Genomic DNA, 47,658 nt, shown 5'->3' with positions numbered 1-47,658 from the left:
GCGTGGTAGAGCCACGCCATGCGTGGCTGAGCGGTGCAAGCAGCACGGTAGAGCCACGCCATGCGTGGCTGAGCGGTGCAGGCAGCCCGGTAGAGCCACGCCATGCGTGGCTGAGCGGTGCAGGCAGCCCGGTAGAGCCACGCCATGCGTGGCTGAGCGATGCGATCAGCCCGGTAGAGCCACGCCATGCGTGGCTGAGCGATACGTCAGCGCCCAACCGGCGCCGGGTTGGCCGCCGCGCGGTCACGCTGGGCGCGGTCGCCCAGCTGGCGCTTGAGGGTGGCGTCCAGGGTGATCGGGCGGTCCCAATGGTCGTGGCTGGCCACGATGGCATGGCGCAGGGTGCGCCAATGCTGGTTGCTGGGCGTAACCGGCATCTCCGCCACCACATCGGCCCAGCGCTTGTCCTCGCCCTCCTCCGGCACGAAGCGCGACCACGCCTGCACGGCATCGCGGCAGGAGCGTTCTGTCGCCTTGGCCCAGAAGCAGGCGAAATAGATGTCACCGGCCTGCCACTGATGGGTGTACATCAACGCGGCAACGTACCCGCGCGACACGCCCGCATAGCGCGACACTTCGTCCAGGAAGCTGTCCGGGTAGCGCTCGGCGTAGTAATTGATGTCCTGCAGCTGGCTGTCCACCCACGCGTCGCCGGTATGCACGCGGTACGCCTCGGACTTCTCGGCCGTCTGCTGCGCGGTGGCCAGCAGCGGCAGCCACAGCAGCAGGACGAGCAGCAGCGGGCGCAGAAGACGGTTCACCGGCTCAGCCGCCCGCCGCCTTGGCTTCGATGGCGCGCAGGGCCTGCGGCCAATCGAAGGCGGTGGGCGCCTCGACCATGCGCGGCTCATCGGCCGCCACGCCGTGCTGGGTTTCATGCGCCCAGGTCACCGCGTACGGGGTGTGGATGCCCCAGCCACCGAGGGTGACCACCGGCTCGATGTCCGAGCGCAGCGAGTTGCCCACCATGACGAAGCGCTGCATGGGCAGGTCGAATTCTTCCAGCACGCGCGCGTAGGTTTCCGGGTCCTTCTCGGACACGATTTCGATGCGCGGGAACAGGTCGCGCAGGTTGGCAACCTTGATCTTGGCTTCCTGGTGGAACAGGTCGCCCTTGGTGATGAGCACCACCGGGTAATCGCGGGCGATCTCGGCGACGGACTCACGCACGCCGTCGATCAGTTCGACCGGGTGGCGCAGGGTGTCGTGGCCGATGTCGAGGATCAGCTGCAGGTCGCGTGCGGCGATGGTCTTTTCGGTGATCTCGATGGCCGCTTCGAGCATGGAGAGGGTCATGCCCTTCACGCCGTAGCCGAACACGCCGAGGTTGCGCTGCTGCACTTCCAGCAGGTGGCGCGCGGTGGCGGTGTCGTGCACGTCGATGTAGCGCGACAGGATGTCGAGGTAATCCTGCTCGGCCTTGCGGTAATAGTCCTCGCTCTTCCACAGCGTGTCGTCACCGTCAAAACCGACCAGACCGATGGCGCCCTTGGGCGCGGGCATGGAGGTCATCATCGGGCAAGGATACCAAGCCGGTAAAAAGGAAGGGCGGCCCAAGCCGCCCTTCCTTGCCCATTACCGTTGTCCAGCGGTTTTGGGGGTGGTGCGCATCAACGGCCCGGGGCGGCGTTGCCACCGCCGGCGGCGGCGCCCTGCTGGGCGGCCACATAGGCCTTGTACTCGTCCGGGGTCAGCTTGCCGTCTTTGTTGGTGTCGGCCTGGTCGAAGACCTGGGCGAGGCCCGCATTTACCTGGGCCTCGGTCTTGCTGATGGCGCCGTCGCCGTCAGTATCGACGCTGGCCCAGGTCTGGCCGCCACCACCGCCCGCCTGCGAAGCCGCCTGGGCGGCCGCGCCGGTTGCCGCGTCTGCGGCCTGGTCTGCCTGTGCCGCCGACTGCTGCGCCTGTGCGGCCTGGGTCTGGGCCTGCGCGGCGCTCTGCTTTGCGGTCTGGGCCATCGCCGGAATGGCCAGCACACTGCCTGCGGCGACGATCAGGGCGATCAGGGGCTTGCGGTTGCGAATAGTCATTGGGGTGGTCTCCTTGTTGGGGTGTTGCACGGTTCGTTGTTTCCGCACGGCCCCACACTGCCACCCCGTTTGTGAATCGATCTTGCGCCGCAACCGACGTGCGCACACGGTCTTAACCACACGCGCGCAGCGCTGCATTACCCATGCAGTTACGCGCAGGTGAGCGATTGGTAAGGCACGCATTCAACCAGGCCGGATTTAACGGCAAGCGAACGAAATCTCAGGGGGTGCTGGCGTTTTTTTCGCCTGAGCGCGAACTGAATATCAGCCAGCCCAATGCAACACCGGCCAACGCACCGGCCACTTCCAGCACCACGCGCGAGCCCAGTTCGTTGGGATCGTGCACGGTGGCCAGGAACATCCGCGCGAACTGGGGCGATTCCAGCCGCATGATGCCCATGTAGAACAGCTTCCACGCATCGATGCCGGCCGAGATGACCACGGCGATGACGCAGGCCCAGCCGATGGCATAACCGGCAGACCACCCTGCCCAGCGGCACACCCGGTGCCACAGCGCGTACACCAGCAGGCCGACCAGCAGGGCGATCAGCCCGGCCTCCAGCGTGCCCAGCAATCCAAAGTGCAGCGGCAGGTTCATCGCGGTCCGTGGGTTCGGTGAGCACGCATTGTAGCGGCGCGGCACGCCGTACCGGCTGCCGACCGCTCAGCGCACGGGAACGTCGTAGGCGGTGGTGGGGCTGGGCTCGGGCGTCAGGGTGAAGTGCCACCACTCCTGCGGGTAGTTGGTGAAGCCCTCGCGCTCCATGGCCCGCAGCAGGATCTGCCGGTTCTGGTACTGGGTGAGGGTGATATCGGCGGCGTCGGTGTTCGCGCGCGGGCCGAAATAGTCGAAGTCGGTGCCCATATCGAGCGGGCTGCAGGTGTCGCCGCTGCACTTGAGCAGGCCCAGGTCGACGGTGGCGCCGCGGCTGTGGCCGGAGGTCTCGGCGATGTAGCCGCCCAGCAGCTGCGGCTTGTCCAGGTCGGGATACTGCAGCACCTTGCGCGATTGTTCGCGCGGGTCATGTGCCCACGTTACAAAGGCATGCACGGACTGCGCGGGGCGGTAGCAGTCGAATAGTTGCAGGGCATAGCCGTCGGCGCGCAGCTGTGCTTCCACCTTCGCCAGCGCCTGCGCGGCCGGCGCGAGCAGGTAGCACTTGGCCGCCTCATAGCCGGGCACCGGGCGACCGGTGAAGTTGTTGCTGCCGGCATAGCGGATGTCCTGGTCGATCGACGGTGCCAGCGTGCGCACATCGACCATGCCGGCCTCTTCCGGGCTGCCGACCGGCACGATGGTGACGGCCTGCGCGTGGGCGGCCGATACCGCCAGTGCAAGCAGCAACAGGCTAGGGGCAATCGCCGATACGGCGGAACTGCAGGTCCTGGTAGTCATAGCTGAAGTCGATATCCGGGTCGATCGCGCTCAGGGTGAGCGTCGGCGGGGTGCCCGGCTGTACCTGCAACCAGGGCTCGGCATCCGCCCCGAGGGTATCCCACTGCACCAGCCAGCGCGAACCTAGCTGCATGACGGTGCCGCGTAGGGTGGGGGATTTTTCTACGCTGAAGCGGAGGGTGCCCTTTTCCGGGCAGAGGGTGGCATTGCCCAGCCAGGGGTCTTGGTAGCGGCCGGGGGGCGGTGTTGCCACGGCCTGCATGGCTGCGGGTTGGTTGGCGCCGTGCAGCCACCCATGGGGTGGCTCTACGGGTTTGCGTGCGGTGGTTATGGGTTTGCGTGCGGTCGTTGCCGGGTTGCGTGCGGTCGTTGCCGGGTTGCTTGCGGTCGTTACCGGGGTGCGCGCTGTTGTATCGACAAGCGCGGGGTTGGCGGTGCGGCGGTGGGTGCGCTCGGCCTGCAGTTGTGCGGCGTAGCCGGCTACGCTCTGATGCTGCTCTGGCGCTGTGTAGTGCTTCAGCGCGGTCTGCATGAGCACGGTGCGTGCGTCCTCGCCTTCACCGTTGATCAGGATCACCACGCCTACCTTGCGGTCCGGCAGCAGCGCGAGCGAGGAATACATGCCGGACAAGGTGCCGGTGTGGGCCACCTTCCACTGCCCGTCCATGTCCGACAGACGCCAGCCATAGCCATACGCGGAGAAGTGGGCGTTGTCCCAGCTGCGTTGGCGTTCGCCCAGCGGCATGGGCATGTGCGCGGTCCACAGCGCGCGGCGCTGGGTATCGCTCAGCCAACCGGGGACCAGGGCGGGATCCAGCAGCACCTGCATCCAGCGGGTCATGTCGCGCAGGCTGCAGCGGATGCCGCCGGCGGCCATGGAGGTCAGGTCCGGCGCGGAAGCAGCGTCGGCATTGATCACCACGTTGTGGCCCTCCTGCAACGCATGCGGCTGGGCCACATTGCCCACCTGCGCCACCGACCACGCGCCGGCCTGGCAGCGGCTCATGCCGAGCGGGAGGAAGACCTCCTCGCGCAGCAACTGGTCATACGGTTTGCCGCCGGCCGCCGCCGCCACTTCGCCGGCCACCACGTACATGAGGTTGTCGTAGGCGTAGCCGCTGCGGAAGCTGGTGACGGGTTTGAGGTGGGCCAGGCCGGCGATGATGTCGGCGCGGCTGAAGGTGTTGGGTTCGGGCCAGAGCATGAGATCGCCCGCGCCCAGACCCAGCCCGCTGTTGTGGATGAGCAGGTCGCGTACCTGCATGTGCTCGCCCACCCACGGGTCGTACATGCGGAACTGCGGCAGGTGCTTGCGGACCGGGTCGTCCCAGCGCAGCAGGCCGCGGTCGACCAGGCGCGCCAGTACCGCGGCGGTCATGGCCTTGCTGTTGGAGGCGATCTTGAAGAGGGTGTCGGCGTCGATGGGTTCGCCGCTGCCGGCGCGGCGTTCGCCACGGGTGCCGGTGAATACCACTTCGCCGTGTTCGACCACCGCCATGGCAATGCCGGGAAGGTGGTGATGTTCGACGGTGGTGTCGAGCATGGGGGTGAACGGCGACGGTTCGGCTGCTGACACGGGCAGTGAACCCGTCAGCGCGAGTGATAGAAGCAGCGTGGTCGGTCGTAGCGGTTTGAGGTGCATGTTCGTCCTGAGCCTTGCCGACCAACGGTCGACACCTACCGCGGAGGGTCGGCCAGTGCCTTCAGTGGCAGCCAATGCCGCGGGGAACGGCCATGCCGTCCCCCGCGCTGTCGATCAGAAGTTCCAGGTCACCATCAGCTGGGTGTAGCGCGGGGCCTGCCAGCGCGTTCCCGTGTTGAAGGTGTTCTCGCGGAACTGGCCCGGCTGGGCTTCGTAACGCTGGTGGACGTTGATGACGGTCTGGTTGTTGAACAGGTTGAACACGGATAGCCGTGCGCTCAGATCGATACCTTCCACCGGCAGACGCCAGGTAACGTTGGCGCCCATGGTCCAGGTCCACGGCAGACGGCCGTAAGCACCGCGCGGGGTGTACTCGAACTGGCGCTGGTTGTACGGGCCGGAGCAGTTGGCCACGCACAGCCAACCGGTGCCGCCGCCGCCACTTTCATTGGAGGTGCTGCCGCCGGCCACCGTGTCGTTGGGCCACATCACGCCGAAGGCGGTGATCGGGCCGCCGGACTGTACCTGCAGGGTGGTGCCGAACGACCACTGTTCGTTCAGTGCATACGCGGCGCGCAGCTTGAACTGGTGGCGGAAGTCGTTGAACAGCACACCATAGCGTTCGTTGTTGGACGGATGGTCCCAATGCTGGACCATGCCGGTATCGCCGTAGCCCGTATCGGAGTTGACCGGACCTTCAAAGTTGCCGTCGCTGCGCGACCACAGGTAGGAGGCGTTGAACAGCCACTTCTCGTCCCACGCGCGGTCGAGCTGGAACTCCAGCGCCTTGTAGGTGCGCTTGGGCTTGGAATAGCCCACCACTTCGCCGCTGCCGCCCTTGCGGTAGCCGCTGTTGGCGGTGTCGATGGTGATCCAGCCTTCGGTGGTGCAGCCGATGCTGGAATCGCCCCAGATGGTCAGGCTTTCGCCCGGGTTGGCGATCGGCCACAGGGTGGTGCCGGTCGGGCCGCACGGCGTGTAGTTCAGGCGCAGGTCGTCCAGTGCGCGCTCCATGGTGCGGTAGGTGGCATTGACGCCCCACGACCAGGCCGGGTTGATCATGCTCTGGAAGCCCAGGATGTACTCGTCCTGGTATACGGCCTTCAGGTCGCGGTCCACGCTCTGGCGCAGATCCGCCGCGCCGGTGTTCATGCGGGTATCGACCGGGCCGATCTGCTGGCCGATGATCGGCGCCATGTACGGGGCGCCGGTGACCGGGTTGGCCTGCTGCTGCCAGCCGTTCAAGACGAAGTAGGAGTACTCGTCGGTGAGGCCGCCGGCGAAGTTGACGTTGATGTTGTTCGTCACCGGCAGGTAATAGCGGCCCGCGTTGCCGAACAGCTTGGTGGTGGAGTCGCCCTTCACGTCCCAGGAGAAGCCCACGCGCGGTGCGATGAGGTCGTCCATTTTGATGAAGGCATTGCCATCGGCGGTGCGGTTCTCGAAGCGGTCCCAACGCACGCCCAGGTTGAGCATGAGGTTGTTGGTGACGTTCCAGATATCTTCGAGGTAGAAGGCGTTGGCTTCGGTTTCGAAGGTGCCGCCGGACACGCGGTTACGGCCGCGCAGCATCTCGGTCACCCCAGCCGGCACGTAGGCGCCGGCACCGTCCCACACTTCATCGCCCGGGCGGGCCACGTACGCGGTGTAGCTGAGCTGGGTCGGACCCGGGTAGCGCGTGGACTGCTCGGTGGTCATCAGTTCCCGGTCCACGCCGAAGCGCAGCAGGTGGCGGCCGAGCTGCCATTCGAAGTCCAGGCGGGCCGCGTCGCGGGTGTCGTCACGCTCGGCCACGGCGGCGCCAGTCGGGTGGCAGCCGGGGCGCAGACCGTTGAGCTGGTACAGACGCGAGGCGTAGCTGGGGTCGGTGAATACCGGGCTGCACGCTTCGTCCAACGAGGAACGGGTGAACGCGCGCTGGTTGTTCTGGCCGACCATGGCACGTGCGGTGAAGTTCTCGCCAAAGTGACCGGTATAGGTGGCCGAGTAGTTGCGGCCGCCGCTTTCGGTCACCGAGTCGCCGCCCCACGCGCCGATCTGGTTGCCATCCCAATCGTAGTTGTAGGAGGCGTTGGTGACGTCGCCTTCGTCGGAGAACGCCAACAGCGCCAGGGTATGGTTGTCGGTGATGTTCCAGTCGAGCTTGGCGCCCCAGAAGCCGTTGTTGGCTTCGTTCTTGAACCAGGTCAACGCATCGTTGGAGGTGTTGTGGCCGTGGTCGTTGCGGTCTTCGTACATGGCGAACAGGAACAGCTTGTCCTGTACCAGTGCGCCCGAGCCCCAGACATTGGTCTTGAAGAACGAGTTGTCGTCACGGCTGGCGTAGGAATGCGCGGTGCCATCGCGGTGGAAATGGTCGCGGCCGCTGGAGCGCCATGCGCTGGGTTCGGCAGTGACTTCGATGCCGCCCTGCAGTTCATTGCTGCCCGAGCGGGTCACCGCGTTGATCACACCGCCGGTGGACCGGCCGAACTCCACCGAGTAACCGCCGGTCTTGACCTGGAATTCGCTGAAGAAGGCGAACGGGGCACTGGAGAAGCCGCGCCGGGTGTACATGTCGGTGACGTTGAGGCCGTTGATGAACACCGCGTTCTCAGCCACCGACGAACCGGCGAACGACAGGCCGCCGAACGTGGAGTTGCCGCCGACCACACCCGGTGCCAGCAGCGCCACGGCGCTGAGGTCCTGCGCGACGGGAAGACGCTGCAGTTCCTGGCGGTTGACGTTGAACGAGGTTTCGGTGGTGGACACATCCACGCGGTTGATGACGCGCGTGCCGACCACCTGCAGGGCATCGAGGTTGACCACGCCGCCGCCACTGGCCAGGTTCACCGTGGTGGTGCCGCCGATTGCCACACTGACGGCAACCGGTTCGCCGAGCTTCTGGCCGTCGCGGCTGAGCTGCAGCTGGTAATCGCCCACCGGCAGCTGGCCCAGGCGGTAGCTGCCATCGGCGCTGGCGGTGACGGTGCGGGTCTGGCCGGTGCTGGTACTGACCACGGTGACCTGGTCACCGGCGCTGGCCCGGCCGGCCACCGCGCCACTGACTGCCTGCGCGTACGCAAGCGTGGGCAGCATGCCGCCAAAACACGCACCCAATGCGACGCATAGCGCCGCCCGCTTCAAACTGTTCGCTTTCATTCCCTGCTCTCTCCTTCAAGGGTGAAATGGTGATACCGCCGATTACCGCGTCGACTCCACAGGCACCACGTGCGACTGGAAGTCGTAATTCCATTGATCGAAGTACAGGTTGCCGCCAGACCATTCGACTTCGCCGCGCTGCGAGTCGACGTTGTCCGCGCGTGCGAATGAAACCGCCGGCACCAGCGGCCGCTGGAAGTCGTCGTTGAAGGCAATGCGGTAGGCATCGAGCCCACCGAAGTAGAAATCGCGCAGCGCCGGCTCCGGGCTGTCCAGCCGGCCGGTGGTGACATCCATCGGCACCCAGCCGTACGGCGCCAAGTACAACGCGCCCCAGTCGTGCAGGTTGTTGTAACCCACCGCGTCGTCCGAATAGACCATGCCCGACTGCCAGCGCGCGGGAATGCCGTTGAGGCGCAGCAGGGCGATCAGCAGCAGGGTCTGCTGGCCGCAGTCGGCGTGGCCGGCATGCAGGGCGTAATCGCTGATGTTGGAGATGGTGGAGTATTCGCGGGCGCCGGCCCACGGAATCTGGTCGACGGCGTCGAACAGCTTCTGCGCGATGCGGTACGGGTTGGTTTCGTCGCCCACGATGCGCTGCGAGAAGGCGCGCAGCGCCGGGGTGAACACCACGTGCGGCGCGCGCTCGGCAAGGTAGGGCTGCAGCGCGGGGTCGTTCGGGGTGGGGAGCACCCTGGCCGGATCGATATCGAAATGACGGGCATACACCGTCACGGCGTAGCGGATCTCGAAGCGGGTGGGCTGGCCGGCCACGGCGTGCTGCCGCATCATGAGCGTGCGCTGCGGCGCTGTTTCAGGCGCCAGGACGCTGCCGTCGATGCCATCGATCCAGTTCGTGGCACTGAGGAAGGTGATGTCCTCCTGCTGGCCCGGAATCGCGCGCGGGTACGGAATCCAGGCACGCAGCAGCTCGCCGTCCGGCACCGCGTCGGCCTTCACCGTAAGCGACTGGGTGACCTCCACGCGGCGCGGCGCCACGCTGGTGGCGCCACTGGCCTTGGCGGCGGCGATCACCTCGCGATGGTGCGGGGCGAGGTTCTCGTACGGGCCGTCCACCGGCAGCGGGACACCCGGCGCGCGCCGTGCGCGTGCCTCTGCGCTGAGCCGGAACAGGTTCGACGGCGCACGCTTGAAGTAGCGGCGCTGGCCGTCGATGTCGAGGTGTTCCAGGAGGCCGGCGGCTTCCCAGCGCGCGAATTCGTCATCGCGCAGGTCCGGAATCTGTTTGCGCAGCAGGGCCTTGGCCCCAGCCTCGTCGAGGCTGAAATCCAGCCGCATGCGGCGCATGCGCTCGCGCTGGAAGGCGTAGTCGTCGCGGAGGTACGGCCCCACCGAGGGGTCCACGATCGCCTTGGCGATATCGGCATCGGCTGCGGCGAAGTCACCGTGGTCGATGGCGGCGATGACCTGGGGCAACGGCGCCACCGGCTGCGCCCACGCCGACGGCGCCGCCAGCAGCAGGCAAGCCGCAGTGCGCCAGGCGATGTGGTGGAGCGAACGCGGTTTGCGTACAACAGGATCCACGGCGACACTTCCCAAGGTGCAGGTGGTAATCGCTGTGTAACACGGGCCTGACAGGTGGTCAATAATTTATTCTTGCTTTCGCTGGAAAAAGGAATAAATATTCCTGACGCTTTCGAGGAGGATGACCGCTCCATGATCCAGGCTTCCCCCCGCCGCCCCGTGCGGCCTGCGTGGCCAACCCGCGCGCTGCTGATGCTGCTGCTGGCGGTGCCCGGCCCTACCCTTTGGGCCCAGCCTGCTGACACGCCCCGGGACAACCATGGCGGCGTGCCCGGGCTCAATGCGTTCATGCTCGAGCCCTCGCTGTGGGCGTCGTTCGTGCCCCAGCCCGACCGGCAGATGCTGTCGCGCGCCGGCATCGACGCGCAGAACGCACGCATGCGCGCCGAAGACACCTCCATCCACGACCTTCGCGCGCTGCCAGCCACGCTGCCGCGTGCGCGGGTGCGGGCCGATATCCAGGCGCTGTCGCGCTGGCCGGAGAAGGCGCTGTTCGGCGAGGACGGCAAGCCGGTTGCCGCCTCCGCGCGCGCGGCGATCGAGGCCAACCTGGGCCTGGACACCATTCCGGCCGAACGCCCGTTGCAGTACGGCCTGGTCACCCACCGCGCCGCTCTGCGTGCCTTCCCGACCGCGCTGCGGGTGTTCACCACGCAGGGCGATACCGACATCGACCGCTTCCAGGAATCGGCACTGTTCCCCGGCGACGCGGTGGCGGTGCTGCATGAAAGCGCCGACCGGCAGTGGCTGTTCATCACCAGCGAGCGCTATTCGGCGTGGATCGAGACCCGCTTCGTGGGCGTGGGCGATGCGGACACGGTATTCGGCTATGGCGGGCATGGCCCGCACCGGGTGGTGACCGGCGCAACCGCGTCCACCACCTTCACCCCGGAGGAACCGCGCGTGTCGCGCCTGCAGCTGGACATGGGCGTGCGCTTGCCGGTGCTGGCCGACTGGCCGGTGCAGACACCCGTGAACGGGCAGCAGGCACACGCCAGCCATGTGGTGCAGCTGCCGGTGCGCAATGAAGACGGTTCGCTTGCCCTGGTACCGGCGCTGATTGCCCGTGCCGAGGACACCGCGCCGGAGTACCTGAACCTGACCCCGCGCAACCTGCTCAACCAGGCATTCAAGTTCCTCGGCGAGCGCTACGGCTGGGGCCATTCCTACGACACGCGCGACTGCAGCGGCTTCGTGTCCGAAGTCTACCGGAGCTTCGGCATACTGCTGCCGCGCAATACCAGCGCACAGGCAGTGAGCCCGGCGCTGGACCGCATCGCCTTCACTGCGAAGGACGACAAGGCCAGGCGCATCGCAGCCGTGCAGCAGCTGCAGCTGGGCAATCTTGTCTACATTCCCGGCCATGTGATGATGACCATCGGGCGTATCAACGGGCAGACGTGGGTGATCCATGACACCGCCGGCGGCAGCTGGTTCGGCCCTGACGGCAAGCGCGTGCAGGCCCACCTCAACGGCGTGTCGGTGACTCCGCTGGAGCCGATGATGGCCAGCGACACCGTGAGCTACATCGACCGCATCACCAACATCCAGCGCATCCGGCCCCAGACTCCTTGATGAAAATCACCGACATTGAACTTGGCATGCTGCGCGTGCCTCTGAAGACCCCGTTCAAAACCGCACTGCGCACCGTGGACACGGTGGAAGACGTGGTGGTGCTGGTGCGCACCGACACCGGCCACACCGGTTACGGTGAAGCCCCGGCCACGGCGGTGATCACCGGCGATACCCACGGCTCGATCATCGAAGCGATCAACACCTTCATCAAGCCGCGCCTGGTCGGCCAGGACGTGGCCGAGCTCAACCGCAACTGCGCGTTGATCCAGTCCTCGATGGAGCGCAACACCAGCGCCAAGGCCGCGGTGGAAATCGCGGTGTACGACCTGTGGGCGCAGCTGCACAAGGCGCCGCTGTACCAGATGCTGGGCGGTGGCGACCCGGTGATCACCACCGACATCACCATCAGCGTGGACTACATCGACAAGATGGTGGCCGATTCGCTGTCGGCGATCGACCGCGGCTTCGAGTCGCTGAAGATCAAGGTCGGCAAGGACATCGGGCTGGATATCGAGCGGGTGAAGGCGATCCACGCCGCCGTGCAGGGCCGCGCCCTGCTGCGGCTGGACGCCAACCAGGGCTGGACCGCCAAGCAGGCCGTGCACGCGATGCGTGCGCTGGAAGAGGCCGGGGTGGTGCTGGAACTGCTGGAACAGCCGGTGAAGGCGGCCGACATCAGCGGGCTGAAGTACGTCACCGACCGGGTCAACACGCCGGTGATGGCCGATGAGAGCGTGTTCAACCCGGGCCAGGTGTTCGATCTGATCCGGCAGCGCGCCGCCGATATCATCAACATCAAGCTGATGAAGACCGGCGGGCTGTCCAACGCGATCCGAATTGCCGACATCGCTGCGATCTACGGGGTGCCGTGCATGATCGGCTGCATGATCGAATCGAGCATCAGCGTGGCCGCGGCGGTGCACCTGGCGGTGGCCAAGAGCGAGATCATCACCAAGGTGGACCTGGACGGCCCTTCGCTGGGGCAGTTCAATCCGGTCACGGGCGGCGTACATTTCAACGAATCGGAGATCACCATCAGCGATGCGCCGGGCTTGGGCATAACGGAAGTGCGAGGTTTGGAAATGTTGACGCCGCCGCGCTGGTGACCCTACCCATGCCGCCCCTGGTGAAAATCCGCTCCGAGCGTGACCACATGTCGGCGATCGAACGCCGCATCGCCGACTTCATCCTCGACAACGCCCACCTGCTGCGCGATTACTCCTCGCAGCAGCTGGCCAGCGCGCTGGGCATCAGCCAGTCCAGCGTGGTGAAGTTCAGCCAGAAGCTCGGCTTCAAGGGCTATCCGGATCTGAAATACTCGATCGGCCAGGCGGTGGCACGCGCCGGCAGCGACGCCGGCGCCGGCCCGCCCGCCGCCGAACCAGGCGACGACTACGCACAGATTGCCGAACGCCTGCGCCTGAGTCGCAGCGCGGCCGACGAGGAAACGCGGCTGGCCAACGCGCAGGGCGACGTGGAAGCTATCGTGCGGCTGATTGACGGGGCGCCGAAGGTCTTTGTGTACGGGCTGGGCGACGACGGCCTGTATGCGCGGGAGTTCGCGATGCGGCTGTCGCTGCTGGGCATGCTCACCGTGCACCACGCCGACCCGGTGCTGATGATGGCCAATCTGTCGGCCGCGCGGCCCGGCGATGTGATGCTGGTGTTTTCCGAGTTCGGCAAGATGCCGCAGCTGTTCCAGCTCTCGCGCCAGTTCCAGGACGTGGGCGGCAAGGTGGTCTCGATCACCCGACACAGTGCCAACCCGCTGCGCGCGCATGCCGATGGGGCGCTGGTGGTGTGCGCGCATGACCCGGCGCCGCACGTGGCGCAACTGTTGTACCGTTCTGCTTTGCAGTCGCTGCTGGACTTCGTGTTCGTGCTGCTCTGCCACGCCAACCCGGACCGCCACCGCCAGCTCGGGGTGAACCTGGAACGGATCGAACACCTGATCGACACCTGATTCCCGGAGTGCACCCGATGCTGTCGCTGCTGCGTACCGCCTTTGCCACCGTGCTGGTTGCCAGCGCCCTGCCCGCGTCGGCACTCACCCCCGTGGCCACGCCGCCGCAGGACAGCGGCCAGATGATCGTGGTCACCACGGACGGCTGGGATGCCACTCAAGGCCGGTTGCAGGCCTACGCACGCACCGCGCAGGGCTGGCAGCCACACGGGACCGCGTTTGACGTGGCGGTGGGCCGCAACGGCAGTGCCTGGGGCGTGGGCGTGCTGCCAGCGCCGTTCGGCGGCGGGCCGCAGCAGCCGGGCGACCCGGTGAAGCAGGAAGGCGACGGGCGCAGCCCCGCCGGCGTTTTCGCCATCGGCCCGGCGTTTGGCTATGCGCCGAAGATCGCCAGCGCGCTGCCCTACCAGCCGATGCTGGAGAGCAGCTACTGCATGGACGTACCGGATTCGAAGTACTACAACCGCATCGTGGATGCCGAGGTGGTCGGCGCCGAGGCGGTGGAAGGCTCCACCGAGCCGATGCGGCTGGACCTGCACAACAAGGGCGACGTGCGCTATCGCGAGGGCTTCGTGATCGAACACAACCCGGGCGCCACGCCGGGCCGGGGCAGCTGCATCTTCGCGCACCTGTGGCGCACGCCCGGTGAGGCCACCGCCGGCTGCACGGCGATGCAGCCCGAACACATGCACGACCTGCTGGCCTGGCTGGAGCCGGCGCAGCGGCCGCTGTTCGTGCTGCTGCCGCGCGCGCAGTACCTGCGGCTGCAGCAGGAATGGCAGTTGCCGGCGCTGGCCGAGGCGGCGCGATGAGCGCCACGCCCGAACCGCAACTGGAACGCGCGGTCAGCCGCTGGCAGATCGTGGGGCTGTCGATCAACGATGTGATCGGCAGCGGCATCTACCTGCTGCCGGCGGCCACTGTGCTGCTGCTCGGCCCGTTCAGTCTGTGGGGGGTGGTGGCGGCGGGCATCGTGGTGGCGCTGCTGGTGCTCTGCTACGCACAGGCCGCCAGTTACTTCGATGAACCCGGCGGCAGCTACCTGTATGCGCGCGAGGCGTTCGGTCGCTTCGCCGGCTTCGAGATCGGCTGGATGATCTGGCTGACCCGGATCAGTTCGGCGGCGGCGCTGAGCAACGCGCTGGCCGATGCGGTGGCGCGGTTCTGGCCGTGGGCCGGGCACGACGTGGGCCGGGTGCTGGTGATCGTGGTGTCTCTTGGCTTCCTGACGGCGGTGAACGTGGCCGGCGTGCGTTCGGCGGCGCGCACCGGCATCGTGCTGGTGATTGGCAAGATGCTGCCGCTGCTGTTGTTCGTGGCGATCGGCGCGTTCTACGTGGACACCGACCTGGCCTTCTCCGGCACCCGCCCGGATCCGCACGACCTGCAGCGCATGGGCGAGGCGGCGTTGCTGCTGCTGTACGCCTATGCCGGCTTCGAGAACATTCCGGCCGCTGCCGGCGAGTACCGCAACCCGCGCCGGGATATTCCGTTCGCGCTGATCACGATGATCATCACGGTCACCGTCATTTACGGCGCGGTGCAGTTCATCGGCCAAGGCACGCTGCCCGGGTTGGCGGATTCGGCCACGCCGTTGGCGGATGCCGCGGCCGGGTTCGGTGGTGAGGCGCTGGCGCTGATCCTGACGGTGGGCGCCACAATCTCCATCCTGGGCACCAACAGCAACACGATGATGATGGGGCCGCGCTTCCTGTTCGCGCTGGCCCGCGACGGCTACGGCCCGAAGCTGCTGGCGCAGGTGCATCCGCGCTTCCGCACGCCGGCCGCGGCGATCATCACCCAGGGCCTGATCGCGCTGGTGCTGGCGCTGTCGGGCTCGTTCGTACAGCTGGCGTTGTTGTCGATGACCACGCGCCTGTTCGCCTATATCGGCACGGCGGCGGCGGTGATCGTGCTGGCGCGGCGCTTTCGCGACCGGCCCGGCGCGCTGAAGCTGCCGGGCGGCCCATTGATTCCTGTCCTGGCGCTGGTGCTGTGCCTGGCACTGTTCGCCAGTGCGAGCTGGCAGAACATTGCGGCGGCGTTGATCGCGTTTGCGGTGGGCGGGGTGATCTACCTGCTGCCACGCAAGCAGGCGTAAGGGCGCGGCGCTTGATGCGCCGTTCACCCCGCGCGCCCATGGCGTTAACCCGGTGCTGGGTATGGTGAAGCCTCACCCCACCGGAGCCAGACATGAGCCCTGATTACCAGATTCCCGGCCGGGTGCCGGAAGACGGCGTGCCGCGCGAAGCGGTATCCGATTACTGGCGCGAGCGCTTCAGCGCCGAGCCGTATTACGACAGCGAACAGACGTTCGAGGATTACGAGCCGGCCTATTACCTGGGCCACAGTGCACGCCTTGGCGGTACCCGTGCCGACGAGATCATCCGGGCCTACGAGCAGGTGGAAGGCGAACTGGAATCGCGCTGGGCGCGTGAACAGGCCACCAGCAAGCTGACCTGGGCACAGGCCCGCAATGCGGTGCGCCGTGGCTGGGATGAATCCACGGCCCTGCACCAAGCGCACCTGGACAAGGGCGTACCGCGCGGCACATAACGTACCGCGCGACGGCGCTGGCGCTATTCGTTGCCCGGAATCGGCGGAATGGCGCGGCCGCGATCTTCAGTACCTTCACCCGCGGCCATCAGGTCGCGGGTGTTTTTCTGCACGGCCACTGCACCAAACAGGCTCAGTGCGAACGCCATGCCGTAGAACCCCTTTTCGCTCAGCACCAGGGTCGCGTTCCACAGGCCCACCAGCAGCAACAGCAGCGAGGCCAGCAGCGCGAACCAGCACAGGGCGTAATACAGGCCGCTGACCGGAATGTCTTCGACGCGGTCGCGCACGCTCTTCTGCAGCGACACGGCGGCGAACAGGCCGAACAGCAGCAGGGTCAGGTAGTAGCCCTTTTCGTTCAGCGCCATCTCCGCGTTGAACAGGCCGACCAGATAGGCTGCGGCGCCCAACAGCAGGGCGGTCCACGAGGCGGCGATGAACGCCGGAGACGGTTTGGTGACCTGCAATTTCATTGTTCAAACTCCGTTTTGATGGCGGTATGCCGCGCCAGCCGTCCCCCGGACAGCCGGCGCCTACGGTAGCCGATTCCCCCGCATGCGCCTACGGGTGACGTATGGTCCACGCCCCGTTGATGGCCATGGTGTACAACAACGGCTGGCCATTCGCGTCCCCTTCTGGAGATTTCCCATGACCCGCCGCCTGCTGCTCACCCTCGCCCTCGCCGCCACCCCGGCCCTGTTCACGACCGCCTGCGTGGCCGCCGATACGCCCGGCAAGGCCGCCGCGCCCGCCATCGAAAAGGCGCAATGGCCGTTCACCGCGACGGAGTTCGCGCGCTTCGACCAGCCCTGGGCCATGACCTTCCTGCCCGATGGCAGCCTGCTGGTCACCGAGAAACAGGGCACGCTGAAGCACTTCAACCTGACCACCCGCAAGAGCGCGGAGATCAAGGGTGTGCCGAAGGTCGCCTACGGCGGCCAGGGTGGCCTGGGCGATGTGCTGCCCCACCCGCAGTTCGCGAAGAATCAGTTCGTGTACCTGAGTTATGCCGAAGAGGGTGACAACGACACCCGTGGCGCCGCCGTGGCACGCGCGCGGCTGGTGCTCGCCGCTGACGGCAGCGGTACGCTGCACGATCTGAAGGTGATCTGGCGCCAGACCCCGAAGGTGGAAGGCAAGGGCCACTACGGCCACCGCCTGGCCTTCGGCCCGGATGGCAAGCTGTGGATCACCTCCAGCGAACGCCAGAAGTTCGATCCGGCGCAGGACATGTCCGGTAACCTGGGCAAGATCATCCGCCTCAACGACGACGGCAGCGTGCCGGCCGACAACCCCTTCGCCTCGCAGGGCGGCGTGGCGGCGCAGGTATGGTCGCTGGGCCACCGCAACGCGCTGGGCATCGCCTTCGACGCCCGCGGCAAGCTGTGGGTGCACGAGATGGGCCCGGCCGGTGGCGATGAGCTGAACCTGATCACGCGCGGTGCCAACTATGGTTACCCGATCGTGTCCAACGGCAACCATTACGACGGCCGCGATATTCCCGACCACAGCACGCGCCCGGAGTTTGCCGCGCCGAAGGTGACCTGGACGCCGGTGATTTCGCCGGCCGGCTTCATCATCTACAGCGGCAAGCTGTTCCCGCAGTGGACCGGCAGTGGCTTCATTGGTGGGCTGTCGTCCACCTCGCTGGTGCGGGTGGCGTTCGACGGCGACAACGCCCGGGAAGCGGAGCGGTTCCTGATGGGCGAGCGCATCCGCGAAGTGGAACAGGGTCCGGACGGCGCGATCTGGCTGCTGGAAGATGGCAGCAACGGGAAGCTGTTGAAGCTGACGCCGAAGGGATGATGCGCGAGGGGAGCGCCGGGCGATGCCCGGCCTTCCCCGCCGATGTTCATGCCATCACCGAACGCGGGCAGCTCCACGGCAGTTGATTGGGATGCAACCCTACCAGCGTGCGTCACGCCGACAGGGCGGTGGGTGCGGACCGTTGGTCCGTACAGGCCCCGATCGACACGGTCGGTAGGTGCGGACCGTTGGTCCGCACGCCGCGCGATCATTCACCGATGTTGTTGACCTTCACTTCGGCCTTGGCGCAGTCCTTGTCCAGGCACTTGCCGTTGATCCACACCTCGCCCTGGCCGAGCATCACGCCCTGCCAGTTGACGAAGAGGGTGTCGAACTTCTGCTCGGCGATGAGCTTTGCCAGCGCCGGGGTCACGATCTTGTCGTAGTCGCGCTCGAACGCCGCCGCATCGGCAACCTTCTGGCTCTTGCCGGCGATGCTGACCCGTACCGGATAACGCATCAACCCGGCCACCGCGGCGCGGTCGCCGGCGGCAACGCCACGCTGCAATGCCGTGAATACACCTTCGTACTGGTCGGCATCGCCGAGCAGCTTGGTAATGCGTTCACGTGCATCGCCGTCGGCCTGCGCCTCGGCAGGTGCCGTTGCAGGCGCATCAACAGAGTCCGTGCCTGCCACGGGCGGCGCGGTGTCCGGCGTTGCTGCAGTGCTGGGCTCCACCGCATCCGGTGACAACCCGGCCTGCGGCGCATCTTCTGGCGCGGTAGTCGCCGTTGCCGGCGGCGACGTCGACGGTGCGGCGGCCTCGTCGGCCGGCGGCGCGGGCTGGCTGCAGGCAGCCAACAGCAACGTGGGAAGCAGGATCTTGATCAGGCGCATGCGCGGCTCCGTCGGTATGGCGAAGACAGAGGGTAGCCGGTAGCGCGTGGAACACCGATGACGGTAGTGCCAGGCCCTGCCTGGCAACCGCGCGATGATGGATCACGCGATTGCCACAGCGCCCGGCGCCCCGAAATGCGTCAGCCCGCCAACAGCTCGAACACCACCGGCTCACCGCTGGCAGACGACGCACACACCCACACCTCGAACTGCCCCGGCTCCGCACGGAACACGCCATCGCGCCCGGTGAAGCCCAGCGCATGACGATCCAGTGTGAAACGCACGTCGGCGCTTTCGCCCGGCTGCAACGCCACCTTGCGGAAGTCCTTCAACTCACGCACCGGCCGCACGCGGCTGGCCACGCGGTCGTGGATGTAAAGCTGCACCACTTCCTCACCCGCCACCGCACCGGTGTTGGTCAGCGTGGTGGTGATCTCCAGCGTGTCGTCCCAGCCCAGCGCCGCAGCGCTCAGCTGCGGCGTGCCGTAGCTGAAGGTGGTGTAGCCGATGCCGTGCCCGAACGGATACAGCGCCGCGTTCGGAATCTCGCGCCAGCGTGCCTTGAACTCGGACATGGTCGGCAGCTCCGGGCGGCCGGTGCGCGCGTGGTTGTAGAAGAACGGCTGCTGGCCGGACACCTGCGGGAAGCTCACCGGCAAACGGCCGGACGGGCTGTAATCGCCGAACAGCACGTCGGCCACCGCCGGGCCGGTCTGGGTGCCCAGGTACCAGGTAACGGCAACGGCCTGCGCATTGCGTACCGCGCCCTGCAGCGCCAGCGCGCGACCGTTGCGCAGCAGTACCACCAGCGGCTTGCCGGTCATGGCCACCGCTTCGGCCAGCGCCTGCTGCGCCGGCGGCAGGGTGATTTCCACCCGCGACTGTGCTTCACCGCTGTAACGCTGCGGCTCGCCGAGCGCCAGCACCACCACGTCGGCACGCAGCGCGGCAGCCACGGCCTGCTCGATACCGTCCTGCACGGCCGCTTCCAGGTCACAGCCCGGCACGATTTCCAGCAGGCTCTCGTCGCTGATGGCCGCGCGCACGCCGGCCTCCAGGGTGACGTAGCGCGCCTTGTCGCCGAACAGCGTCCAGCAGCCTTCGATGTTGTCGCGGTCCTGCACGAACGGGCCGATCAGCGCGATCTTCTGCCCGGCCTTGCGCAGCGGCAGCACGTTGTTGTCGTTCTTGAGCAGCACGATGGAACGGCGCGCGGCGTCGCGCGAGAGTTCGTCGTGCGCGGCGATGTAGGAGGTATCCGCTTCGCGCGCCAGATCCAGCGAGCGGTACGGATCGTCGAACAGGCCGATCGCTTCCTTCAGGTTGAGGATGCGGCGCACCGATTCGTCCAGCGTGGCCATCGGCACTTCGCCGCTGTCGATCAGGCCTGGCAGGTGTTCGGCGTAGAAGCCGCTCTGCATGCTCAGGTCCAAGCCGGCGGTGAAGGCCTTGGCGGTGGCATCGCGGTCGTCGGCGGCGTAGCCGTGCGCGACCAGCTCCATATCGGCGGTGTAATCGGAAATGACCACGCCGGGGAACTTCCACTCGCCACGCAGGATGTCGGTCAGCAGTTCGGCGTTGGCACTGGCAGGCACGCCGTTGATGTCGTTGAAGGACGACATGACGGTGAGCGCGCCGGCCTCGAAGGCGGCCTTGAACGGCGGCAGGTGCACGTCGCGCAGGGTCTGCGGCGAGATGTCCACCATGTTGTATTCCATGCCCGCCATCACCGCGCCGTAGGCGGCGAAATGCTTGGGTGTGGCCAGCAGCGCGTTGGCGGCGCGCAGGTCCGGGCCCTGGAAGCCGCGCACGCGGGCGGCGGCGAACGCGCAGCCCAGCACCACGTCTTCACCGGCGCCTTCGGCACCACGGCCCCAGCGCTGGTCACGGGCGATGTCCACGGCCGGCGCATAGGTCCAGTGCAGGCCGGCGGCGGTCGCCTCGACCGCCGTGGCACGCGCGGTGCGCTCGGCCAGGTCGGGCTCGAAGCTGGCCGCTTCGCCCAGCGGGATCGGGAACACGGTGCGCATGCCGTGGATGACATCGGCGGCCAGGATCACCGGAATGCGCAGGCGGCTCTCTTCCAGCGCCACCTGCTGGATGCGGCGGCCGGCTTCCACGCCCACACCATTGAACAGCGAGCCAACCTTGCCCTCGCGCACCTGCTGCAGCACCTGGTCGGCGTTGCTGACGTTGGCTTCGGGGTTCACGTCCGGCGCGAACGGCCGGACCATGTCCGCGAACACACCCAGCTGGCCGACTTTTTCTTCGACGGTCATCTGGGCAATGAGGGTTTCGATGCGATCGGAGGCCACCGGCTATCCTTATGAAAACGTTTACAAGGCCGGGATTCTAGCGTCCCCGGCCCCGTTGTGAATGATTTTGGCGTTCATTTTTCTTCCCCGTGGGGAAATCCGGACGCCGCTCACGCTTTGTCCGGGGGCAGAGGAGCTTACTCTGCCGCGCCCCGCTGCTGCTGCGCGGCCATCAGCATGGCATCGCTGGAGGCTTGGAACACACGCAATCCAAACGCCGGCAGGATGGCCAGCAGGTGGTCGAACACGTCCGACTGGATGCCTTCGTAGCCCGCCCAGGCGGTGGTGCGCGTGAAGCAGTAGATCTCGAGCGGCAGGCCTTCGGTGGTGGGCTGGAGCTGCCGTACCAGCAGCGTCATGTCCGTATGGATGCCCGGATGCTGGCGCAGGTAGCGCTCCACATAGGCGCGGAAGGTGCCCAGGTTGGTGACCCGGCGCGCATTGACCGACGCCACGCCCTTGGCCTGCAGTTGGTCGTTCCACTGCGCCAGCTCGGCCTGCTTGTCGCGCAGGTAGTCGCCCAGCACCGCGAACTGTTCCAGCGCCGCCAGTGCGCTGGCGTCCAGGAAGCCCACGCTGTGCTGGTCCAGGTACAGCGCGCGCTTGATCCGGCGGCCGCCCGCCTCCTGCATGCCGCGCCAGTTCTTGAATGACTCGGTGACCAGCTTCTTGGTCGGGATGGTGGTGATGGTCTTGTCGAAATTCTGCACGGTGATGGTGTGCAGGGCGATGTCGATGACATCGCCGTCGGCGTTCTGGCTGGGCATTTCGATCCAGTCGCCCAGCCGCACGCGGCCATCGCCACTGATCTGCACGCTGGCCACCAGCGACAGGATGGTGTCCTGGAAGATCAGCATCAGCACGGCGGTGGCCGCGCCCAGGCCGGTGACCAGCGGGCCCAGCTTCACGCCCAGCAGGGTGGCGACGATGGACAGGCCGGCAATGACGAAGACCACGATCTTCACGACCTGCAGGTAGCCCTTGATCGGCTTGCTGCGGGAATCCGGGCGGCGTTCGTACAGCTCGTTGGCTGCGTCCAGCGCGTGCGAGACGGCCAGCGCCACGGTCAGGATCGCCCAGGCCCGGCAGGCGCCGATCACGAACAGCACCAGTTCCGGCGGCAGGTCCGGCACGATCCGGATGCCGGCGGCGATGACCATGCTGGGCACCACGTTGGACAGGCGCGAGATCACCCGCAGGTTGCTGCCGCCCTCGTTGCCGGCGCCGTTGCCAGGCAGGCGGCGGACCAGCCGGCGCAGGCCGCGCAGCAGGACCTTCTTGGTGACGAAGTTGGCCAGCCAGGCGGCCAGTGCCAGCGCGCTCAGCACCAGCGTGGTGTAGGCCCAGGGCAACGGTTCGAGGGTGTCCTGCAGGTTTTCCAGAAACTGTACGGCGATTACGGCGTCTACCATCGTGTGTCGATTTCTCTCGGAAGTGCGGGTGCCGGCCAACCGCCGGCGCTATCAGGGGTCAGGCCGCGCTGCGCTCGATGATCACGCCCACGGCCTTGGCACCGCGCACCGCACCGGGCTTGCTCAGCTTCAGGCGCAGCCACTGCACGTTGAATTCGCGCAGCACGATCTCGGCGATGCGTTCGGCCAGGGTTTCGACCAGGCCGAAGTCGGACTCGCGCACGAACTGTTCGATGCGCTTGCTCACGGCCTTGTAATTGAGGGTATCGGCGATGTCGTCGCTGGCCGCCGGAATGCGGTTGTCGAAGCCCATTTCCAGGTCGAAGCGCAGGGTCTGGCGGATCCGCCGTTCCCAGTCGTAGATCCCGATCAGGGCATCGATCTCGAGCCCTTCGATGAATACCTTGTCCATAGGAGTGCCACGTGAAAGATGGCGACCATGGTAACGGGGTGGGGCCGAACGTGCCTCGAACCGGTGCTTGACGGGCCCGGCGCCGGAGAGAAGAACGAGCCGGAAAAGACAAGGGGCCCCTTTCGGGGCCCCTTGTTTACCTCTTGTCCCCGGGTGGAGATGGGATACCCATCCGCGAGTCCCGGTGGCGCGTGAGGCAAAAATTACGTGGGCGGCTGTACGACGTCAACCATGGTTGACTGGAATTGGGACGAGGTTCGCTCTTGCGGGCACCCGAATTGAAACAATGAATCAAGCTCACCAATTGGATCAAGAAGACCTCCAAACAGCCTCCTGATCCCTGATGTTCAACGCGCAGCCTACCACCCCATCCTCCATCCATCGGACATGAGGAGGCAAGCAGCGTGTATATGGAAGATGCGGTGAGACGTGCCTTGTCGGAAGAGCGGCTGCACACATTCGACTGCGCGGTCGCCAATAGCCCACGGTGCACGCCGCTTGAGCTCTACATCTGGAACGCCCGCATCTCCGCCGCGTTTCTGGTGCCGCTGCACATTGGCGAGGTGGTGACGCGCAACGCTGTATCCGATGCGCTTACGCGAATCCACGGGCCACGTTGGCCATGGGTCCAAGGATTTGAAGACAGCTTGCCCAGCCCCGCAGGTGGATACGACCCACGAAGGGAATTACGCCGGGCCGCAGCTCGCAGCGGCGCGACGGCAACGCTCATCCCCGCGCTCAGCTTCGTGTTCTGGCAGAAGATGTTCACCCATCGTTTCGACGCCCGCCTCTGGTCCCGCTGCATGAGCCAGGTATTTCCGGGGGCAGATAGCGGGATGCCGATGCACGGGATACGGGCGGAAATGCATCGTGATCTCGAGCAGATCCGGCGCCTGCGCAATCGCATCGCGCACCATGAACCCATCTTCGGGAGGGCATTGGCCGACGACTTTGCCGCCATCGAGCGCGTGGTGAAGCTGCGCTGCCCGCGCACGGCGGCGTGGATGGCCGCACACGACCTGGTGACGCCACTGCTGCGGAATCGACCGGACTGATGCGCCCCCTCTACACCGCAGGCAGCGTCGCCATGTCCCAGCGCGGGGTCACCTGCACCTGCGGCGGGTTGTGCTGCCCGGCTTCCAGGCGCAGCGCGCCGGCGAAGGCAATCATGGCGCCGTTATCGGTGCACAGCGCGGGGCGCGGGAAGCAGGCGCGGCCGCCACGGCGCTCCGCCATCTGCTGCAGCCTGGCGCGCAGGCGCTTGTTGGCGCCCACGCCACCGGCCACGACGATCACGTCGGTGCCGGCCGCGTCCAGCGCGCGCTCGCACTTGATTGCCAGGGTGTCGACCACGGCATCTTCAAAGCCGCGGGCGATGTCGGCGCGGGTCTGCTCGCTCTGGTCGCTGTCGCGCCAGGCCAGCAGGACCTGGGTCTTCAGGCCGGAGAAGCTGAAATCCAGCCCTGGCCGGTCGGTCATGGGCCGGGTGAACTTGAACTTCCCCGGGGTGCCGCGTTCAGCCAGCGCGGCCAGCTGCGGACCGCCCGGGTAGGGCAGCCCCATCAGCTTGGCGGTCTTGTCGAAGGCCTCGCCCGCCGCATCGTCCAAGGTCTCGCCCAGCAACCGGTACTGGCCGATCCGGTCCACCGCCACCAGCTGGGTGTGGCCGCCGGAGACCAGCAGCGCCACGAACGGCGGTTCGGGCGGGTCGTCTTCCATCAGCGGGGCCAGCAGGTGGCCTTCCATATGGTGGACACCCACCGCCGGCACCTCGAGCGCCCAAGCCAGCGAACGGGCCACGCCCGCACCCACCAGCAGGGCGCCGACCAGGCCCGGGCCGGCGGTATAGGCCACGCCGTCGATATCGCCCACGCCCAGCCCGGCCTCGGCCAGGGTCTGGCGGATCAGCGGCAGCAGTTTGCGCACGTGGTCGCGGCTGGCCAGTTCAGGCACCACGCCGCCGTATTCGGCATGGAGGGCGATCTGGCTGTAGACCACATGGGCGCGCAGGGCGTCTGGACCGGCCAGGGAGGTGTCATACACCGCCACGCCGGTCTCATCGCACGAAGATTCGATACCAAGGACTCGCATAACCGGTATTATGGACCCCTTGAGGCCTCGGCAGATGCACCGCCGACGTGCCCTTCACTACCCCAGGCCAGGAATTTTGCCGGGGTGGGTTGCAACTTCCTTTGTCGCCGCTATAATGTGCGGCTCTCACCGGGCGTGACCCGGTTCTACTGTGTCCCGGAGATTCCATGCCCAGCGTTAAAGTCCGCGAGAACGAGCCCTTCGAGTTTGCGCTCCGTCGCTTCAAGCGCACCTGCGAAAAGGCCGGCGTGCTGGCCGAAACCCGCAAGCGCGAGTTCTACGAAAAGCCGACCCAGGAGCGCAAGCGTAAGGCTGCCGCTGCTGTGAAGCGTCAGCTGCGCCGCTCGTCGCGCGACGTCACCAAGCGTCAGCGCCTGTACTGATCGGACGCAACTTCGAAGCGACAGGCCTGGCTTGTCGCTGCGGAGCCGAAGCCGGAACGCGCGAGCGTTACCGGCTTTTTGCGTTTCCACCGGTTCACGCCGCTGCCCCACCCTTTCACCGACACGAGGTGTCTCATGAGCCTGAAGCAGCAACTCACCGATGACATGAAGGCCGCCATGAAGGCGGGCGAAAAGCACAAGCTGGGCGTGATCCGGCTGATCAACGCGGACATCCAGCGGCGCGAAGTGGACGAGCGCATCACGCTCGACGACGCCGCCGTCATTGCCGTGCTCGACAAGATGGTCAAGCAGCGCAAGGACTCGATCAGCCAGTACGAAGCGGCCAACCGCGAGGACCTGGCCCAGATCGAGCGCGACGAACTGGTCATCATCGACACCTACCTGCCGGCCAAGATGGGCGAAGCCGAGATCGTGGCCGCCATCCAGGCTGCCATCGCCGAAACCGGTGCCGCCAGTGCGGCCGACATCGGCAAGCTGATGGGCGCGTTGAAGCCCAAGCTGGCCGGCCAAGCCGATATGGGCCTGGTGTCCAAGCTGGTCAAGGCGCAGCTCGCTGGTTGAGTTTGAGGGGGACACGACCAACGGTATGCCCGCGCTGCGCGTGGGCACCCTTCGGGCCGTCGTAAACGACGTTAGGTGCGGCCTTCGCCGCACCTTGCGTGTCCTACCGCGCGCTTCACCCGGCCTTCGACCCGGGCCTGCTAGAAATCGAGGCATGTCTTCACTGCCTCCCACCCCCGCGCCCGAGCCGGCGCACGCCCCCTCCCATGTTCCGCCCCGCCTGCGCAAGTACGTGGACCGGCTCGAACGCAGCTTCCCGGTTGCCGTGGGCAAGCGCTTCGTCGATGTGGACGTGCTGAGCCAGGCGGCGTCGGTGTCCTTCTATGCCTTGCTGTCGATGGCACCGCTGCTGGTGCTGCTGCTGTGGATCACCGCCTCGCTGTACCCGCCCGCGCAGCAGGCGCTGATCGGCCAGATCAACGACGTGGCCGGCAGCAGTGCGGCCACCGTGGCCGATACCGTGCTGCAGAACGCCGACAACCAGCCCGACGTGGGTTCACTGGCCGGCCTGTGGAGCACGCTGCTGCTGTTCATCGGCGCCACCGCCGTGTTCGCCCAGCTGCAGAACGCGCTGAACCGGATCTTCAACACCAGCGGCGAGCGCCTGGATGGCATCGTGCCGTGGCTGCGCAAACGCGTGTTCTCGTTCGGCGTGGTGCTGGCCTTGGGCTTCCTGCTGATCCTGTCGATGACCGCCACCACCATGCTGCAGGTGGCCTTCGCGCAACTGCCTTCGGTATTGCCGGCCATCGGCTACCTGACCAGCCTGCTGCTGTACACGGTCGGCTTCGCCTTCCTCTACCACTACCTGCCCGACCGCCGCGTGGCATGGCGGCAGGCCTTCATTGGCGGGGCCATCACCGCCGCGCTGTTCGCGCTGGGGCGCTATGCCATCGGGCTCTACATCGCCACGGTGGCACCGGGCAGTGCATACGGCTCCATGGGCGCGCTGGTGATCTCGCTGATCTGGATCTACTACGCCACGGTGGTGTTCTTCGTGGGCGCACTGATGACCGCGGTGATCGATGAGCGCCTGCGTGCACGCTTCCACCTGGCCGCGGCCGGCATCGTTCCGCCGAATCCGGGCGAAGGCACCGCCAGCTAGTAGACTAGTGGGGTCCCCCGCTTCCGTGCGTGGCCGTCAACCGGCCGCGCCTCCTGCCTGCTGCCCATGGCCCGTATCCCCGACGCGTTCATCGACGACCTGCTGGCCCGCTCCGACATCGTCGAAGTGGTGGGCAGCCGCGTGCCGCTGAAGCGCCAGGGCAAGGAATATTCGGCGCGGTGTCCGTTCCACGACGAACGCTCGGCGTCGTTCACGGTGTCGCCGACCAAGCAGTTCTATCACTGCTTCGGCTGCGGTGCGCATGGCACCGCGATCAGCTTCCTGATGAATTACGACCGCCTGGAGTTCCTCGACGCCGTCGACGAACTGGCCAAGCGGGTCGGCATGGAAGTGCCGCGCGACACCCAGCCACGCACCGCGCAGCAGCAGGATGACAGCCGCGAGCTGTACTCGGCGCTGGATGCGACCACACGGTTCTTCCAGAAGGCGCTGGAGGGCAGCGACAAGGCGCGCGCCTACCTGGACCAGCGGGGCGTGGACGAGGAGAACCGCACGCGCTTCGCGATCGGTTACGCGCCCGATGGCTACAGCGCGCTGAAGGATGCGCTGGGCAAGGACGAGCGACGCATGAAGCTGCTCGACCGTGCGGGCATGTTCTCCAAGAACGACCGTGGCCACGTCTACGACAAGTTCCGCGACCGGGTGATGTTCCCGATCTTCGACCGCCGTGGCCGCGTGATCGCCTACGGCGGCCGGGTCATGGAGAAGGACGACGGCCCGAAGTACCTCAATTCCCCCGAGACCGCGCTGTTCCACAAGGGCCGCGAGCTGTACGGCCTGTGGCAGGTGCGCCAGGCCAACCAGAAGATCGAACGGTTGATCGTGGTCGAGGGCTACATGGACGTGGTCTCGCTGTTCCAGTTCGGCGTGACCCAGGCGGTGGCCACGCTGGGTACGGCGACCACGCCGGAACATGCAGAGCTGCTGTTCCGCAACGCACCGGACGTGTTCTTCTGCTTCGACGGCGACGCCGCCGGCCGCCGCGCCGGTTGGCGCGCGCTGGAATCGGTGCTGCCGCGCATGAAGGATGGCCGCCAGGCCTTCTTCCTGTTCCTGCCCGATGGCGAGGACCCCGACACCATCGTCCGCAAGGAAGGCAAGGACGGCTTCGACGAGCGCCTCAAGCAGGCCACGCCGCTGTCGCAGTTCTTCTTCGACGAACTGACCCGCGAGGTCAACATGACCACGCTGGACGGCAAGGCCCGCCTGGCCGAGCGCGCGCGCCCGATGCTGGCCCAGATTCCGGACGGCGCCTTCGGCGACCTGATGAAGCAGCAGCTGGCCACGTTGACCGGGCTGGGCAGCAAACCGACGGCTGCCACGCCGGCCGCACGTGCGCCGTCGCGCGCGGTCGCACCGGCGCAGCGACGCAGCCTGGTGCGCGCGGCCATCGCCATCCTGCTGCAGCAGCCCTCGCTGGCGATGACGCTGGAAGGCCACCACTTCAGCGGCCTGCGCCTGCCGGGCGTGGAGTTGCTGATCGAGCTGCTGAGCCTGGTGGAGCAGCGCCCGGATATCAGCACCGGCGCCCTGCTGGAGCACTTCGACGGGCGCGAAGAGCAGGAGTCGCTGCACAAGCTGGCCGCGCAGACCTTGCCCGGTGACGAGGCGATGTGGAACCAGGAACTGCACGATGCGGTGGCGCAGCTGGAAAAACAGCTGTTGATGCAACGTCTTGAGGAGCTTCAGGCAAAGCAGCGGCAGCAGGGTCTGGACGATACTGACAAGTACGAACTGCGCGAGCTGTTGAAGGCCCGCGCCACGCTGCGTTGACGGATCGAGGAGGAAGGTGACGTGATGCGATGCTGGAACCGTCCCGCCTTCTTCATTGCCTGTGTGATGTGCATGGTGTGGCTGCCGTCGGTGAGCAGCGGGGCAGAGCCCCGCTCTACCGCGCGCGGGCCGGTTGCTCACGGCAGCGACGCAGGGCGTCGCTCTACGCCGGATGGGTCGGATGGTCGGCTGGTAGAGCGAGGCCCTGCCTCGCTGGCCGAAACCGATCTCTCAACGACCTTCAAAAACCCCGCCGAAGGCCTGTACACCAGCGGCCAACCCACGGCAGAACACCTGCAACAGGCCGCAGCCGCAGGCATCACCACCCTGATCGACCTGCGCCAACCCGGCGAAGACCGTGGCTTCGACGAGACCGCCACTGCCGCCGCGCTCGGCCTGAACTACGTGCGCATTCCCGTTGCCGGCGCTGCAGGCCTCACTCCTGCCAACGTACAAGCCCTGCAGGCCGCACTGACCAAGGCCAACGGCCCGGTGCTGCTGCATTGCGCCTCCGGCAACCGCGTCGGTGCACTGCTGGCGCTGATGAAGGCGCAGCACGGTGTTCCGGCCGAAGAAGCCCTTCAGTTCGGCCGCAATGCCGGCATGACCTCGCTGGAAGCGCAGACCCGTGCCCTGCTCGAGCAGGACGCCACGCGTTGATCCTGCCCGCGCCTCACCCCCTTTCCCGCTGCTCTACAGGAGCCTGCCCACCATGACCCGCTGGTGGTCGCGCCTGCGACCGGACAACTTCACCCTCGCCCTGCTCGGTACCGTGCTGCTGGCCTCGTTCCTGCCCATGCACGGCCCTGCCGCCATGGTGCTGGACGATGTCACCGACGTGGCCATTGCCGCCCTGTTCTTCCTGCACGGTGCGCGCCTGCCGCGCGAATCGATCGTCGCCGGCCTGCTGCACTGGCGCCTGCACCTGACCATCCTGGCCTGCACGTTCGTGCTGTTCCCGCTGCTGGGACTGGCGTTCAAGCCACTCGATGGCTGGCTGCTCACCCCCGAGCTGTACATCGGCGTGCTGTTCCTGTGCGCGCTGCCGTCCACGGTGCAGTCCTCGATCGCGTTCACCTCGCTGGCGCGCGGCAACGTGCCCGCCGCCGTGTGCAGCGCATCGCTGTCGAGCATTCTCGGCGTGTTCCTGACCCCGCTGCTGCTGGCCATGCTGGCGGGCACCGAAGGCGGCATGCACAACCCCGGCCAGGCGATCCTGAGCATCATGCTGCAGTTGCTGGTGCCGTTCGTGGCCGGCCACCTGCTGCGCCCGTGGATCGCCCGCTGGGTGGAACGGCAGCGCGCGCTGCTGCGCTACACCGATCAGGGCACGATCCTGCTGGTGGTGTATTCGGCGTTCGGCGAGGCGGTGAACGAAGGGCTGTGGAGCAAGACGCCGCTGCTGTCTCTGCTCACCGTGGCGGTGGTGGCTGCGGTGCTGCTCGGCATCGCCATGCCGACCATCGGGTTCCTGGCGAAGCGCCTGGGCTTCAACCGCGAAGACCGCATCACCATCCTGTTCTGCGGCTCCAAGAAGAGCCTGGCCACCGGCGTCCCGATGGCGAAGGTGTTGTTCGCCGGCGGCAGCCTCGGCGCCATCGTGCTGCCGATCATGATCTACCACCAGATCCAGCTGATCGTGTGTGCAGTGATCGCGCAGCGCTATGCGCGCGATCCGGTCGCAAGGCCCACACCGCTGGAGTGACGCAGCAGGCGGGGTACCCGGGAACGGGAGGGCTTTGGTAGGGTCGCGTCCCAACCGACCGCCGATAACGGTGATCGGTCGATGGTTGGCATGACAATGATCGTGATCGCGCTTTGCGGCGTAACCCCGACCAAGGTCATGCCACCATCGCGGTGATCGTTGCTACGGGCAGTCGTTTGGAAAGCGACCCTACCGCGCAGCCCCACCGGCCAGGGTCATGCCGCCATCGCGATGATCATTGCCGAGGGCGGTCGTTTGGGAAGCGACCCTACCGAAGCCGCTCCAACGCGGGCCCAGCGTCAGCGGTCGGTCAGCGTGCCTACGCTCAAGCTGGGCATCCACACCACGACATCGTAGGACCGATCCGCGTCGGTGCTGACAATCGGCTCACGAGGCGGTTGGTCGGCCAGCTTCAGCGCGCGGCAGGGGCTGATGCAGGCCCAGAAGTGGCCACGCAGTGCCTCAAGGCGCACGCTGTAGAGCGGCAGGTCCAGCAGGTAGGCGGACATGGGTCGTTGGAATTCCGGCGGCGCATCTGACGGTGGGCTGCGCATCGCGTGCACGTTGCCGGTCAGGACCAGCATGCGCGCCGGGGCGGGCAATGCGTTGAACTGCTGGCGCAGGTGCGTGGCCATCGCCGCATCGCGTATGTCACTGCCGCCCGCCGAGCCGGTCTCCACGTCGTAGCCGGCCACGCCCACGTCACGTCCCTGCGCCCGCAGCGCGCGCAGGGCTTCGATCAATGCCAGCATGTCACGGCTGCGGCGCCCGTCGTGCTGGTCGTTCTTCACCCGCCAGAACGGCGAAGTACGCAGTGCCTGGCGTGCGGCGGCGTCGCCGTTGGAGCGCAGGTACCGCGCCAGCGCCACGTTCTCGCTCATCGGCAGTTCCAACCCCAGCCGTACTGGCACGTTGTCGCGGCTGTAGCGCTCCATCAGGTCGGCCACCAGCAACGGCGTTTCTGCCGTGCCGTGGTACTCGCCCAGCACCACCAACCGGTGGTCGCCGGCCAGGGTCACGATCTGCGCAGCGGTGCCATCAACGCCATCTGCCGGAGCGGCAACTGCGGTGCCGCACATCATCGAAGCCGCCATTACGGCCGTCCAAAGCCATCGTTTCATGCCGTCACGTCCTGTTGGGTCCATGAAAGCAATGGCGACGCGATTGCCGGTTTCAAGGCCGGCGGTGGCGGCTTACAGGAACGGCAGCATCCAGTGGTCCACCATCAGGAACGCGAACAGCGCCATGAGGTAGACGATGGAATAGCCGAACATCTTCATCGAGAACAGTTCGTCCGGCGGGTTGAGCATGCGCCAGGCGTACCAGAGGAACACGGCGTTGAGCACCACGGCGCCGCCCAGGTAGAACATGCCGCTCATGCCCACCACCACCGGCAGGATGCTGACGATGGCCAGGGCGATGGAATACGCCATGATCGACTTGCGGGTGTACAGCACGCCGTGCGTCACCGGCAGCATCGGGATCTTGGCCTTGGCGTAATCCTCGCGCCGGAAGATCGCCAGTGCCCAGAAATGCGGCGGGGTCCAGATGAAGATGATCAGCACCAGCAACGAAGCGTAGGCCCAGTCCCACGGGCCCTGCATGCCGGTGATGGCCGCCCAGCCAAGCAGAGGCGGAGTAGCCCCGGCCAGGCCGCCGATGACGATGTTCTGCGAGGTGGCGCGCTTGAGGTACACGGTGTAGATCACCGCATAGCCGATCAGCGAGGCGAAGGTCAGCACGGCGGTGATGACGTTGACCCACAGCACCAGGATGGTCATCGACAGCACGATCAGTGCGCCGGCAAACACCAGCACCTGCCACGGCTTCACCTTGCCAACCACCAGCGGCCGCCACGAGGTGCGTGCCATCTGCGCGTCGATCTGCGCGTCCAGCAACTGGTTGATGGCGGCCGCGGCCGAGGCCGCCAGCCAGATGCCGAGGAAGCCCAGCGCGCCGCGCAGCGCCTGCTCGGCGGTGGGCAACGCAGGAATGGCGAGGAACATGCCCACCAGCGCGGTGAACACGATCAGTGCCACGACCTTGGGCTTGGTCAGATCCCAGTACTGCCGCACGTTCATGGTGTTGCTCCCGCGGCTGCGCGCGGGGGCTCCGTGCCGGCACCTTCATCGACCACGTCGGAGGGTGCGCGCAGGCGCGCCAGCAGCGTGACCAGCACGAACAACAGCGCCACGGCGCCACCGCTGTGCGCCACGGCCACTTCCAGCGGCACGGCCAGCTTCACGTTGAGAATGCCCAGCGTGATCTGCAGCACCACCAGCGCACCCAGCGCACTCGCCCAGCCGCGCATGCTCGGCAGCCGGTACAGGCGCACGGCCAACCACAGCAGGTAGATCGCCACGACCACCGCAAACATCCGGTGCGCCATCTGGATCGCGATACGCGAGGCGCCATCCAGCACGCCCCCTTCGTAGTCCACGCCGATCCCGCGCCACAGGGTGAAGCCTTCCTTGAAGTCGTGCTGCGGCCACCACTGGCTCACGCAGCGCGGGAAATTATCCAGCGAGGCACTGCCGCCACCACAGGCCAATGCGGCGTAGTTCGCGCTCACCCAGCCGCCCAAGGCGATCTGCAGCACCAGCACGGCCACGCCGGCGCGCAGCAGCCACTTCAGCTTCGGCGCCTCCACGAGGGTGATCGGCATGTGTGTGGCACGCCAGGCCATCCACACCAGCAGCCCGAACATCAGCATGCCGCCGAGCAGGTGGCCCATCACCACGATCGGTTTGAGCAGCAGGGTCACCGTCCACATGCCCAGCAGCGCCTGGAAGATCACCACCACCAGCGTGAGCAGCGCCGCGCGGGAGAGGTCGATGTTGTTCCAGCGCAGCGCGGCGATCAGCAGGATGGCTTCACCGGTGACCGCCAGGATGCTCGCTGCCACGTGCATGCCCATTATGTACAACGGTATGCCGGCGGCCACCAGCACGCACGCGGTGACCACCGCTGTAGTTCCCCAGCGCCGGCGGCGCGTGGCAAGCAGCGCCAGGGTGAGAATTTCGAAACCCAGCGCAGCCGCCAGGAAACGGTGCACCTGCTCGCGCCACGCTTTGTGCGTTTCCAGCGGGCGGATCTTGGCCGCCTCGTGGCCAATGACTTCCTGCGCATGCTGCGGCCAGGTCACGCGGCCGTAGCAGGTCGGCCAGTCCGGGCAGCTCAGGCCGGCATCGGACAGGCGCACGAACGAGCCGAACATGATCGTGCTTGCCGTCATGATCAGGGCGAACCACGCCAGACGGTGGAAATTGCGATGCAACGCCGGGCGCGCGGTGGGGTTCATCAAACGGAACTCACTTCAGTTTCAACAGCGTGGCCAGGTCCTTGCGCAGACCGGCCAATTCGAATCCCGGCGCGTACCGCATGATCACGAAACCATTGGGGTCGATCACATACACAGGCGTGCCGGCGGGGTCATCCACGGCGGGCAAGGCGGCACGCAGGCTCGGCTGGGGGGCCAGCACGCGCAGGGCGGGAAAGCGCTGCGCTTCGGCCGGCGGCGTACCCAGCCACAGGATCTCGACATTATCCGCCCTATGACCGAACAGCTGCCACACCTTGTCCAATCCCTGCGACAAAGTGACGCACTCGGCCGCGCAGCCGGGGGCAGGCGCCACCAGGATGCGCCAGACATGTGCATCGGGGTTCCACGGGTAGGCCTCGCCGCTGGCCAGGGTGGGCGGCAGCGCGCGCGCATCCACCGGCGGGGTGAGCATCTGCCCGGTATTGCGGTGCGCCGCCGGCTGCCAGCCGGAGAAGCGCAGCACGCCGGCCAGCGCCATCGCACCGAAGAACAGGCCGAACAGCGCGACCAGGGTCCAGCGCCCGCGATTTCGGGACTTGAGCTGTTCCGGCGTGATGGCATTCATGCGTGGGATTTTCTCATGGAAGGAGGGTGGGCGGTTGGCCACGCCGGCGGCGGCGCCATTCGAGGACGAGGGCGACGATCAGCACGGTCAGGGCCAGGCCGAACCACTGCACGGCGTAGCCGAGGTGGCGGCTGGGCGGCAGGGTGTTGGGCAGCAGCTCCAGGTCGCGCGCGTAGCCGCCGGGCAGCGCCGGGTCCAGCCGCAGCACGGGGCTGTGCAGGGTGCCGGGCGGCAGGGAGAGCGCGGCGGCGGCCTCGTCGGGCGGCATGCGGTTGGCCAGCCACACGCCCGGTTGCGCGGTCGCGGTAAACGCAGGCCCCAGCGCCAGCCCGGTAGCCGGCGGCGGCGCCAGCAGCCCCGCTACGCGGGCTTCGCCGTCGCGCGGCGCGATGGTGGGCAGCTGGCGGTCGCCCGGCATCGGCAGCCAGCCCAGGTCCACCAGCACCACGGCGCCGTCATCGCTCCGGAACGGCTGGTAGACCTTGATGCCGGCGCGGCCTTCGCGGGTCTGGTTGTCCAGCAGCAGCGTGCCGGGCAGGAAGCGGCCGTGGTCGTCCACCCAGCGCAGCTGCGCGCGCGCGGCCTGCGCCTTGGCGAGGGTCAGGGTCTGCGCGCGCGCCGGCAGCTGCTGGTCCAGCAGCGCCTGTTTGTCGTGCATGCGGTGCAGCTGCCAGCGGCCCAGCTGGCAGAAGCAGACGATCACCACCACGGCGGCAAGCCAGCCGATCAGGCGTGTGTGCTTGCGCATCATGACAACGCCGGCAAAACGCGGTGATATAGGCACACCCGCCCTGCCATCGAGCCGCGCATGAATGATTCGTTGAAGACCCTGCTGGTAATCGCGTTTCTGATCGTCATCGTCTGGAATCTGGGCGCCGGGCTGTATTACCTGCTGGTCGATCGCGGCCAGACCAAGCGCACGGTCAACGCGCTCACCCGTCGTATCGCGGTATCGGTGGCGCTGATCGTGCTGGTGGCCATCGGCATCTACAGCGGTTGGATCAAGCCCCACGGCATCGGCGGCTGAGGCCGCACCCGGTGGTCGGGCACGGCACGGTGTTGGCCCGACGCTACAGCACGTAGACGAACAGGAACAGCATCAGCCACACCACGTCGACGAAGTGCCAGTACCACGCGGCCGCTTCGAAGCCGAAGTGGTTGTCGCGGGTGAAATGCCCCTTCGTAGAGCGCAGCCACATCACGGCGAGCATGATGGTGCCCAACAACACGTGCGCACCGTGGAAGCCGGTGAGCATGAAGAAGGTGGAGCCGTAGATGCCCGAGCCCAGGGTGAGGTTGAGTTCCTTGTAGGCGTGGATGTACTCCTCGGCCTGCAGGGTCAGGAAGAACACGCCCAGCACCACGGTGAGGCCCAGCCACACCAGCAACTGGCGGCGGTGGCCGGCCTTGAGCGCATGGTGGGCGATGGTGAGCGTGACGCCGGAGGTCAACAGGATCAGCGTGTTGATCAGCGGCAGGCCCCAGGCCGGAATGGTCTGGAAGTGACCGCCGATGCTGCCCGGCCCGTTGGTGGGCCATGCGGCGGAATAGCCGTCCCACAGCAGTTCATTGGTCATCACCCCGTCGCCCTCGCCGCCCAGCCAGGGCAGGCCCAGGTTGCGGGTGTAGAACAACGCGCCGAAGAACGCACCGAAGAACATCACCTCGGAGAAGATGAACCAGACCATCCCCATCCGGAACGACCCGTCGACCTGGTGGTTGTAGTGCCCGGCCTGGGATTCGCGCACCACGTCGCTGAACCACCAGAACAGGGTGAGCACCAGCATCGCCAGGCCCGCGAAGAAGGTCCATTTGCCCCAGCCGGCGTCGTTGAGCCAGCTGGCCACGCCCACCATGGTCACCATCATCGCGATGGAGCCGATGAAGGGCCACTTGCTGTGGCTGGGCACGAAGTACACGTTGGCATCGGGGCTTTGCAGGGCCATGGTCGGTATCCAGGTGCGGTCAGGGTGCGGACCGCGCAGTGGCCGGCGGGGTCGCCGGTGCCAGCTGCGCGGACAGCGCGTCATTCTTGTAGAAGGTATAGGAGAGCGTGATAGTGGTGACGTTGGCCGGCAGGTCCGGGTCCACGATGAAGCGCACCGGCATGTCGCGCTTCTCGCCCGCGGCCAGGGTCTGCGCCGTGAAGCAGAAGCACTCGGTCTTGCTGAAATAGCCCGACGCCTTTGCCGGCGCCACCGACGGTACCGCGCTGCCCACCAGCGTGCGGTCGCTGTCGTTGCGCGCGTAGTAGAGCGCCTCGTTGAGCTCGCCGGGCACCACGTCCATGGTCAGTTGTTCGGGGTGGAAGGACCACGGCAGCTTGGAATTCACGCCGCCGTCGAACTGCACGCGCACGGTGCGCTTGCCGACGTGGCTGGTTACCGCCGCCGCGCCCGGCCCCCGCTCCAGGCGCACGCCGAACACCTTCTCGCAGGCAATGCGGTACAGCGGCACCAGCGAGAAGGTCAGCACGAACACCGCCACCGCCACCCCGATCAGACGGGGCAGTCCCGCATGGCGCGCGGGTGCGGTGGGGGGTGCATCGTTCATCGCCCGATCACCCCGCTCAGGATGAAGCCCACATACACCAGCAGCGCCACGCCACCGACCACCCAGGCCGTGCGGTGCGCGCGGCGGCGGCGCTGGACCAGGTCATCGATGTCGTGTTCGGGCGTGCGCATGGGCAACCTCAATGGGTGACGTCGTCGTGGGCCAGATCACCCGGGCGGATGACGGGCGGCACGGTGAAGGTGTGCGCCGGCGCCGGCGAGGGAATCGTCCACTCCAGCCCGCGTGCGCCTTCCCAGGAGCGGTCGGCAGCCTTGGCGCCGTTGCGCAGCGAGGCCATCAGGATGGCGGCCATCATGAACGGCGTGGCGAACATGCCGAACGCGCCGATCGAGCTGATCAGGTTCCAGTCGGCGAACGCGACGCTGTAGTCCGGGATGCGACGTGGCATGCCGGCCAGGCCCAGGAAGTGCTGTGGGAAGAACAGCAGGTTGACGAACACGATCGTCCACCAGAAATGGACCTTGGCCCAGGTCTCGTTGTACATGCGGCCGGTCCACTTGGGCCACCAGTAGTACACCGCCCCGATCAGCGCGAACACCGCGCCGGTTACCAGCACGTAGTGGAAGTGCGCCACCACGAAGTAGGTGTCGTGGTACTGGAAGTCGGCCACCACGATCGCCAGCATCAGGCCGGAGAAGCCGCCGATGGTGAACAGGATGACGAACGCCACCGCCCACAACATGGGCGCCTCGAAGGTGAGCGAGCCGCGCCACATGGTGCTCACCCAGTTGAACACCTTCACCCCGGTGGGAATGGAGATGAGCATGGTGGCGAACATGAAGTAGATCTCGCCGCCCAGCGGCATGCCCACGGTGAACATGTGGTGGGCCCAGACGATGAACGACAGGAAGGCGATGGCCGCCACCGCGTACACCATGGCCTGGTAGCCGAACAGCGGCTTGCGGCTGAAGGTGGGGATGATTTCACTGACCACGCCGAAGGCCGGCAGGATCATGATGTAGACCTCGGGGTGCCCGAAGAACCAGAAGATGTGCTGGAACATCACCGGGTCGCCGCCACCGGCGGCGTTGAAGAAGCTGGTGCCGAAGAACTTGTCGGTGAGCAGCATGGTCACCGCGCCGGCCAGCACCGGCATCACCGCGATCAGCAGGAACGCGGTGATCAGCCAGGACCAGCAGAAGATGGGCATCTTCAGCAGGTCGATGCCCGGGGCGCGCATGTTGAGCACGGTAGCGATGATGTTGATCGCGCCCATGATCGAACTGATGCCGGCCACGTGTATGGCGAATACGGTGAAGGCCACGTTGTAGCCGCCCTGCAGCGACAACGGCGGGTACAGCGTCCAGCCACCGGCGGGCGCGCCACCAGGCAGCAGGAAGGTCAACAGCAGCAGGCTGAAGGCCACCGGCAGCAACCAGAACGACCAGTTGTTCATGCGCGGCAGCGCCATGTCCGGCGCGCCGATCTGCAGCGGAATCATCCAGTTGGCCAGGCCGACGAAGGCCGGCATCACGCCGCCGAAGATCATCACCAGCGCATGCACGGTGGTGAGCTGGTTGAACGTTTCCGGCTTCACGAACTGCAGGCCCGGCTGCATCAGCTCGGCGCGGATGATGACGCTCATGGCCGCGCCGACGATGAACATGATGAAGCTGAAGAGCAGGTAGAGCGTGCCGATGTCCTTGTGGTTGGTCGAGAAGAACCAACGCTCGAAGAACGTCTGCTGATGCCCGTGATGCCCGTCGTGATCAACTGCGGTATGCGCCATCGCCACTACACCTCGTTGGTTCTGGTATCGACGCGCGCCGTGCGGCGCGCGCGGTTCGTTTCTCAGGCGTTTTCAGGCGCCGGTGCAGGTGCGGCGGCAGGTGCCGGCGCGTCCGGGGCCGCAGGTGCGGGCGTGGCTTCCGGTGCAGCCGGCGCCGGCGCGGGGTCTGCCGCCTTGGGCCGCTTGTCGGCCAGCCACTTCTTGAAGTCTTCCTTGGACACCGCTTCGACCACGATCGGCATGAACCCATGGTCCTTGCCGCACAGTTCAGCGCACTGGCCGCGGTAGACGCCCACCTGTTCGATGTTGGTCCAGGCCTCGTTGATGAAGCCGGGAATGGCGTCCTGCTTCCAGCCCAGGGCCGGCACCCACCACGCGTGGATCACGTCGTCGGAAGTGATGACGAAGCGGACCTTGGTATCCACCGGCAGCACCAGGCGGTTGTCCACATCGAGCAGGTAGTGCGGATGGCTTTCGCGGTCCGGCACCTTGCCGCTCTGGCGGACGCGGTCGGACTCACGGTCCAGGCGGCTGGTGAAGGTGACGTCCTCGCCCAGATATTCGTACTTCCACATCCACTGATAGCCGGTGACCTTGACGGTCATTTCGGCATCGCGGGTGTCGTAGAACTTGATCAGGTTCGCGGTGGCCGGCCACGCCATCACCACCAGGATCAGCACGGGGATGACCGTCCAGATGATCTCTGCCTTGGTGTTGTGGCTGAACTGGGCGGCGACCGCGCCCTTGGATTTGCGGAACTTGAAGATGGCATAGAACATCGCGCCGAACACCAGCACGCCGATGACCGTGCACACCCACAGCGAGAACATGTTGGATTCCCAGGCCAACCGCGAGCTCTGGGTGACCCCCTTGCCCATGTTCAGCTGCCACGGCTTCGGGTCGGCCGATTGGGCCCACGCCAGAGCCGGCGCCATCAGCGCTGCCCCACACCCCACTGCTGTTGCGAACGTCGTGCCCCACTTCTTGCATTGCTTCATTGCCTAGACCCTTAGCGTCGTCGGTTGCAGCCATCGCTGGCCGCGAGCAAGCCTTCTAGTGTCTCTGCCAGTGCCTGGCGTTCGGCCGGTGCGAGGAAACTCCCCACTTCCACCTGCCTACCGCTGGACGCAAGCCGGACCCTCTCGTCGTCGGTGATCAGACGCACCCAATGGGGGTGGGCACTGAACACCGGCAATTCACCGGGTGCGGGGATGACCTCCACACACGCCGGCACTACCCGGATTTCTTCCTGCCGTTCACCACTACGCCACAACACACGCAGTGCCACTGCCAGCAACAGGCTGTACAGCAGCGCGAACAGGGGGGCGAATACGTTGCCGGTGACCCAGCCGAAGCCGGCGACCAGCCACATCACCCCCGCCAACACTTCAAACAACAGGACGAACTGCCGGGCATCGAGCGCCCGTGGGGGACGCAGCCGCAGTTGCGTTTCTGATCCGTCCGGAGCGGTGAGCACCTCGATCATGTCGCAACCGCGTTTTCCTGCCGCGGGAAACGTCTCGATGGTAGCCCTGATGTCGCGCGAGCGGCAAGGGTCCATTCACAGTTTCGGAAATGGTGCAATACAGCATGATGGCCGGCGGTCGATTTGACGAAATCGGCACAATAAATGGGGTGGCGGCCGGATCGCCCGAATTCCCCTGTATGAAAGGCTATGACCGTGATGGAGAGCGCATGCGCGATTGCTCCAGGGACCAGAAAAACGATTAAAATGGTCAAGTTTTCCACGAGCCAACCGGCATGACCGCATCTTCCGCGCTTCCCCCTGCCCCGGCCTCGTCCGGCGCCTCCCGCCCGCCGCTGCTGTCTTCCGAGCTGCCGGCCGTTCCCAATGCGTTCCGCCAGGCGATCACCGATGCCTGGATGAAGGACGAGGCCAGCCACGTGCGCGAACTGCTGGCGCAGGCGCGGCTGCCCGCCGACGAACAGGCGCGCGTGCAGGCCACCGCCGCCGACCTGGTGGCGCGCGTGCGTGTGCGCGCCCAGGACCAGGGTGCGATCGAAGCCTTCATGCGCCAGTACGACCTGGGCAGCGAGGAAGGCGTGCTGCTGATGTGCGTGGCCGAGGCGCTGCTGCGCATTCCCGACCAGGACACCGCCGACAAGCTGATCCGCGACAAGCTGGGCGATGCCGACTGGAAGAAGCACCTGGGCGGTAGCGATTCGGTGCTGGTCAACGCCTCCACCTGGAGCCTGATGCTCACCGGCCGCATCGTGCAGATCAACGACGCCACCCGCGCCGACGTGCCGGGTGCGTTCGCGCGCCTGATGGGCCGCGTGGGTGAGCCGGTGATCCGCCTGGCCGTGCGCCAGGCGATGAAGATCATGGGCCACCAGTTCGTCATGGGCCGCACCATCGACGAGGCGCTGTCGCGTTCGCACAAGGGCGACAACGCCAGCTACCGCTATTCGTTCGACATGCTCGGCGAAGGCGCGCTGACGATGAAGGACGCCAAGCGTTACCTGGAAGACTACCGCCGCGCGATCCACTCGATCGGCGGCGACCACAAGGCACGCGGCGGCCGCCCGGACGGCGACGTCAATTCGGCTCCGGGCATCTCGATCAAGCTGTCGGCGCTGTACCCGCGCTACGAGCATGCCAAGCGCGCGCGCGTGATGGCCGACCTGGTCCCCGGCGTGCTGGAACTGGCACAGCTGGCCAAGTCCTACGGCATCGGCTGCACGGTGGATGCCGAGGAAACCGACCGCCTGGAACTGTCGCTGGACATCATCGAAGCGGTGGTGAGCGATGCCTCGCTGGCCGGCTGGGAAGGCTTCGGCGTGGTGGTGCAGGCGTACCAGAAGCGCACCCCGTACACGATCGATTACCTGGCCGACCTGGCCCGCCGCATCGGCCGCCGCCTGCAGGTGCGCCTGGTCAAGGGCGCGTACTGGGACGCGGAGATCAAGCGCGCGCAGATCGACGGCCTGCCGGCCTACCCGGTGTTCACCCGCAAGCAGAACACCGACGTGTCCTACCTGGCCTGCGCCAAGCGTCTGTTCACGCATGCCGACGCGATCTACCCGATGTTTGCCACGCACAACGCGCACACCATCGCGGCGGTGCAGGCCATCGCGCAGGGCGGCCAGTACGAACACCAGAAGCTGCACGGCATGGGCGATGACCTGTATGCCGAAGTGGTGCCGGCCAACCGTTTGAACGTGCCGTGCCGGGTGTACGCACCGGTAGGCTCGCACGAAGACCTGCTGCCGTACCTGGTGCGTCGCCTGCTCGAAAACGGCGCCAATTCAAGCTTCGTCAACCGCATCACCGACAACAACGTGGCCATCGACGACCTGATCCGCGATCCGGTCGAAGCCGTTGCCTCGTTCGACTCGATTCCACACCCGAAAATCCCGCTGCCGGTCGATCTGCTGCGCAGCCAGAACCACGACAGGAAGAACTCCATGGGCGTCAATCTCGCCAACGACAACGATCTGCGCGCCCTGGCCGAGCAGCTCAACGCGGCCGTCCCCGCGCCTGGCAAGAACGGGTGGCAGGCCGCCCCGCTGGTGCCGGGTGCGCAGCCCACCGGCGCACTGTTGAACGTGGTCAACCCGTCCGACACCCGCCAGGTCATCGGCCAGTGGCAGCCGGCCGACAGCGCCACCGTCGAAAAGGCGCTGGCCAATGCCGTCACCGCGCAGCCGCAGTGGAACCGCACGCCGGCCGCCAGCCGCGCCGCCATCCTGGAACATGCTGCCGACCAGCTCGAAGCGCGCCTGCCGGAATTCATGGCGTTGTGCGTGAAGGAAGCCGGCAAGAGCCTGCCCGACGGCATCGCCGAAGTGCGCGAGGCAGTGGACTTCCTGCGCTACTACGCCAAGCAGGCGCGCGAGCAGTTCGGCCATGCCGAAAAGCTGCCCAGCCCGACCGGTGAATCCAACGAACTGCAGCTGCATGGCCGCGGCGTGTTCGTGTGCATCAGCCCGTGGAACTTCCCGCTGGCGATCTTCCTGGGCCAGGTCAGCGCGGCGCTTGCCGCCGGCAACAGCGTCATCGCCAAGCCGGCCGAACAGACCAACCTGATCGGCTACTACGCGGTGAAGCTGCTGCTCGATGCCGGCGTGCCCGAAGGCGTGGTGCAGTTCCTGCCCGGCGACGGTGCCACGGTGGGTGCCGCGCTCACCGCCGACCCGCGCGTGGCCGGCGTGGCCTTCACCGGTTCGACCGACACCGCGCGTGCGATCAACCGTGCGATGGCCGCACGCGACGCCGCCATTGGCGTGCTGATCGCCGAAACCGGCGGCCAGAACGCCTTCATCGCCGACTCCTCGGCGCTGCCGGAACAGCTGGTCAAGGATGCGATCGGTTCGGCCTTCACCTCCGCCGGCCAGCGCTGCTCGGCCGCGCGCGTGCTGTTCGTGCAGGACGACATCGCCGACAAGGTGATGACGATGCTGGCCGGCGCGATGGCCGAACTGAAGATCGGCGACCCGGGCCTGCTGTCCACCGACGTCGGTCCGGTGATCGACGCCGATGCGCTGCAGATCCTGCAGGAACACGCGGTGCGCATGGAGAAGGAAGCGCGCCTGATCGCCGCTGCCGAGCTCAGCGAAGCCGCCGCGCATGGCACCTTCTTCGCCCCGCGCGCGTACGAACTGAAGAACCTTGATCAGCTGCACAAGGAAATCTTCGGGCCGGTACTGCACGTGATCCGCTGGAAGGGCGACCAGCTGGACGCGGTGATCGACCAGATCAACACCACCGGCTACGGGCTCACCCTGGGCGTGCATTCGCGCATCGACGAGACCGTGGACCGCATCGCGTCGCGCGTGAACGTGGGCAACGTGTACGTCAACCGCAACCAGATCGGTGCGGTGGTGGGCGTGCAGCCGTTCGGCGGCCAGGGCCTGTCCGGCACCGGCCCGAAGGCCGGCGGCCCGCACTACCTGCTGCGGTTCGCCACCGAGAAGACCGTCACCGTGAACACCACGGCGGCCGGCGGCAATGCTTCGCTGTTGACGCTGGGCGATTGAGTCGGCGGATTCCGATAGCGGGGCAGAGCCCCGCTCTACGGCGCGTTATGGACAGCACAGAAAACCCCGCGAAAGCGGGGTTTTTTGTGGGTGCGGTCAGTCGGCGTGGGTCGCCTCGATCTCATCGCGCATCAGCAGGTCTTCGCCCATGTAACGCTCGAACTTGATGCGGCCGAAGCCGGCGGCGTACCAGGCCTCGATACGGTTGTCTTCGAAGGTGGCCGTGACGTGGCAGGCATCCTTGAAGGTGCGCGGCGCGTTGTCGACCGTGGCCTCCACGTTCTCGAAGCCGACGAAGGTGTAGTCGTTGAAACCGTCGTAATCGACCGGCTCCACCGTTTCTTCCACATGATGGGTGCGTTCGCCGCTGCCGTTGACCACGAAGCGCTCGCCCGGCTTGGCGCTCTGCGGGAAGGTCGGTGCGGGCTTGAAGGTATCGGTCATCACCGGCTGCGAAGCGTCGCCGCCCCAGGCGGAAATGCCGTAGCGGTCCTGACCGAGCAGCTGGCGGCCGCTGGCATCGAAGTAGCTGGCCATGCCCACGCCGCCACCGGCGCTGTGCACCTTGATGGCGTCCTGGCCGTTGAACGACGCTTTTTCGATGGTCAGCGTTTCATCGCCGGTCGACCAGCGCAGGCCCGGGGTGAGCGTGAAGCAGGTGGCGAAATCGGCGGCGGCGAAGGCCGGTGCGGCCAGCACGGACAGGCCCAGGGCCAGGGTGGAACGAAGCAGAACGGGCGACATGTGGTTTCCTTGTCATGGATCGTGAAGCGGTTGCTGCGCCGCAGGCGGCAGCAGCCGGCTGCGCGCGGACCGGGATTGTACGGGGGTGTGGCATGATCCGGCCATGCGCTCACATGTCCTGCCGTTGCTGCTGGCGATCTTCCTGTCCACCGCACCTGTCGCCTCTGCGGCGGCCACAGAGCGCGTGCTGGTGTTCACCAGTACGGCCAAGTTCCGCCACGACTCGATTCCCACGGCCGTGAGCACGCTGCGCCTGCTGGCCGAACGCGAGCGGATGGCGGTGGACCAGAGCGAGAACGCGGCCGACTTCAACGACGCCAACCTGGCCCGCTACCGCGTGGTGGTGTTTGCCAACACTACCGGCGACGTACTCGATGCAACGCAGCAGCAGGCGATGGAGCACTTCATCCGCGCCGGCGGTGGTTTCATGGGCATGCATTCGGCGGCGGACACCGAATACGACTGGCCTTGGTATGGGCGACTGGTGGGCGCGTACTTCAAGAACCACCCGGACGGCCTGCAGTTCAGCCGCGTGCAGCCCGAGCGCGACGGCAAGCCGTACGGCACCTCCTGGCCGGTGCGCGACGAGTTGTACAACTACCGCAGCAACCCGCGTGCGTCGGTGCGGGTGATCGCCACCGTGGACGAGCGGCAGTACCAGGGCGGCACGATGGGCGGCGACCATCCCATTGCGTGGTGCCATCCGTTTGATGGCGGCCGCAGTTGGTATACGGGTCTGGGGCATGACACGGGCCTGTACCGCAACCGCGATTTCCTGGCGCACCTGCGGCAGGGGTTGTTGTATGCGGCGGGGCGTTCACCAGAGTGTTGAGGGGCAACACCGAACGATCGGTGTGCTCGCCCTGGTAGGGTCGCATCCCGATCGACTGCACGGAGCGGTGATCGGCGCGACGAAGGCATGGACGCTGAACGCAGTGCGCCTCTCCGGCGGAGGTCATGCCCCACCGCGCCGATCAACGTTACGTGCAGTCGACTGGGGTGCGACCCTACCGATGCCGATAACCGCTGTGTGCAGTACTGCTTCCCCAAACGCAGAAGGCCCCGCGCAAGCGGGGCCTTCTGGTGTTACGCGGCGCGAACGCCGTGGATCAGAACTTGTAGTTGAACGATGCAGCCAGCACGTCGCCGCGGACCTTGTACTTGCCGGTCAGCGAGTTGCCCTGGTTGTTCGTGGTGCCCGCGATGTTCACGTTCGGATCGCTGGTGAACAGGTGGGTGTAACCGAAGTTGTATTCCATGTTCGCCGACGGGGTCCAGCCCACGCCCAGCGACAGCCACTTGCGGCTGGTGTCCGGCACGCGGACGTCGCGGTGCGCGTCGGTGGTCGGGGTCTGGTCATACGCCACGCCGCCACGCAGGGTGACGGTGTCGCTCAGCTTGAAGTCGGTACCCAGCGAGACGAAGGTCGTGTCGCGGTAGCCGAATTCCAGCACCGAGTCCGGCTGCGCCGAGGCGTAGTCGATGGTGACCTGGTCGAACGCGGTCGACCAGGCGGTACGGGTGACGTCACCCATCACGGTCCAGCGGTCGTTGACGTTGTGGGTCACGCTCATGGTGGCCGACGCCGGCAGGGTCACGGTGGCCTTGCCCGAGGTGGTCACGAAGCGACCCGGCTGGGCGACGGCCAGCACGGCAGCGGCATTGGCCGGCACGTCGAAGGTGGCATCGCCGCCGGTGATCTTGTGCTCGACCTTGGAGCGGTAGCTGAAGCCGATGTGGGTGTTCTCATCGGGGCTGAACAGACCGCCGATGGTCCAACCCACGGCGTTGTTGTCGCCTTCGACGGTCAGCTTGCCATCGGCGCTGCCCGGAGCGAAGCCCGGCACGCGGGACTGGGCCAGCGCGGTGCCGAAGTCGATGTTGTTGCTCAGTTCGATGGTCAGGTGCTCAACGAACACCGACGCGCCGAAGGACACGTACGGGTTGACGTCGTACGAGGCGGCGAAGCCCAGGTCGATGGCCTTCAGGTCGGTCTTCAGGCCGCTGTAGCGCCCCACCCAACCGTTGTCGTAGTCGGTCTTGAAGCCGAACGGAGCGGTCAGCGACACGCCGAAGTGGGCCTTTTCGCCGATCGGCATGTGGAAGTACGCGGCCGGAACCGGAGCGATCATACCGGCGTCGCCGCCGTCACCGCCGGTCTGGGCCTGGCCGGTCGGCTTGCGGCCGGTACCGTTGAATTCTGCCTTGAAGCTGATGGCGCTCAGGTCACCCTGGATCTGGGTGCCTTCCAGCTGGCGCATGCCGGCCGGATTGACGGCGATGATCGAGGCGTCGCCCTGGGCGCTGCCCGAACCGGCGAAGGCACGGCCGAGGCCCTTGGCGCTGTTTTCCTTCAGCTGGAAGGCGGCGGCGTTGACGTGGCCAACGGCCAGGACACCGGCGATGCCGACGGCCAGGGCGGTGACGCGGGCGAGGGTGGAAGCGGTATGCATCGTTTGTTCTCTCCGGAAATGCGTGTGATGTTTGGCAACGCGCGCCTGCGTCATTTCCCGCCCCGAAAGGCCGAAAACAACGCGCCGGATTCCCCTCCCGACATACGACGCCGTATGCGAGTATACCGAGACCGGTTAATGAAACAATAACGGTCTTCGCCCTTCTGGCTATTCAGGCTGAACCCGTCGCACGCCCTTCAGGAGCGTTGCCGCGCTAGGCTAGCGCCCACCCATGTTCGTCTCGCTCCCCTCCCGCAAGAAGTCCGCCGTCCGCTGGGCCACCCCCCTGCTGTTCGCGACGCTGTGGGCGGCGTTCCTGTGGTCGATCTCGCGGCCGGGCGATGCGCGGCGCAGCCTGTGGATGGACTGGGGCGCGTTGTCGACCGGGCTGACCCGGCCGCTGGACTGGTGGGCCACCGTCGAAGACGGCAGCGTGCTGCGGCTGTTCACCGCCCTGTTCCTGCACGCGGACTGGTCGCACCTGCTGGGCAACCTGGTGTTCCTGCTGATCTTCGGCCTGCCGGCCGAGCGGGTGCTGGGCCCGTGGCGGCTGATCCTGCTGTTCCTGGTGGGTGGGGCGATCTCCAACCTGACCGCGATCTACACGATGGGCAGCCCGGACCAGATCATCATCGGCGCCAGCGGCGCGGTGTCGGCGCTGATCGGGGCGTATCTGGCCCTGTTCCCCGGCGCGCGGCTGGGGGTGGTGATCCCGCTGGGCCTGTTCCTGGAGTTCGTACGGGCGCCCGCCTACCTGCTGATCGGCGTGTGGGCCGGGCTGCAGGTGGTGTTTGCCTATATCGGCCCGACCTTCGGCATGGTGGCCTGGTGGGCGCATATCGCCGGGTTCGTGTTCGGGCTGGCGTACGGGGTGTATGTGCGCGCGGCGATTGCCCGGCGGCTGCGGAAGCGGCACGGGTTCTAGGGCGTGGCCAGACCGTAGGTCTGCCAGCCCGGTAGCGCCGGCCGTTGGCCGGCC

At 66.7% G+C, this 47,658-nt stretch carries 45 protein-coding genes; 18 read left to right on the top strand and 27 right to left on the bottom strand.

What is annotated here, in order from left to right; translation table 11 throughout:
- Positions 1-206: 206 nt before the first annotated feature.
- The 8 genes from ACREPD_RS09010 to ACREPD_RS08975 all read right to left on the bottom strand — a co-directional run bounded on the left by ACREPD_RS09010 (position 207) and on the right by ACREPD_RS08975 (position 9,754).
- Positions 207-761: a hypothetical protein gene (locus ACREPD_RS09010; RefSeq protein WP_431599004.1), complete on the bottom strand. Its 555-nt coding sequence runs from the start codon at positions 759-761 to the stop codon at positions 207-209.
- A 4-nt stretch (positions 762-765) separates the two neighbouring features.
- Positions 766-1,515 (bottom strand): HAD family hydrolase, encoded by a 750-nt coding sequence (locus tag ACREPD_RS09005; RefSeq protein WP_431599003.1) that lies wholly within the window; start codon positions 1,513-1,515, stop codon positions 766-768.
- A gap of 95 nt (positions 1,516-1,610) precedes the next feature.
- A complete protein-coding gene (locus ACREPD_RS09000) occupies positions 1,611-2,030 on the bottom strand; it encodes an EF-hand domain-containing protein (protein WP_431599002.1) in 420 nt (139 codons plus the stop codon).
- Between the two features lie 220 nt (positions 2,031-2,250).
- Entirely contained in the window at positions 2,251-2,628 is a 378-nt protein-coding gene (locus ACREPD_RS08995; protein WP_431599001.1) for a hypothetical protein, read from the bottom strand.
- Between the two features lie 66 nt (positions 2,629-2,694).
- Entirely contained in the window at positions 2,695-3,426 is a 732-nt protein-coding gene (locus ACREPD_RS08990; protein ID WP_431599000.1) for a M15 family metallopeptidase, read from the bottom strand.
- Positions 3,380-5,068 (bottom strand): serine hydrolase domain-containing protein, encoded by a 1,689-nt coding sequence (locus ACREPD_RS08985; RefSeq protein ID WP_431598999.1) that lies wholly within the window; start codon positions 5,066-5,068, stop codon positions 3,380-3,382. The genes ACREPD_RS08990 and ACREPD_RS08985 overlap by 47 nt, the downstream gene beginning before the upstream one ends.
- A gap of 114 nt (positions 5,069-5,182) precedes the next feature.
- A complete protein-coding gene (locus ACREPD_RS08980; protein WP_431598998.1) occupies positions 5,183-8,209 on the bottom strand; it encodes a TonB-dependent receptor in 3,027 nt (1,008 codons plus the stop codon).
- Positions 8,210-8,251: 42 nt separating this feature from the next.
- Entirely contained in the window at positions 8,252-9,754 is a 1,503-nt protein-coding gene (locus ACREPD_RS08975) for a transglutaminase-like domain-containing protein (RefSeq protein WP_431598997.1), read from the bottom strand.
- A gap of 132 nt (positions 9,755-9,886) precedes the next feature.
- Between ACREPD_RS08975 and ACREPD_RS08970 the strand changes: the two genes are divergently transcribed.
- The 6 genes from ACREPD_RS08970 (at position 9,887) to ACREPD_RS08945 (ending at position 15,848) form a co-directional block, all read left to right on the top strand.
- Positions 9,887-11,329 carry an SH3 domain-containing protein gene (locus ACREPD_RS08970; protein ID WP_431598996.1) on the top strand — a complete coding sequence of 481 codons (1,443 nt, stop codon included), beginning with the start codon at positions 9,887-9,889 and terminating at the stop codon, positions 11,327-11,329.
- Positions 11,329-12,435: a dipeptide epimerase gene (locus ACREPD_RS08965; RefSeq protein WP_431598995.1), complete on the top strand. Its 1,107-nt coding sequence runs from the start codon at positions 11,329-11,331 to the stop codon at positions 12,433-12,435. The genes ACREPD_RS08970 and ACREPD_RS08965 overlap by 1 nt, the downstream gene beginning before the upstream one ends.
- An 8-nt stretch (positions 12,436-12,443) precedes the next feature.
- Positions 12,444-13,292: a MurR/RpiR family transcriptional regulator gene (locus tag ACREPD_RS08960; protein ID WP_431598994.1), complete on the top strand. Its 849-nt coding sequence runs from the start codon at positions 12,444-12,446 to the stop codon at positions 13,290-13,292.
- Positions 13,293-13,309: 17 nt separating this feature from the next.
- A complete protein-coding gene (locus ACREPD_RS08955; protein WP_431598993.1) occupies positions 13,310-14,104 on the top strand; it encodes a L,D-transpeptidase family protein in 795 nt (264 codons plus the stop codon).
- Positions 14,101-15,393: an APC family permease gene (locus ACREPD_RS08950; protein ID WP_431598992.1), complete on the top strand. Its 1,293-nt coding sequence runs from the start codon at positions 14,101-14,103 to the stop codon at positions 15,391-15,393. The genes ACREPD_RS08955 and ACREPD_RS08950 overlap by 4 nt, the downstream gene beginning before the upstream one ends.
- A gap of 92 nt (positions 15,394-15,485) precedes the next feature.
- Positions 15,486-15,848, top strand: coding sequence for a hypothetical protein (locus tag ACREPD_RS08945; RefSeq protein ID WP_431598991.1), 363 nt, complete (start codon positions 15,486-15,488; stop codon positions 15,846-15,848).
- Positions 15,849-15,871: 23 nt separating this feature from the next.
- Here ACREPD_RS08945 and yiaA read toward each other — a convergent pair whose 3' ends face one another.
- Positions 15,872-16,321 carry an inner membrane protein YiaA gene (yiaA, locus tag ACREPD_RS08940; protein ID WP_431598990.1) on the bottom strand — a complete coding sequence of 150 codons (450 nt, stop codon included), beginning with the start codon at positions 16,319-16,321 and terminating at the stop codon, positions 15,872-15,874.
- A gap of 175 nt (positions 16,322-16,496) precedes the next feature.
- On the opposite strand from yiaA, the gene ACREPD_RS08935 reads away from it, so the two are divergent.
- Positions 16,497-17,654, top strand: coding sequence for a PQQ-dependent sugar dehydrogenase (locus ACREPD_RS08935; RefSeq protein WP_431598989.1), 1,158 nt, complete (start codon positions 16,497-16,499; stop codon positions 17,652-17,654).
- Between the two features lie 208 nt (positions 17,655-17,862).
- Here ACREPD_RS08935 and ACREPD_RS08930 read toward each other — a convergent pair whose 3' ends face one another.
- The 4 genes from ACREPD_RS08930 to folB all read right to left on the bottom strand — a co-directional run bounded on the left by ACREPD_RS08930 (position 17,863) and on the right by folB (position 22,631).
- Positions 17,863-18,492: a hypothetical protein gene (locus ACREPD_RS08930; protein WP_431598988.1), complete on the bottom strand. Its 630-nt coding sequence runs from the start codon at positions 18,490-18,492 to the stop codon at positions 17,863-17,865.
- Positions 18,493-18,632: 140 nt separating this feature from the next.
- Positions 18,633-20,807 carry a beta-glucosidase BglX gene (gene bglX, locus ACREPD_RS08925; RefSeq protein ID WP_431598987.1) on the bottom strand — a complete coding sequence of 725 codons (2,175 nt, stop codon included), beginning with the start codon at positions 20,805-20,807 and terminating at the stop codon, positions 18,633-18,635.
- Positions 20,808-20,944: 137 nt separating this feature from the next.
- Positions 20,945-22,219, bottom strand: a complete 1,275-nt coding sequence (locus ACREPD_RS08920; protein WP_431598986.1) for a mechanosensitive ion channel family protein — start codon at positions 22,217-22,219, stop codon at positions 20,945-20,947.
- A 58-nt stretch (positions 22,220-22,277) separates the two neighbouring features.
- Positions 22,278-22,631 (bottom strand): dihydroneopterin aldolase, encoded by a 354-nt coding sequence (gene folB, locus ACREPD_RS08915; RefSeq protein ID WP_421570307.1) that lies wholly within the window; start codon positions 22,629-22,631, stop codon positions 22,278-22,280.
- A gap of 410 nt (positions 22,632-23,041) precedes the next feature.
- Between folB and ACREPD_RS08910 the strand changes: the two genes are divergently transcribed.
- Positions 23,042-23,686, top strand: coding sequence for a hypothetical protein (locus ACREPD_RS08910; RefSeq protein WP_431599006.1), 645 nt, complete (start codon positions 23,042-23,044; stop codon positions 23,684-23,686).
- A gap of 10 nt (positions 23,687-23,696) precedes the next feature.
- Here ACREPD_RS08910 and tsaD read toward each other — a convergent pair whose 3' ends face one another.
- The gene (gene tsaD / locus ACREPD_RS08905; RefSeq protein ID WP_431598985.1) at positions 23,697-24,722 is read right to left on the bottom strand and encodes a tRNA (adenosine(37)-N6)-threonylcarbamoyltransferase complex transferase subunit TsaD; all 1,026 of its coding nucleotides are present in this window, start codon (positions 24,720-24,722) and stop codon (positions 23,697-23,699) included.
- 167 nt (positions 24,723-24,889) lie between these two features.
- Here tsaD and rpsU point away from each other — a divergent pair, with 167 nt between their 5' ends.
- From rpsU to ACREPD_RS08875, 6 genes are all read left to right on the top strand, one after another.
- On the top strand, positions 24,890-25,105 hold the full coding sequence (gene rpsU / locus ACREPD_RS08900; protein ID WP_002808376.1) for a 30S ribosomal protein S21: 216 nt from the start codon (positions 24,890-24,892) through the stop codon (positions 25,103-25,105).
- A 135-nt stretch (positions 25,106-25,240) separates the two neighbouring features.
- Positions 25,241-25,687, top strand: a complete 447-nt coding sequence (locus tag ACREPD_RS08895; RefSeq protein ID WP_431598984.1) for a GatB/YqeY domain-containing protein — start codon at positions 25,241-25,243, stop codon at positions 25,685-25,687.
- A 154-nt stretch (positions 25,688-25,841) separates the two neighbouring features.
- Complete coding sequence (locus tag ACREPD_RS08890; RefSeq protein WP_431598983.1) at positions 25,842-26,792, top strand: YihY/virulence factor BrkB family protein; 951 nt, start codon at positions 25,842-25,844, stop codon at positions 26,790-26,792.
- Positions 26,793-26,858: 66 nt separating this feature from the next.
- Positions 26,859-28,586 carry a DNA primase gene (dnaG, locus tag ACREPD_RS08885; protein ID WP_431598982.1) on the top strand — a complete coding sequence of 576 codons (1,728 nt, stop codon included), beginning with the start codon at positions 26,859-26,861 and terminating at the stop codon, positions 28,584-28,586.
- A gap of 24 nt (positions 28,587-28,610) precedes the next feature.
- Positions 28,611-29,246 carry a beta-lactamase hydrolase domain-containing protein gene (locus tag ACREPD_RS08880; protein WP_431599005.1) on the top strand — a complete coding sequence of 212 codons (636 nt, stop codon included), beginning with the start codon at positions 28,611-28,613 and terminating at the stop codon, positions 29,244-29,246.
- Positions 29,247-29,298: 52 nt separating this feature from the next.
- Complete coding sequence (locus ACREPD_RS08875; RefSeq protein WP_431598981.1) at positions 29,299-30,291, top strand: bile acid:sodium symporter family protein; 993 nt, start codon at positions 29,299-29,301, stop codon at positions 30,289-30,291.
- A gap of 299 nt (positions 30,292-30,590) precedes the next feature.
- Here the strand turns inward: ACREPD_RS08875 and ACREPD_RS08870 are convergent, their stop codons facing one another.
- The 5 genes from ACREPD_RS08870 to ACREPD_RS08850 all read right to left on the bottom strand — a co-directional run bounded on the left by ACREPD_RS08870 (position 30,591) and on the right by ACREPD_RS08850 (position 34,929).
- A complete protein-coding gene (locus ACREPD_RS08870; protein ID WP_431598980.1) occupies positions 30,591-31,412 on the bottom strand; it encodes a calcium-binding protein in 822 nt (273 codons plus the stop codon).
- A 72-nt stretch (positions 31,413-31,484) separates the two neighbouring features.
- The gene (gene cyoE, locus ACREPD_RS08865; RefSeq protein WP_431598979.1) at positions 31,485-32,372 is read right to left on the bottom strand and encodes a heme o synthase; all 888 of its coding nucleotides are present in this window, start codon (positions 32,370-32,372) and stop codon (positions 31,485-31,487) included.
- Positions 32,369-33,592, bottom strand: coding sequence for a COX15/CtaA family protein (locus ACREPD_RS08860; RefSeq protein WP_431598978.1), 1,224 nt, complete (start codon positions 33,590-33,592; stop codon positions 32,369-32,371). The genes cyoE and ACREPD_RS08860 overlap by 4 nt, the downstream gene beginning before the upstream one ends.
- Before the next feature lie 10 nt (positions 33,593-33,602).
- Positions 33,603-34,178: a hypothetical protein gene (locus ACREPD_RS08855; RefSeq protein ID WP_431598977.1), complete on the bottom strand. Its 576-nt coding sequence runs from the start codon at positions 34,176-34,178 to the stop codon at positions 33,603-33,605.
- Between the two features lie 13 nt (positions 34,179-34,191).
- Positions 34,192-34,929, bottom strand: a complete 738-nt coding sequence (locus ACREPD_RS08850; protein ID WP_431598976.1) for an SURF1 family protein — start codon at positions 34,927-34,929, stop codon at positions 34,192-34,194.
- A gap of 57 nt (positions 34,930-34,986) precedes the next feature.
- Here ACREPD_RS08850 and ACREPD_RS08845 point away from each other — a divergent pair, with 57 nt between their 5' ends.
- Positions 34,987-35,205, top strand: a complete 219-nt coding sequence (locus ACREPD_RS08845; protein ID WP_421570294.1) for a twin transmembrane helix small protein — start codon at positions 34,987-34,989, stop codon at positions 35,203-35,205.
- A gap of 43 nt (positions 35,206-35,248) precedes the next feature.
- On the opposite strand, the gene ACREPD_RS08840 is transcribed toward ACREPD_RS08845, so the two are convergent.
- The 6 genes from ACREPD_RS08840 to ACREPD_RS08815 all read right to left on the bottom strand — a co-directional run bounded on the left by ACREPD_RS08840 (position 35,249) and on the right by ACREPD_RS08815 (position 39,967).
- A complete protein-coding gene (locus ACREPD_RS08840; protein ID WP_431598975.1) occupies positions 35,249-36,124 on the bottom strand; it encodes a cytochrome c oxidase subunit 3 in 876 nt (291 codons plus the stop codon).
- Between the two features lie 19 nt (positions 36,125-36,143).
- Complete coding sequence (locus tag ACREPD_RS08835) at positions 36,144-36,731, bottom strand: cytochrome c oxidase assembly protein (protein ID WP_431598974.1); 588 nt, start codon at positions 36,729-36,731, stop codon at positions 36,144-36,146.
- A complete protein-coding gene (locus tag ACREPD_RS08830) occupies positions 36,728-36,862 on the bottom strand; it encodes a hypothetical protein (protein ID WP_431598973.1) in 135 nt (44 codons plus the stop codon). The genes ACREPD_RS08835 and ACREPD_RS08830 overlap by 4 nt, the downstream gene beginning before the upstream one ends.
- An 8-nt stretch (positions 36,863-36,870) precedes the next feature.
- Positions 36,871-38,481 (bottom strand): cytochrome c oxidase subunit I, encoded by a 1,611-nt coding sequence (ctaD, locus tag ACREPD_RS08825; RefSeq protein WP_431598972.1) that lies wholly within the window; start codon positions 38,479-38,481, stop codon positions 36,871-36,873.
- A 62-nt stretch (positions 38,482-38,543) separates the two neighbouring features.
- A complete protein-coding gene (gene coxB, locus ACREPD_RS08820) occupies positions 38,544-39,479 on the bottom strand; it encodes a cytochrome c oxidase subunit II (RefSeq protein ID WP_421570289.1) in 936 nt (311 codons plus the stop codon).
- Positions 39,480-39,490: 11 nt separating this feature from the next.
- Positions 39,491-39,967 (bottom strand): DUF2244 domain-containing protein, encoded by a 477-nt coding sequence (locus ACREPD_RS08815; RefSeq protein WP_431598971.1) that lies wholly within the window; start codon positions 39,965-39,967, stop codon positions 39,491-39,493.
- A 275-nt stretch (positions 39,968-40,242) separates the two neighbouring features.
- On the opposite strand from ACREPD_RS08815, the gene putA reads away from it, so the two are divergent.
- Positions 40,243-43,482 carry a bifunctional proline dehydrogenase/L-glutamate gamma-semialdehyde dehydrogenase PutA gene (gene putA, locus ACREPD_RS08810; RefSeq protein WP_431598970.1) on the top strand — a complete coding sequence of 1,080 codons (3,240 nt, stop codon included), beginning with the start codon at positions 40,243-40,245 and terminating at the stop codon, positions 43,480-43,482.
- Positions 43,483-43,578: 96 nt separating this feature from the next.
- On the opposite strand, the gene ACREPD_RS08805 is transcribed toward putA, so the two are convergent.
- Positions 43,579-44,226 carry a hypothetical protein gene (locus ACREPD_RS08805; protein WP_431598969.1) on the bottom strand — a complete coding sequence of 216 codons (648 nt, stop codon included), beginning with the start codon at positions 44,224-44,226 and terminating at the stop codon, positions 43,579-43,581.
- Positions 44,227-44,329: 103 nt separating this feature from the next.
- On the opposite strand from ACREPD_RS08805, the gene ACREPD_RS08800 reads away from it, so the two are divergent.
- Positions 44,330-45,058 carry a ThuA domain-containing protein gene (locus tag ACREPD_RS08800; RefSeq protein ID WP_431598968.1) on the top strand — a complete coding sequence of 243 codons (729 nt, stop codon included), beginning with the start codon at positions 44,330-44,332 and terminating at the stop codon, positions 45,056-45,058.
- A 277-nt stretch (positions 45,059-45,335) separates the two neighbouring features.
- On the opposite strand, the gene ACREPD_RS08795 is transcribed toward ACREPD_RS08800, so the two are convergent.
- The gene (locus ACREPD_RS08795) at positions 45,336-46,679 is read right to left on the bottom strand and encodes an outer membrane protein transport protein (RefSeq protein WP_431598967.1); all 1,344 of its coding nucleotides are present in this window, start codon (positions 46,677-46,679) and stop codon (positions 45,336-45,338) included.
- A 232-nt stretch (positions 46,680-46,911) separates the two neighbouring features.
- On the opposite strand from ACREPD_RS08795, the gene ACREPD_RS08790 reads away from it, so the two are divergent.
- On the top strand, positions 46,912-47,604 hold the full coding sequence (locus ACREPD_RS08790) for a rhomboid family intramembrane serine protease (protein ID WP_431598966.1): 693 nt from the start codon (positions 46,912-46,914) through the stop codon (positions 47,602-47,604).
- Positions 47,605-47,658 lie beyond the last annotated feature (54 nt).

The sequence above is a fragment of the Stenotrophomonas sp. genome (assembly GCF_050737075.1).
Taxonomy (GTDB): Bacteria; Pseudomonadota; Gammaproteobacteria; order Xanthomonadales; family Xanthomonadaceae; genus Stenotrophomonas.
Note: the sequence above shows the minus strand (reverse complement) of the source record. Positions and strands in the feature narration are given on the sequence as shown.

What these genes read in the sequence shown, in the direction of transcription:
- dnaG (WP_431598982.1), top strand. Translation starts at nt 26,859, where the DNA reads ATGGCCCGTATCCCCGACGCGTTCATCGACGACCTGCTGGCCCGCTCC.
- ACREPD_RS08930 (WP_431598988.1), bottom strand. Translation starts at nt 18,492, where the DNA reads ATGCGCCTGATCAAGATCCTGCTTCCCACGTTGCTGTTGGCTGCCTGC.
- ACREPD_RS08985 (WP_431598999.1), bottom strand. Translation starts at nt 5,068, where the DNA reads ATGCACCTCAAACCGCTACGACCGACCACGCTGCTTCTATCACTCGCG.
- ACREPD_RS08895 (WP_431598984.1), top strand. Translation starts at nt 25,241, where the DNA reads ATGAGCCTGAAGCAGCAACTCACCGATGACATGAAGGCCGCCATGAAG.
- ACREPD_RS08800 (WP_431598968.1), top strand. Translation starts at nt 44,330, where the DNA reads ATGCGCTCACATGTCCTGCCGTTGCTGCTGGCGATCTTCCTGTCCACC.
- ACREPD_RS08945 (WP_431598991.1), top strand. Translation starts at nt 15,486, where the DNA reads ATGAGCCCTGATTACCAGATTCCCGGCCGGGTGCCGGAAGACGGCGTG.
- ACREPD_RS08850 (WP_431598976.1), bottom strand. Translation starts at nt 34,929, where the DNA reads ATGATGCGCAAGCACACACGCCTGATCGGCTGGCTTGCCGCCGTGGTG.
- ACREPD_RS08790 (WP_431598966.1), top strand. Translation starts at nt 46,912, where the DNA reads ATGTTCGTCTCGCTCCCCTCCCGCAAGAAGTCCGCCGTCCGCTGGGCC.
- ACREPD_RS08920 (WP_431598986.1), bottom strand. Translation starts at nt 22,219, where the DNA reads ATGGTAGACGCCGTAATCGCCGTACAGTTTCTGGAAAACCTGCAGGAC.
- tsaD (WP_431598985.1), bottom strand. Translation starts at nt 24,722, where the DNA reads ATGCGAGTCCTTGGTATCGAATCTTCGTGCGATGAGACCGGCGTGGCG.
- ACREPD_RS08815 (WP_431598971.1), bottom strand. Translation starts at nt 39,967, where the DNA reads ATGATCGAGGTGCTCACCGCTCCGGACGGATCAGAAACGCAACTGCGG.
- ACREPD_RS08795 (WP_431598967.1), bottom strand. Translation starts at nt 46,679, where the DNA reads ATGCATACCGCTTCCACCCTCGCCCGCGTCACCGCCCTGGCCGTCGGC.
- ACREPD_RS08875 (WP_431598981.1), top strand. Translation starts at nt 29,299, where the DNA reads ATGACCCGCTGGTGGTCGCGCCTGCGACCGGACAACTTCACCCTCGCC.
- folB (WP_421570307.1), bottom strand. Translation starts at nt 22,631, where the DNA reads ATGGACAAGGTATTCATCGAAGGGCTCGAGATCGATGCCCTGATCGGG.
- ACREPD_RS08935 (WP_431598989.1), top strand. Translation starts at nt 16,497, where the DNA reads ATGACCCGCCGCCTGCTGCTCACCCTCGCCCTCGCCGCCACCCCGGCC.
- ACREPD_RS08950 (WP_431598992.1), top strand. Translation starts at nt 14,101, where the DNA reads ATGAGCGCCACGCCCGAACCGCAACTGGAACGCGCGGTCAGCCGCTGG.
- ACREPD_RS08990 (WP_431599000.1), bottom strand. Translation starts at nt 3,426, where the DNA reads ATGACTACCAGGACCTGCAGTTCCGCCGTATCGGCGATTGCCCCTAGC.
- ACREPD_RS08980 (WP_431598998.1), bottom strand. Translation starts at nt 8,209, where the DNA reads ATGAAAGCGAACAGTTTGAAGCGGGCGGCGCTATGCGTCGCATTGGGT.
- ctaD (WP_431598972.1), bottom strand. Translation starts at nt 38,481, where the DNA reads ATGGCGCATACCGCAGTTGATCACGACGGGCATCACGGGCATCAGCAG.
- ACREPD_RS08805 (WP_431598969.1), bottom strand. Translation starts at nt 44,226, where the DNA reads ATGTCGCCCGTTCTGCTTCGTTCCACCCTGGCCCTGGGCCTGTCCGTG.
- ACREPD_RS08910 (WP_431599006.1), top strand. Translation starts at nt 23,042, where the DNA reads ATGGAAGATGCGGTGAGACGTGCCTTGTCGGAAGAGCGGCTGCACACA.
- ACREPD_RS08880 (WP_431599005.1), top strand. Translation starts at nt 28,611, where the DNA reads ATGCGATGCTGGAACCGTCCCGCCTTCTTCATTGCCTGTGTGATGTGC.
- ACREPD_RS08870 (WP_431598980.1), bottom strand. Translation starts at nt 31,412, where the DNA reads ATGAAACGATGGCTTTGGACGGCCGTAATGGCGGCTTCGATGATGTGC.
- ACREPD_RS08835 (WP_431598974.1), bottom strand. Translation starts at nt 36,731, where the DNA reads ATGAACGATGCACCCCCCACCGCACCCGCGCGCCATGCGGGACTGCCC.
- ACREPD_RS08830 (WP_431598973.1), bottom strand. Translation starts at nt 36,862, where the DNA reads ATGCGCACGCCCGAACACGACATCGATGACCTGGTCCAGCGCCGCCGC.
- rpsU (WP_002808376.1), top strand. Translation starts at nt 24,890, where the DNA reads ATGCCCAGCGTTAAAGTCCGCGAGAACGAGCCCTTCGAGTTTGCGCTC.
- ACREPD_RS08855 (WP_431598977.1), bottom strand. Translation starts at nt 34,178, where the DNA reads ATGAATGCCATCACGCCGGAACAGCTCAAGTCCCGAAATCGCGGGCGC.
- ACREPD_RS08845 (WP_421570294.1), top strand. Translation starts at nt 34,987, where the DNA reads ATGAATGATTCGTTGAAGACCCTGCTGGTAATCGCGTTTCTGATCGTC.
- ACREPD_RS08860 (WP_431598978.1), bottom strand. Translation starts at nt 33,592, where the DNA reads ATGAACCCCACCGCGCGCCCGGCGTTGCATCGCAATTTCCACCGTCTG.
- ACREPD_RS09000 (WP_431599002.1), bottom strand. Translation starts at nt 2,030, where the DNA reads ATGACTATTCGCAACCGCAAGCCCCTGATCGCCCTGATCGTCGCCGCA.
- ACREPD_RS08970 (WP_431598996.1), top strand. Translation starts at nt 9,887, where the DNA reads ATGATCCAGGCTTCCCCCCGCCGCCCCGTGCGGCCTGCGTGGCCAACC.
- ACREPD_RS08995 (WP_431599001.1), bottom strand. Translation starts at nt 2,628, where the DNA reads ATGAACCTGCCGCTGCACTTTGGATTGCTGGGCACGCTGGAGGCCGGG.
- ACREPD_RS08965 (WP_431598995.1), top strand. Translation starts at nt 11,329, where the DNA reads ATGAAAATCACCGACATTGAACTTGGCATGCTGCGCGTGCCTCTGAAG.
- ACREPD_RS08960 (WP_431598994.1), top strand. Translation starts at nt 12,444, where the DNA reads ATGCCGCCCCTGGTGAAAATCCGCTCCGAGCGTGACCACATGTCGGCG.
- putA (WP_431598970.1), top strand. Translation starts at nt 40,243, where the DNA reads ATGACCGCATCTTCCGCGCTTCCCCCTGCCCCGGCCTCGTCCGGCGCC.
- yiaA (WP_431598990.1), bottom strand. Translation starts at nt 16,321, where the DNA reads ATGAAATTGCAGGTCACCAAACCGTCTCCGGCGTTCATCGCCGCCTCG.
- coxB (WP_421570289.1), bottom strand. Translation starts at nt 39,479, where the DNA reads ATGAAGCAATGCAAGAAGTGGGGCACGACGTTCGCAACAGCAGTGGGG.
- ACREPD_RS09005 (WP_431599003.1), bottom strand. Translation starts at nt 1,515, where the DNA reads ATGATGACCTCCATGCCCGCGCCCAAGGGCGCCATCGGTCTGGTCGGT.
- cyoE (WP_431598979.1), bottom strand. Translation starts at nt 32,372, where the DNA reads ATGAACGTGCGGCAGTACTGGGATCTGACCAAGCCCAAGGTCGTGGCA.
- ACREPD_RS08890 (WP_431598983.1), top strand. Translation starts at nt 25,842, where the DNA reads ATGTCTTCACTGCCTCCCACCCCCGCGCCCGAGCCGGCGCACGCCCCC.
- ACREPD_RS08955 (WP_431598993.1), top strand. Translation starts at nt 13,310, where the DNA reads ATGCTGTCGCTGCTGCGTACCGCCTTTGCCACCGTGCTGGTTGCCAGC.
- ACREPD_RS08840 (WP_431598975.1), bottom strand. Translation starts at nt 36,124, where the DNA reads ATGGCCCTGCAAAGCCCCGATGCCAACGTGTACTTCGTGCCCAGCCAC.